General features: G+C 59.1%; 53 protein-coding genes and 2 tRNA genes (1 of these 55 only partly in view). 30 read left to right on the top strand and 25 right to left on the bottom strand.

The genetic code is table 11. The features are described 5' to 3' along the window. Positions 1-335, bottom strand: partial view of an AI-2E family transporter gene (locus LIO64_RS05055; RefSeq protein ID WP_290548360.1) — the beginning only. Its footprint begins 940 nt before the window's first position; 335 of the gene's 1,275 nt are visible here — the first part of the coding sequence; the start codon lies at positions 333-335; its stop codon lies beyond the left edge, outside the window. A 29-nt stretch (positions 336-364) separates the two neighbouring features. Further along, positions 365-1,657 carry a PDZ domain-containing protein gene (locus LIO64_RS05050; RefSeq protein ID WP_290548359.1) on the bottom strand — a complete coding sequence of 431 codons (1,293 nt, stop codon included), beginning with the start codon at positions 1,655-1,657 and terminating at the stop codon, positions 365-367. A gap of 117 nt (positions 1,658-1,774) precedes the next feature. On the opposite strand from LIO64_RS05050, the gene LIO64_RS05045 reads away from it, so the two are divergent. The 20 genes from LIO64_RS05045 to LIO64_RS04950 all read left to right on the top strand — a co-directional run bounded on the left by LIO64_RS05045 (position 1,775) and on the right by LIO64_RS04950 (position 23,217). Continuing rightward, complete coding sequence (locus LIO64_RS05045; RefSeq protein ID WP_345779568.1) at positions 1,775-3,067, top strand: serpin family protein; 1,293 nt, start codon at positions 1,775-1,777, stop codon at positions 3,065-3,067. A gap of 64 nt (positions 3,068-3,131) precedes the next feature. Continuing rightward, positions 3,132-3,527 (top strand): Minf_1886 family protein, encoded by a 396-nt coding sequence (locus LIO64_RS05040; protein WP_290548357.1) that lies wholly within the window; start codon positions 3,132-3,134, stop codon positions 3,525-3,527. Positions 3,528-3,542: 15 nt separating this feature from the next. Continuing rightward, positions 3,543-4,598: an agmatine deiminase family protein gene (locus LIO64_RS05035; RefSeq protein WP_290548356.1), complete on the top strand. Its 1,056-nt coding sequence runs from the start codon at positions 3,543-3,545 to the stop codon at positions 4,596-4,598. Beyond that, positions 4,595-6,187 (top strand): FAD-dependent oxidoreductase, encoded by a 1,593-nt coding sequence (locus LIO64_RS05030; protein WP_290548355.1) that lies wholly within the window; start codon positions 4,595-4,597, stop codon positions 6,185-6,187. Before LIO64_RS05035 ends, LIO64_RS05030 begins: the two co-directional genes overlap by 4 nt. A gap of 248 nt (positions 6,188-6,435) precedes the next feature. Then, the gene (locus LIO64_RS05025) at positions 6,436-6,972 is read left to right on the top strand and encodes a hypothetical protein (RefSeq protein ID WP_290548354.1); all 537 of its coding nucleotides are present in this window, start codon (positions 6,436-6,438) and stop codon (positions 6,970-6,972) included. 254 nt (positions 6,973-7,226) lie between these two features. Further along, positions 7,227-7,796, top strand: a complete 570-nt coding sequence (locus LIO64_RS05020; RefSeq protein ID WP_290548353.1) for a hypothetical protein — start codon at positions 7,227-7,229, stop codon at positions 7,794-7,796. 981 nt (positions 7,797-8,777) lie between these two features. Further along, the gene (locus LIO64_RS05015) at positions 8,778-9,377 is read left to right on the top strand and encodes a hypothetical protein (protein ID WP_290548352.1); all 600 of its coding nucleotides are present in this window, start codon (positions 8,778-8,780) and stop codon (positions 9,375-9,377) included. Between the two features lie 441 nt (positions 9,378-9,818). Then, complete coding sequence (locus tag LIO64_RS05010; protein WP_290548351.1) at positions 9,819-10,178, top strand: hypothetical protein; 360 nt, start codon at positions 9,819-9,821, stop codon at positions 10,176-10,178. A gap of 161 nt (positions 10,179-10,339) precedes the next feature. Continuing rightward, positions 10,340-10,867, top strand: a complete 528-nt coding sequence (locus tag LIO64_RS05005) for a hypothetical protein (protein ID WP_290548350.1) — start codon at positions 10,340-10,342, stop codon at positions 10,865-10,867. Positions 10,868-10,939: 72 nt separating this feature from the next. Continuing rightward, a complete protein-coding gene (locus LIO64_RS05000) occupies positions 10,940-11,560 on the top strand; it encodes a hypothetical protein (protein ID WP_290548349.1) in 621 nt (206 codons plus the stop codon). A gap of 509 nt (positions 11,561-12,069) precedes the next feature. Beyond that, a complete protein-coding gene (locus LIO64_RS04995; RefSeq protein WP_290548348.1) occupies positions 12,070-12,495 on the top strand; it encodes a hypothetical protein in 426 nt (141 codons plus the stop codon). 127 nt (positions 12,496-12,622) lie between these two features. Beyond that, positions 12,623-13,033 (top strand): AIR carboxylase family protein, encoded by a 411-nt coding sequence (locus LIO64_RS04990; RefSeq protein WP_290548347.1) that lies wholly within the window; start codon positions 12,623-12,625, stop codon positions 13,031-13,033. A gap of 26 nt (positions 13,034-13,059) precedes the next feature. Continuing rightward, entirely contained in the window at positions 13,060-13,593 is a 534-nt protein-coding gene (pyrR, locus tag LIO64_RS04985; RefSeq protein ID WP_290548346.1) for a bifunctional pyr operon transcriptional regulator/uracil phosphoribosyltransferase PyrR, read from the top strand. 27 nt (positions 13,594-13,620) lie between these two features. Further along, a complete protein-coding gene (locus LIO64_RS04980; protein ID WP_290528745.1) occupies positions 13,621-14,547 on the top strand; it encodes an aspartate carbamoyltransferase catalytic subunit in 927 nt (308 codons plus the stop codon). 6 nt (positions 14,548-14,553) lie between these two features. Then, positions 14,554-15,828 (top strand): dihydroorotase, encoded by a 1,275-nt coding sequence (locus LIO64_RS04975; RefSeq protein WP_290548345.1) that lies wholly within the window; start codon positions 14,554-14,556, stop codon positions 15,826-15,828. 53 nt (positions 15,829-15,881) lie between these two features. Then, positions 15,882-16,550 (top strand): tRNA (N6-threonylcarbamoyladenosine(37)-N6)-methyltransferase TrmO, encoded by a 669-nt coding sequence (gene tsaA / locus LIO64_RS04970; protein ID WP_290548344.1) that lies wholly within the window; start codon positions 15,882-15,884, stop codon positions 16,548-16,550. 286 nt (positions 16,551-16,836) lie between these two features. Next, positions 16,837-17,232: a MarR family transcriptional regulator gene (locus LIO64_RS04965; protein WP_290548343.1), complete on the top strand. Its 396-nt coding sequence runs from the start codon at positions 16,837-16,839 to the stop codon at positions 17,230-17,232. A 75-nt stretch (positions 17,233-17,307) separates the two neighbouring features. Continuing rightward, on the top strand, positions 17,308-18,648 hold the full coding sequence (locus LIO64_RS04960) for an efflux RND transporter periplasmic adaptor subunit (RefSeq protein ID WP_290548342.1): 1,341 nt from the start codon (positions 17,308-17,310) through the stop codon (positions 18,646-18,648). Positions 18,649-18,651: 3 nt separating this feature from the next. After that, positions 18,652-21,840, top strand: a complete 3,189-nt coding sequence (locus tag LIO64_RS04955; RefSeq protein WP_290548341.1) for an efflux RND transporter permease subunit — start codon at positions 18,652-18,654, stop codon at positions 21,838-21,840. A 237-nt stretch (positions 21,841-22,077) separates the two neighbouring features. Beyond that, entirely contained in the window at positions 22,078-23,217 is a 1,140-nt protein-coding gene (locus tag LIO64_RS04950; protein WP_290548340.1) for a serine hydrolase domain-containing protein, read from the top strand. Between the two features lie 85 nt (positions 23,218-23,302). Here LIO64_RS04950 and LIO64_RS04945 read toward each other — a convergent pair whose 3' ends face one another. From LIO64_RS04945 to LIO64_RS04920, 6 genes are all read right to left on the bottom strand, one after another. Next, positions 23,303-23,494, bottom strand: coding sequence for a hypothetical protein (locus LIO64_RS04945; RefSeq protein WP_290548339.1), 192 nt, complete (start codon positions 23,492-23,494; stop codon positions 23,303-23,305). Positions 23,495-23,798: 304 nt separating this feature from the next. After that, on the bottom strand, positions 23,799-24,341 hold the full coding sequence (locus LIO64_RS04940; protein WP_290548338.1) for a hypothetical protein: 543 nt from the start codon (positions 24,339-24,341) through the stop codon (positions 23,799-23,801). Between the two features lie 203 nt (positions 24,342-24,544). Beyond that, positions 24,545-25,909 carry an efflux transporter outer membrane subunit gene (locus tag LIO64_RS04935; RefSeq protein WP_290548337.1) on the bottom strand — a complete coding sequence of 455 codons (1,365 nt, stop codon included), beginning with the start codon at positions 25,907-25,909 and terminating at the stop codon, positions 24,545-24,547. Positions 25,910-25,939: 30 nt separating this feature from the next. Further along, positions 25,940-27,304, bottom strand: coding sequence for an ABC transporter permease (locus LIO64_RS04930; protein WP_290548336.1), 1,365 nt, complete (start codon positions 27,302-27,304; stop codon positions 25,940-25,942). Beyond that, a complete protein-coding gene (locus LIO64_RS04925; RefSeq protein WP_290548335.1) occupies positions 27,301-28,005 on the bottom strand; it encodes an ABC transporter ATP-binding protein in 705 nt (234 codons plus the stop codon). The genes LIO64_RS04930 and LIO64_RS04925 overlap by 4 nt, the downstream gene beginning before the upstream one ends. A 63-nt stretch (positions 28,006-28,068) precedes the next feature. Continuing rightward, on the bottom strand, positions 28,069-29,460 hold the full coding sequence (locus LIO64_RS04920; protein WP_290548334.1) for an efflux RND transporter periplasmic adaptor subunit: 1,392 nt from the start codon (positions 29,458-29,460) through the stop codon (positions 28,069-28,071). A 328-nt stretch (positions 29,461-29,788) separates the two neighbouring features. Here LIO64_RS04920 and LIO64_RS04915 point away from each other — a divergent pair, with 328 nt between their 5' ends. Beyond that, on the top strand, positions 29,789-29,941 hold the full coding sequence (locus tag LIO64_RS04915) for a hypothetical protein (RefSeq protein WP_290548333.1): 153 nt from the start codon (positions 29,789-29,791) through the stop codon (positions 29,939-29,941). A 459-nt stretch (positions 29,942-30,400) separates the two neighbouring features. Here the strand turns inward: LIO64_RS04915 and LIO64_RS04910 are convergent, their stop codons facing one another. From LIO64_RS04910 to LIO64_RS04895, 4 genes are read right to left on the bottom strand one after another with little or no spacing between them, the layout of a single operon-like run. Next, complete coding sequence (locus tag LIO64_RS04910) at positions 30,401-30,808, bottom strand: NUDIX domain-containing protein (protein WP_290548332.1); 408 nt, start codon at positions 30,806-30,808, stop codon at positions 30,401-30,403. After that, the gene (locus tag LIO64_RS04905; RefSeq protein WP_290548331.1) at positions 30,805-31,314 is read right to left on the bottom strand and encodes a metallophosphoesterase family protein; all 510 of its coding nucleotides are present in this window, start codon (positions 31,312-31,314) and stop codon (positions 30,805-30,807) included. Before LIO64_RS04905 ends, LIO64_RS04910 begins: the two co-directional genes overlap by 4 nt. A 5-nt stretch (positions 31,315-31,319) precedes the next feature. Further along, the gene (locus LIO64_RS04900; RefSeq protein ID WP_290548330.1) at positions 31,320-32,312 is read right to left on the bottom strand and encodes an RsmB/NOP family class I SAM-dependent RNA methyltransferase; all 993 of its coding nucleotides are present in this window, start codon (positions 32,310-32,312) and stop codon (positions 31,320-31,322) included. Then, positions 32,293-33,252, bottom strand: coding sequence for an ROK family protein (locus LIO64_RS04895; protein ID WP_290548329.1), 960 nt, complete (start codon positions 33,250-33,252; stop codon positions 32,293-32,295). Before LIO64_RS04895 ends, LIO64_RS04900 begins: the two co-directional genes overlap by 20 nt. Positions 33,253-33,477: 225 nt before the next feature. On the opposite strand from LIO64_RS04895, the gene LIO64_RS04890 reads away from it, so the two are divergent. The 7 genes from LIO64_RS04890 (at position 33,478) to hemC (ending at position 38,417) form a co-directional block, all read left to right on the top strand. Further along, entirely contained in the window at positions 33,478-34,302 is an 825-nt protein-coding gene (locus LIO64_RS04890; protein ID WP_290548328.1) for a TraR/DksA family transcriptional regulator, read from the top strand. Between the two features lie 33 nt (positions 34,303-34,335). Then, complete coding sequence (rpmG, locus tag LIO64_RS04885; RefSeq protein WP_022396979.1) at positions 34,336-34,509, top strand: 50S ribosomal protein L33; 174 nt, start codon at positions 34,336-34,338, stop codon at positions 34,507-34,509. A gap of 32 nt (positions 34,510-34,541) precedes the next feature. After that, the gene (rpsR, locus tag LIO64_RS04880; protein WP_022396980.1) at positions 34,542-34,787 is read left to right on the top strand and encodes a 30S ribosomal protein S18; all 246 of its coding nucleotides are present in this window, start codon (positions 34,542-34,544) and stop codon (positions 34,785-34,787) included. A gap of 107 nt (positions 34,788-34,894) precedes the next feature. Then, positions 34,895-35,689: a GTP cyclohydrolase FolE2 gene (gene folE2 / locus LIO64_RS04875; protein ID WP_290548327.1), complete on the top strand. Its 795-nt coding sequence runs from the start codon at positions 34,895-34,897 to the stop codon at positions 35,687-35,689. 22 nt (positions 35,690-35,711) lie between these two features. Beyond that, entirely contained in the window at positions 35,712-36,470 is a 759-nt protein-coding gene (gene ccsA, locus LIO64_RS04870; RefSeq protein WP_290548326.1) for a cytochrome c biogenesis protein CcsA, read from the top strand. Between the two features lie 20 nt (positions 36,471-36,490). Continuing rightward, positions 36,491-37,492 (top strand): glutamyl-tRNA reductase, encoded by a 1,002-nt coding sequence (gene hemA / locus LIO64_RS04865; protein WP_290548325.1) that lies wholly within the window; start codon positions 36,491-36,493, stop codon positions 37,490-37,492. Continuing rightward, on the top strand, positions 37,482-38,417 hold the full coding sequence (gene hemC, locus LIO64_RS04860; RefSeq protein ID WP_290548324.1) for a hydroxymethylbilane synthase: 936 nt from the start codon (positions 37,482-37,484) through the stop codon (positions 38,415-38,417). Before hemA ends, hemC begins: the two co-directional genes overlap by 11 nt. A 397-nt stretch (positions 38,418-38,814) precedes the next feature. On the opposite strand, the gene LIO64_RS04855 is transcribed toward hemC, so the two are convergent. The 9 genes from LIO64_RS04855 to LIO64_RS04815 form a co-directional block, all read right to left on the bottom strand. Then, on the bottom strand, positions 38,815-39,171 hold the full coding sequence (locus tag LIO64_RS04855) for a DUF488 domain-containing protein (protein WP_290548323.1): 357 nt from the start codon (positions 39,169-39,171) through the stop codon (positions 38,815-38,817). 589 nt (positions 39,172-39,760) lie between these two features. Beyond that, a complete protein-coding gene (locus tag LIO64_RS04850; RefSeq protein WP_290548322.1) occupies positions 39,761-41,710 on the bottom strand; it encodes an O-antigen ligase family protein in 1,950 nt (649 codons plus the stop codon). 287 nt (positions 41,711-41,997) lie between these two features. After that, positions 41,998-43,863 carry a DNA mismatch repair endonuclease MutL gene (mutL, locus tag LIO64_RS04845; RefSeq protein ID WP_290548321.1) on the bottom strand — a complete coding sequence of 622 codons (1,866 nt, stop codon included), beginning with the start codon at positions 43,861-43,863 and terminating at the stop codon, positions 41,998-42,000. 42 nt (positions 43,864-43,905) lie between these two features. Continuing rightward, the gene (thiS, locus tag LIO64_RS04840; RefSeq protein WP_290548320.1) at positions 43,906-44,118 is read right to left on the bottom strand and encodes a sulfur carrier protein ThiS; all 213 of its coding nucleotides are present in this window, start codon (positions 44,116-44,118) and stop codon (positions 43,906-43,908) included. A 104-nt stretch (positions 44,119-44,222) separates the two neighbouring features. Next, positions 44,223-44,298, bottom strand: a tRNA-Glu gene (locus LIO64_RS04835). 23 nt (positions 44,299-44,321) lie between these two features. Next, positions 44,322-44,396 (bottom strand) — tRNA-Cys (locus LIO64_RS04830). Positions 44,397-44,496: 100 nt separating this feature from the next. Beyond that, positions 44,497-45,081 carry a hypothetical protein gene (locus LIO64_RS04825; RefSeq protein WP_290548319.1) on the bottom strand — a complete coding sequence of 195 codons (585 nt, stop codon included), beginning with the start codon at positions 45,079-45,081 and terminating at the stop codon, positions 44,497-44,499. A gap of 301 nt (positions 45,082-45,382) precedes the next feature. After that, positions 45,383-45,961 carry a hypothetical protein gene (locus LIO64_RS04820; RefSeq protein ID WP_290548318.1) on the bottom strand — a complete coding sequence of 193 codons (579 nt, stop codon included), beginning with the start codon at positions 45,959-45,961 and terminating at the stop codon, positions 45,383-45,385. An 86-nt stretch (positions 45,962-46,047) separates the two neighbouring features. Continuing rightward, entirely contained in the window at positions 46,048-48,801 is a 2,754-nt protein-coding gene (locus LIO64_RS04815; RefSeq protein ID WP_290548317.1) for a protein kinase, read from the bottom strand. Positions 48,802-49,085: 284 nt separating this feature from the next. Here LIO64_RS04815 and LIO64_RS04810 point away from each other — a divergent pair, with 284 nt between their 5' ends. Next, entirely contained in the window at positions 49,086-49,274 is a 189-nt protein-coding gene (locus LIO64_RS04810; RefSeq protein WP_290548316.1) for a hypothetical protein, read from the top strand. A 12-nt stretch (positions 49,275-49,286) separates the two neighbouring features. Here LIO64_RS04810 and LIO64_RS04805 read toward each other — a convergent pair whose 3' ends face one another. The 3 genes from LIO64_RS04805 to kbl all read right to left on the bottom strand — a co-directional run bounded on the left by LIO64_RS04805 (position 49,287) and on the right by kbl (position 54,086). Then, positions 49,287-50,057, bottom strand: coding sequence for a ParA family protein (locus LIO64_RS04805; RefSeq protein WP_290548315.1), 771 nt, complete (start codon positions 50,055-50,057; stop codon positions 49,287-49,289). A 175-nt stretch (positions 50,058-50,232) separates the two neighbouring features. After that, positions 50,233-52,872, bottom strand: coding sequence for an SUMF1/EgtB/PvdO family nonheme iron enzyme (locus tag LIO64_RS04800; RefSeq protein ID WP_290548314.1), 2,640 nt, complete (start codon positions 52,870-52,872; stop codon positions 50,233-50,235). Positions 52,873-52,886: 14 nt separating this feature from the next. Further along, on the bottom strand, positions 52,887-54,086 hold the full coding sequence (gene kbl, locus LIO64_RS04795) for a glycine C-acetyltransferase (protein WP_290548313.1): 1,200 nt from the start codon (positions 54,084-54,086) through the stop codon (positions 52,887-52,889). A 392-nt stretch (positions 54,087-54,478) separates the two neighbouring features. Between kbl and LIO64_RS04790 the strand changes: the two genes are divergently transcribed. Continuing rightward, positions 54,479-55,630 carry an autotransporter outer membrane beta-barrel domain-containing protein gene (locus tag LIO64_RS04790; RefSeq protein WP_290548312.1) on the top strand — a complete coding sequence of 384 codons (1,152 nt, stop codon included), beginning with the start codon at positions 54,479-54,481 and terminating at the stop codon, positions 55,628-55,630. 58 nt (positions 55,631-55,688) lie between these two features. Here the strand turns inward: LIO64_RS04790 and LIO64_RS04785 are convergent, their stop codons facing one another. Further along, entirely contained in the window at positions 55,689-56,237 is a 549-nt protein-coding gene (locus LIO64_RS04785; RefSeq protein ID WP_290548311.1) for an 8-oxo-dGTP diphosphatase, read from the bottom strand. Between the last annotated feature and the right edge of the window lie 274 nt (positions 56,238-56,511).

Genomic DNA, 56,511 nt, shown 5'->3' with positions numbered 1-56,511 from the left:
GGAAGGATGGTGGCGCCGAAGCCCACCAGGATGGCCAGGGCTGCAAACATCACCGTGACCACGGCCCAGGGGCGGGAGAATTTAAGGTGCACCAGCCAGGAGACGATAGGTTCCAGCAGGTAGGCGATGACAGCGGCAATCAGGATGGGCAGGAGCACGGGTTCCAGAAAGCCCAGAACGTTCACTACCTCAAAAATGACGAAGGCCGCCATGCTCAGCATCACCAGGAAGGCAACGCCTGTCAGGGCGTACCAGCAGGTTTTTTTCTGGAAGGGTGAGGGAATGCCGCCGACGTTCCTGGCGTCCTTGGAATTCTGTTGTGGTGCGTTATTCATGCCAGTTGTAGAGAGATGGCGGGGCTGCTTCAGGCAGCGGGAGGGGATGCCTCCGGAGCAGCTTCCGTGGGAGAAGAGGCGGAGGGCTGGTCCCCGGCGGCGTCCTGGGCCTGTTGCTTTTCCTCCTGCTGTTTCACGTGGTTTTCAAACTCCTGCTCTGTAATGGCCTGGGGCGTGGGATAATAATCCCCGGCGGGAGGCGCATCCGGAACTTCCCACTGGATGCGCACCAGCTTGTTCCTGCGCTGGACCACGACGTTCGCCTGAGCCCCCCGCTGGGTGGTAACATATTCTACGAGGTCAGGATACGGATTCTTTCTTCCATTGATGGAAACGAGCACGTCCCCCGTTCTGAGGCCGGCGTCCCAGGCAGGCGACCATTCAGCCACGTATGCCTTCATGGGACCGTTTCCGTTGCGATCCTGGATGAAGGTTCCGCCCATCAGGTTGAAGGAGGAGGGGGCGGGCATCCGGTGGCTGGTGGAACTGAAATAAAGGGCGTTTCCCGGGCCGTCCAGCCAGAACTGCCGCCCGACCAGCGCGCCATAGCCCAGGATAATGTCAATGTCATTGGGAATGCCCATCACCTCCGGATTGGCAAAGCTTTCACAGAGCAGGATGTTTTTCAATTCCAGGGGGCCGAGCTGGAAGGAGCTCACATGCATGCATTCATGGGCGTAAAACCCGCCTGCGGCAGGGCTGTAGCCGGAATAGACGCTGACAAATGCATCCGGATAAGCCTGCTTGATGGCGTTCCAGCGTTTTTTGGAGATATAGACGGCGTGGGGCGCGCCCGTATCCAGAATGATGCGCCGTCCGTGTTTGTCCGCAATCTGCGGGTAGTCGGAACCGGGGATCAGGGCCAGCTTGTGCCAGCTCCGTATTTTGGAGGGCAGCTTGTTGAAAAAGCGGTGGGAACGCTTGGGATAGTTGATGTTCCACACGTATTTGCGGATGCACTCCCAGCCCAGCAATCCGTCATACGGCGCCTGGTCCACCATCACCACGTCCTGCTTCCGGGAGATGGGTTCTCCGTCCTCCTTCAGGGAGACGGGAACATTGGCCGTGCGCATGGCGCCCCTGCCGCGCAGGCGTGCGCCGATGGATTCCACCGCAGGGGAAAAAAGAAGGGAGGTCTGGACGGCTCCCGTATCCACCCCCATCATCAGCTGGGTGCCGGAACTCCAGGCCAGGGCCACAGGAGTGCCGTCCAGCGGGTTGGCCGCGTCAATGGGCGGCGAACTGCTGTCCTGGATGGGCCGGTGCGATACGCAGGAGGCGCACAGCATGGTTGCCAGAAGCAAGATGGAGGAACGGAACATAAAGCATTCGATTCATAACAAACAGACCAGAGGCTTGCAAGGTTTCCTTCCTGCTTCGGGGGCTTTTTGACGGCATTAACCTGTAAAACTTGTAGCGGCGCAAGAATTTGATAAGGTATGAGCATGATATTCAGATTATTGGCGTGTGCGGTTTTTCTTGGATCCTTGTCATGGGCTGCTGTTCCTGCACCGCCGGTTCCCGGTGTTTCCGACCCTCCGGAGCTGCGCCTTCTCCGGGCATGCGTGGAGAAAAGCTCCGGCAGTGTAATGGTTTCTCCTTTTTCCCTGTATGAAGTTCTCCGTTACATGCTTCCGGGGGCGGCGGGAGAAACGGAGAGGCAGATGAGGGCTGTATTGCCCGGAGACGGGGGTATCAGAAAAGACTGGATTTTTTTATCGGATGATTTTTCCCGGTCGCTGCGCTGTTATTCCGCCAACCGCATTTTCGCGGACCGGTCCGTGAAGCTGAAAGAAGCCTATCAAAGGACCGTGGGTCCGGAGTATGTGAGCCCGGCGCCTTTCCGGGAGAACATGCCGGAAGCCGTGCGGCTGGTGAATTCCTGGGCGGCAAGGAATACGAAAAACAGGATACGGCAGCTTCTGGATCCGCAGGTGATGAGTGACCGGACGGTGCTTGTACTGGTTAATGCCATGTACATGAGGGCGTTCTGGGAAAGTAAATTTGAAGGGAAGGATACGGTGGGAAGGGTGTTTGTCCGGGAGGACGGCACTTCCTGCAAGGTTCCCATGATGAAGCAGCAGGTTTTCATGGAGGGAAGCTCCTGGCCCAGGCAGGGAGGAATGTATGGTGAAAAGAATGGGGTGCGCGGGGCCAGCCTGTTCCTGGCGGGTGGAAAGGGGGCTCCCGTGTTGATGGCCGTGCTGCCCCCGGAGGGGAAGAAACTTAAACAATTTATTGCCGGCATGACTGCGGAGGAATGGAACGGCCTCCTGTCCTCCCTGTCCGTCCGTGCTGCTGCGGAAGAGAAGGGGCAGCGCGGAAGAAAACCTCTGGAGCAGTATTCCAGATACCATTTGCGTCTTCCCCGTTTTTCCATCTCTCCCCCCACGCTCTCCCTGAAAGAAGCCCTGGAGACGCTGGGAATGAAAGACGCTTTTACCGGCCGCGCTGATTTTTCACGCATGGGAAGCTGTTCATCGGAACCTTTGAAAATCCATGACGTGTACCAGAAATGCGCAATCAGGGTGTGTGAGGATGGCTTGGAAGCCGCGGCCTCCTCCGCCGGAGATATGGATCCGTTTGCGGGGCCTCTTCCTCTGGGAAAGGGGCCGGAGATAGAATTCAACCGCCCTTTCCTGTGGCTCATTTACAGCCCGGAGGACCGTGCCGTGCTGTTCATGGGAACTTATGCAGGGCCGGAGGGCGGGAAAAAAGCCGGAAGTGCATGAAGCTTGCGCGCTGCCAAAAATCTTGATTTCCGCAAGGGTCCGTATAGGGTAGGGGAGAGCCGTTATGACCATCCCTACGTTTGAAGATGCCGTGAGCCGCATTGTGCGGAAAGACCCCCGTTTTTCGGAACGGGCGTATGCCTTTCTGAAAGATGCGCTGGATTTCACCATGCAGCGTATTGAAGAACAGGAAGACGGCTCCCAGCGCCATGTCAGCGGACAGGAATTGCTGGAGGGATTCCGGGATTACGCCCTGAACCAGTTCGGGCCCATGGCCTCCACCGTCTTGAGGGAGTGGGGGCTGCGGAACGGAAAGAATGTGGGGGAGATGGTTTTTTTACTGATTGAGGAAGATGTGTTTTCCAAGCAGCCGGAAGATTCCCTGGACGATTTCAAGGGGTTCATGAGTTTTCGCAGGGCGTTTGAAGACCCGTTCGAGTTTCAGGATCAGCCCAGTTGACCATCCCATACCGCCATGAGCAAGGAACCTGACGTACGCTGGCCCGCTGAATGGGAACCGCAGGATGCCGTGTGGCTTTCCTGGCCTCACCGCCGGGATTTGTGGCAGGGCGGCCTGGATGAGCTGCAGCAGACCTACGGATGCGTGTCCGCCGCCATTGCACCGCATGCCCTCGTGTGCGTGAATGCTGCGGAAGCTCTTCACCCGGGCATCAGGCAGGCGATGCAGCATGCCGGGGTGCGGGAGGAACAGTACCGCCTGTTCAACCATCCGGCCAACGACGTCTGGTGCCGGGACCATGGCCCCGTCTTCGTGCAGGATGTGGAGGACGGCTCCCTGATACTGGCGGACTGGCAGTTTAACGCGTGGGGCGGCAAGTTTGCCCCGTGGGACCTGGACAACGGCATTCCTGCCCTGATCGGCTCCGCTCTCGGGCTTCCCGTGCGCAGCTCCTCCATGATTCTGGAAGGGGGCGCCATTGAAGGCAACGGAGACGGCCTGCTGGTGACGACGGAGTCCGTGCTGCTGAATCCCAACCGGAATCCGGAATGGAGCCGGACCATGATTGAGGAGGAACTGCGGCGCATGCTGGGCGTCAGGTCCGTTTTCTGGCTCGGTTCCGGCATTGAGGGGGATGATACGGACGGCCATATTGACGACATGGTGCGCTTTGTATGCCGGGATGCCATAGTCTCCATCGTGGAGCCGGATTCTTCCTCCCCCCATTACCGCGCCCTGGCGGAGAATAATGAACGCCTGCAGGATTTGAAATGTGTGGACGGCTCCGGCGTGGAAGTCATTCCCCTGCCCATGCCGGACCCCCTTCGTGCGCAGGACTGGCGGCTGGACCAGCTGCCGGCCAGTTACGCCAATTTCCTGATCGTGAATGATGCCGTGATCGTTCCCGTGTTCAACCAGCCCCGGAATGACGACCGCGCCCTGGGCATTCTGCGGGAATGCTTCAGCGGAAAGCAGGTAGTCGGTGTGGATGCCCGCAAGCTGGTGCTGGAAGGCGGTGCCATCCACTGCATCACCCAGCAGCAGCCCCAGTCGCGGAAGGAGGTCCCATGAGCGGCGGGGAAGGCGTGACGGTGGATGTGATTCTGCCGATGGAGAAAGCCGGGGACGAGCGCGCGCGCCGCGCCGCCGTGGCGGAAAAGCTGGGCGTTTCCCCCTCCCGCATCCGGGAATTGCGGCTGGTGAAGGAGTCCATTGATTCCCGGCAGAGGAACATTCTGTTCCAGTTGCGTTTTCTGGCCGGGGTGGATGAAGCACTGCCTCCGGAACATCTTCCCTCCCGGGACTATCCGCCCGTCAGGCCGGGCGCGCCGGTGGCGCTGATCGTGGGATTTGGTCCGGCGGGGATGTTCGCCGCCCTCCGTTGCCTGGAACTGGGGATGAAACCCGTGGTGCTGGAACGGGGGAAGGATGTCTCTTCCCGCCGGTTTGACCTGGCTCCCATCCTGCGGCAGGGCATCGTGATGGAGGATTCCAATTACTGCTTTGGAGAAGGCGGCGCGGGCACGTTCTCGGACGGCAAGCTGTTTACGCGCGCTACCAAGCGCGGTCCGGTACGGGAGATTTATGAGATATTCGTGGCTCACGGCGCACCGGGGAAAATTCTGACGGACGCCCATCCCCACATCGGCTCCAACCTGCTGCCCAACGTGGTCAAGGCCATCCGGGAATCCATCCTGCGCGCGGGCGGGGAAATCCATTTCAATGCCCGTGTGGAGCATCTGCTCCGTTCTGCGGACGGACGGCGCATCCGCGGCGCGGCCTGTGCGGATGGCCGGGAATTTGCGGCGGATGCCGTTCTGCTGGCTACCGGGCACAGTGCGCGGGACGTGTACCGCATGATGCTGGCGGAGGGGCTGGAACTGGAACAGAAGCCTTTTGCCGTGGGGGTGCGCATTGAACATCCCCAGGCGTTCGTGGATGCGCAGCAGTACCATCTGCGCCCGGGCCGGAAACGCCCGGAACAGCTGCCGGCGGCGCGCTATTCCGTGACGGCCACCATCCAGGACCGCGGCGTCCACTCCTTCTGCATGTGTCCCGGCGGCTTTATTGTTCCCGCCGCCACGGAGAATGACGAGGTGGTGGTCAACGGTATGTCTCTGGCCCGCCGGGATTCCCCCTTTGCCAACGCGGGCTTTGTGGTCAGCGTGCATCCGGAAGATACGGAATCTTTCCGCAGGGAACACGGTGTGCTGGCGGGCGTGGCCTACCAGAAGGCACTGGAAACGGCTTCCAGCCGCGCCGGAGGAGGGATGCAGAAAGCCCCTGCCCAGAAGGTGGAGGACTTCCTGAAAGGCCGCGTTTCCACCTCCCTGCTTCCCACCAGCTACCATCCCGGCATTGTATCCCATCCCTTGCATGAACTGCTTCCGGGGGAAGTTGTCTGGCGCATGCGGGAGGGATTGCGGCAGTTTGACCGCAAATGGCGCGGGTTTGCCGGGGCTTCCGCCCAGCTCATCGGCTGTGAGACGCGCACCAGTTCGCCCGTGCGCATTCCGCGGGATCCCGCCACGCTGGAGCATCCCGGGCTGGAAGGGCTGTATCCCTGCGGGGAAGGGGCCGGGTATGCCGGCGGCATTGTTTCCGCAGCCCTGGATGGCCGCCGCTGTGCGGAGGCCATGGCGCAGCAGGTGTCCCGTTGATTTTTCCCGGCCGTCAGGATCTCGCAGGGAGCTGCGGCTCTCCATGAAGGTTTTCAAACTTTGCCGGGTAAATCCGGATTTCCGGTTTTTGTCCTTATAAGAGCTGCCTTTCGTTCCGGAGGTGATTAGGGCATGGGGGGCGGAAGGCCGCGGTCCGGCATGAACGGCATTGCCGGAAGGCTCTTTTCTGGTATGATGCTTTCATGAAAAACCTGGCCCGTTTTCCGCTCTTGGCATGCTTGTGGGGCATGGCATGCGCCCAGGATGTTGCGCCTCCCGCCGTGCCGGACTTGAAGGAGGGCACGGAAGAAGGAAGGTTGCAGGAGAAGGATCGTGAGAATATCCGGAGCTTTCTTGCCCAGATCTGCGTTGCCCGGAACTTGCCGTCCGCTGAATTGGTCATCAGGGGCGCCAAGGGGCTGGTCACGGAGTTTTATCAGGTGATGCTGGAGGAATTTCCTGAAAGCGCCCTGAAGCGCTGCCCTCCGGATTTCCAGGAAGTGATCGCTTTAAAAAAGAGGGAAATCCAGGCATACCTTGACGGCATTAAAACGGACATTGTCTGGCCCTATGCGGAAGATGAGGAAGTTTCCTCCCTGTTGTTCAAGTACGGCTTGAAGGGAGAGGAAATGCTGATTTCACAATGGACGGCGGTAACGTTGAACTTCGGGGATGAGGACACGCCTGCGTTCAAAGCCCAGCGGATGCGTGAATTGAAGGAGGATATAGAGGCGGGAAAAATCAAGGTTCCCATGGATTTTGAGGAGATTGAAGAAGAAATGTAGGCAGTCATGGGGGAGGAAGAAGCGGAGAGACTCCGTTTTAGCCCTGTAGGGGGATGGAAAAGGCCTTCTTCCGCCGGGAGCTGTATGAAGAAGAAGGGAAAGGAAATATTCTCCCCTGACGTTTTCATTCTGAAAAATGGAGGTTTTTAAAATTTTCCAGGTGAAAAACAGCCGGAGAGAGAAAAATAATGGGGGAAGAGGGGATTCCCGCAGATTTCGAACGATCGGGGTGTTCGGCTGTCCAAAAATGAACCATGAGAACGCCCCGGATGTTGTTATTGCTGTGCCCCGCGCTTTTCGTGCTGCCCGGCGCGGCGCAGGATATCGGGGCTCCCGGCATGCCGAATGTGGATTTGGAAACGCCTTCCGGGCAAAAGCTGGCGGCGGAAAAGGCATCCATCCGCAAGTTTTTCGTGCTGCTTTATTTATCCGTTCTTCTGCCTGCCCTGGAAAACCGTGACGGCATGTGCAGGGAGGAAGACCTCTATCCCCGGATCCTGGCGGCTTTTCCCGGAAAGGAACTGAAGGCGTGTCCGCAGAAGCTCCGGAAGCTGATGAATGCCAGGGTGCAGGAACTGAAGGACGCTGCGGAGGGGAAGAAGAAATTGGAGTCTGGCCCGTTTGATCCTGAGGATCCTGAGATTCTGGCTTTTCTGGCGGAGTACGGGATGGAGGACTTGTGTCCGCAGGTCATGGACTGGATGGAACGGGAAATCAACACCCGCGGCGGCATGGATCAGGAAACTTTTATCCAGGCATTCCGGCAGTTCCGCGATAACGTCCGTTCAGGCCGCCAGGTGATGCCGGAGATGGTGGAAGAGTGAATCCGGGAACAAGGAGTCCCCGGCATTGTCCGGCGCTGATGGTACCCGGCGGATGACAAGGGGAGGCGGGGAAGAAGTGATTTCCCGCCGTCCGGCAGGAGTTGGGGAAAGAAACGGCTTCCAGACAGGGGCAGCTGGGAACACGAAAGAAAGCGGGATAAATGTATGGAAAATGGTGAAAACTCATTGCCTGAGAACGGTTTTGTGGTATATTGCGCGCATGGCTGGCATGAGTCGGTTTTTAATGATTGGTTTATTGTTATGCGGGGCGTGCCCTTTTTCTTCCCGTGCGGATGATGCTGCATCTCCGGCAAGGCCGAACGTTGATTTAACTACGGAGGCCGGCGGAAAAATAGGGGAGGGCCGCGCCGCCATATGCAAGTTTTTGGCCTTGGAATCTCTGGAACAAATCATATGGATGGCGGAAGAGGAAAATGGGATGGATGAACAGGCGATGATGAAGCATGCCTTGGATTCCATTCCGGAGCAGGCTCTTTCCGGAGCAGGCTCTTTCCCTCTGTCCGGAAGATTTCAGGCAGGCCGTGCGGCGGTGGATGGATACGTGCAGGAAAGACATTCAGGAATCCGGGGTGATTTCTGATGAAACGCGGAGGAGCATGAACAGGCACATGAAATTGTTGTTGAAAAAATACATGGTCCGGAAAACTTCTACGCCATGGATGATTTGGGTAGCGAAGGAAACCGGATTCTCTCCGTTGGCGGGAGATGGGCTCAAAGAGGCAAGGAAAGCCATTGGCCGCCTTAAGGCGCTAAAGGAAAAGCTGGCTACCGGAGAAGTGGCTCTTCCTGAGGAGGTGATACGGCAGGGGAATCAATAAATTCAGGGCAATGGAATTCAGGGGTAAGGACGGCTGTGCCGCATGGACTGTCTGCTGATGCGGGCATGGCGGCTGTTCCGTCGTCAGCCTGGAAGGGAGAATAATGTTGACCATGCATGAAAGGCCCCTGTAACGTGGGTTCATGATAAGGCAGTTCTGGCTATGGGTGCTTCCCGTTCTTCTGATGATGTTCCCCGCCATGGCCCAGGATGTGGTGGAACCCTCTATGGTTAATGTGGATTTGGAGACGGAGGAGGGGAAAAAAATGGCGGCGTATCAAGAGGCGGTAGAGAGGCATCTGTGGCTGGGTTTCGTCTGTTCGTACATCATCGAGGGGGAAATGGGGGAAATGGGGCGGAGGGAGATGCTGATGGCGATGCTCAAGTATGTTGAGTCTCCCGAATGGTTGAAAACCCTGGATCAATGCCCTTCCGATTACCGGGATATGCATCTGAACATCATTAAGGGATCAAAGGAATTGCTGGAACGGGTGGAAAAAGAGAAGATGGATTATGACCGGTTCATGGAAGCCTATGAAAAACACGGGGCCGAATGCATGAAAATGGGAGCCGGGATCATGAAGAAGTACCAGCTGGAAACATGCGCCATGCAGTTTTTTTCTTTTTTAAGGCGGGAAACAAAAGGATTGGACAAAGCGGGAAGTCTGAAAGTTCTTTATCGGATCAAGAAGGATATCCTCTCTGGAAAGCTGAAAATTCCTGAAGAAAGTGAAAAGCTGTAAGAAAAGCCTGGATTGATTTCGAGTGACGGACTAATGGATTTGATTTCCAAATGGCTCTGCCGCGTACGGGTTGCGCCGGAATGGCACGGAGCCAGGGTGCAGCCGTTCCGGAGGAACAAATCATCCGGGCGGAAGGGGAAGAAGTGGAGATAAGGATGGACTTTCACCTTGGCGGAGGCTTATCATGAGCTGATGATTAAATTGGTTTTAATGTTGGGGGTAATGAGCTGCTGGCTGGGAATGGCCCAGGGGCAGGAGATGACGCCGTCATCCATGCCGGATATGGATCATTCCAGGCAGACGCCGGAATTGGCCAGGGAACGGGAGGCCGTTGCACGGTACATGTTTTTCTGGACCTTGTGCGAACGCATTGTCCTTCTGGAATCGGATAGGCAGCCGGACCAGTCTCCGGGGGCGGTCGTCAAACGCCTGTTGAACCTGATGCCTGAAAATAGTGCGGCCGGGTGTCCGGAAGTATTCCGGAAAGTATGGCTGGAGCCTTCTGAAAAAATAAAAACCGCCTTGAATAAAAATGAGGAATGGGCGGAAACTCCTGAAGGAAAGAAACAGATGGAAGCGATGGAGAAAGCGATGAAATGTTTGGAGGAGCCCTATGGGGTGACGCAGATGGTGCGTTTGTCAAGGGAGTGGCTCAATAACAGGCTGGGATTCAGAAAGGAAGATTCTCCGGAGAAAGTCTTGAAGGATGTGCTCCAGTTGAAAAGTGATGTTGAGTCCGGGAAAGTGGCTGTTCCGGTGGAATATTTGCGTGCAGGAGTTGATGGAAATACTGTGGATTGAACGTTTTTCCTCATTTCCTGTAGGGGAAAGGAAAAAAGCGGGAATCCCTTCCCTTAGCCAATGAAAAGACGATGAGACTGTGCCAATGGTTTCCTATAGCATGCATGGCATGGAGCTGCTGCCTTGGCGCATCCAGGGGGCAGGATGTGGCCGCACCCCCTATGCCGAACGTGGTTGATGACCGGCAGACGCCGGAATTGGCCGGGGAACGGGAGGCGGTAGCCAGGTACATGTTTTTCTGGACTTTATGCTGCTCGATTGCTTTTCTGGAATCGGATATACAGGGGAATATCAAAGGGAGCCTGACTCTTAAACGGATACTGGACCTGATGCCGGAAAATGTTTCAGCCGGGTGCCCGGAAGAATTCCGGAAACTACATATAGCCCCTTTCGAGAAAATAAAAACCGCCTTGAATGAAAATCCGGATTGGGTGAAGACTCCTGAAGGAAAGAAGCAGATGGAAGCGGTGAAGAAAGCGATGAAACATCTGGCGGAGCCATATGGGTTGAAAAAGATGATAAGCGTGTCAACTAAGTGGCTTGATGAGGAGGTGGAGGATCACGGGCAAGCTCCGCCGGAGATGGTACTGGAGAAACTGTTCCGGTTGAAGAATGATCTTGAGTCCGGAAAAAGGACTGTTCCTGTAGAATGTCTTTGCGCAGGAGCTGGTGAAGAGGCTGTAGACTGAAGATCCCTCCGTATGTTCGGTACGGGAAAAGGAAAAAAGCGGGAATCCTTTCTCTTAACCAATGAAAAGACCATGAAACTGTCCAACTGGTTTTCCATAGCGTGCCTGGCATGGGGGTGCTGCCTTGGCTCGTCCCGGGGGCAGGACGTTGCGGAATCGTCCATGGTGAACGTGGATTTGGAGATGCAGCAGTTCAGGAAAGACCGTGCGGCCATTCTCAGGTATTGCGTTCTGCTTGAATTGTGTTGTGAAATTGTTTCTCTGGAAGGGCAGGTGCATGGGAGGAAGAATAATGGGATAGGGACTGGCCTGATGCCTGAAAGATTTGAGAAGGAATGTCCGCCCGATTTCCGGCACTCGTACATTGATGTGCTGAACATGATGGATGAATGCCTGAGAAGCGGTAAGCCGGAAGGGCCGGAAATGCAGTCCAGGCTGGACGATGCCAGGAAACGGTTTCACCATCAGTATGATTTGGATCGCTCCATGCTGGGTTTGATTGAGTGGCTGGACCGGCAGACCATGAAGAGGCAGAATGAAAGCAACGAGGAACTCCTGAAGCGTCTTGAACAGTGGAAAAAAGAGCTTGAGTCAGGCAGGGCGGTCATTCCGGATGATGCCGGGAAGCCTCCGGAGGGGGGGGATATTGAACAGCAGAATAGGGAAGATGCTTTTCGAGTGGCGTATCATTAAAGAGGTCGATGCACTATGGGGCAGGGAAGGAATTCAGGGAGAAGGAATCCCGGTCCCTGTTAAAAAGGTGGGCTCATGAAAAACAGGGAAGTAGTTTTTTGATGGAAAATGCGCAGCAGTGAAAGATGGACTGCTCGTCTGGAAATGTTAGAATGGCGGGAAGAATGAAGACGTTGAGTTGGATTCCTTTGACGGTTCTGGTCGTTTGGTGTTCCCTGGGACCTGCCTGGGGCCGGGATGGGAAGAATACGGACAGACCGGGCGGATCCGTTCCAGTGCGTTTGGATGGGCGGCAGATGAAGGAGCGCGAAGCGATTCGCAGTTTCATCTTGTGGATTATGATGGAGCAAATGATTATCAAATGGACCGGGGGCTTTTCCATCGGTGATGCGGCTGCCATGAAGCGTGAGCAGGAATCTTTCCCGGCGGAGGCTTTAAAAAAGTGTCCGGAGGAGTTCCGGATAATCTGGAAGGATGTGCTGTCTTGGTGCGCCGGGAGAAAAATTCCCATGAGGAAGCTGTCTCCGGAAGAGCTGGAAAAGGTGGAGATTCGTATCAGGGAGCAGCTGGTCAGGTATGATCTACAGCGGTTTGTAGCTTCTTCGGCCCCGCTGTTTTTTGTAATGAATGTGCTGAATCCGGAAAATGTGGCCCATCCGGACGAAAAGGAGTGGCGCAGGCGGGCTGCTGATTTCCGCTCCCGGCTTGAGACAGGAACGCCTCCGCTGCCTTCCGTAGAGGAGATGCTGGCCTGGACGGTGGAGGTTGAAAAGGAGATGGTCCGGGATTTGAACAGGAGGATGGGAAGGCCGGAGGATGAAGGCGTGAACGACAGGGATTACGAAACGGTGACAGATGATGACGCCAATGTGATGCTCTGGTACGTCTTCGGCATGAGTGGGGAAAAGGATAAGGATGACGACTCCTTCTTCTGACCATATTCGGGCGTGGGCGTCTGCCGTGACGGATTTCGGGATGGACTGCCTTTTTTTCACGTTAAGTCTTGCCAGGGCAGGGGGCTTGGGGCCATAATCTGCAAGTTTCACAACCGCACACACTGCCATGAAAGTCATCGTCATCTACGGAAGCCCGAATGATAAGCCCTTTATGGAACCGGCCCGCGAGTATTTTGCGCAGGAGAATGTTCCGTATGAAGAAACCGTCCTGTCCGCCCACCGCGACCTTCCGGAACTGGTCAAGTTCCTGGGCGACCTGGAAGCCAGCGGGGAAAAGGCCGTTATTCTGGCTGTGGCCGGCCTGTCCGCGGCCCTTCCCGGAGTGGTGGTCATGAGCTGCTCCCTTCCCGTCATCGGCGTGCCCGTTCCCGGCGGCCCCCTGAACGGCATTGACGCCCTGCTGGCCATCGCCCAGTGCCCGGGCGGCGTGCCCTGCACCACGGTGGGCCTGCACAAGAAGACCCCCGTTAACGCCGCCATGGCCGCCCACCGCATTCTGAAACTGGCGGGCCTGTAACCTTTCACTCTTTTCCCATTCGGCAGATGACTCCTCCGTCACAGGAAATCGTGTTGGACGGCCCGGGGATTTCCCGTGCGCTGGAGCGCATGGCCCACGGCATCGTGGCCCGCTTTCCCGGGGAACCGCTCGCCATTGTGGGCCTGCTTAGCCAGGGGGACATCATCGCCCGGAGGCTGGTGGACAAGGTGAAGGAACTGGGCGTGGAAGCCCAGTACGGAGCCATTGACATTTCCCTGTACCGGGATGACATTTACAAGCTGGAAGCCCGCCCGTCCCTCCGCTCCTCCAACCTCCCGTTTTCCACGGACGACATGAGGGTGGTGCTGGTGGACGACGTTCTTTACACGGGCCGCACCGTGCGCGCGGCCCTGAACGCCCTCTTTGACTATGGCCGCCCGGCCCGCATTGAGCTGGCGTGCCTGGTTGACCGCGGAGGGCGGGAGGTTCCCATCCAGCCGGATTACACGGGCCATGTGCTGGACCACGCCGGGGCCAAGGTGATCGTAAGCATGAAGGAGGCCGACGGCGAGGACCGCGTGATCATTTCCGGCAAATAGACAGTTTTAATTCACCCCCTGACTTTCATGAATCCCCGCAAGGACCTACTTAACATCTCCTCGTTGACCGACGAGGAAATTCATACGCTGCTGGATTCGGCCGGTCCGATGAAAGAGCTCTTTACCAAAAGCGTCAAAAAGGTGCCAGCCCTGAAAGGGAAGTCCGTTTTGACGCTTTTTTATGAACCAAGCACCCGCACCCGCTCCTCCTTTGAAGTGGCGGCGGAACGCCTGTCTGCGGACGTGACCAACTTTACGGTGTCCACCTCTTCCGTCGTGAAGGGGGAATCCGTGCAGGATACGATAGCCACGCTCCAGGCCATGAAGGTGGATTACGTGATCGTGCGCCATTACAACAGCGGCCTGCCGAACGTGATTGCGCGCCATACCTGCGCCAGCGTGATCAATGCGGGGGACGGCGCGCACGCCCATCCCTCCCAGGCCCTCCTGGACTCCTTCACCATCCGGGAGGTGTTTCCGGACGTGAGGGGAAAGCGCGTGCTGATCGTGGGGGACATCCTTCATTCCCGCGTGGCCCGCTCCACTTCCCTCCTGATGAAGAGGCTGGGGATGGAAGTGGCCTACCTGGGGCCGGGGTCCCTGGTGCCGCGCACGGAGCATTCCGGCATTCCCCGCTTTTCCGATTTCAACGAGGCGTTCGCCTGGAAACCGGACGTGATTTACCTGCTGCGCGTACAGAAGGAGAGGCAGGACGCCCCCTTCTTCCCCAGCGCCCGGGAATACAACAAGATTTACGGCGTTACGGAGGAGCGCCTGAAGCGCATTTCCGATGAAGGCCTGTACATCATGCACCCCGGACCGGTCAACCGCGGCGTGGAAATCTGCGACCTGGCGATGGATTACGAACGCTGCCTGATCAACCGCCAGGTGGAAAACGGCATCGCCTGCCGCATGTCCATCCTTTACCATCTCACCCCGCAAACCCAGCACTGATCGTTCATGAAAACTTCCGTACTTATTCGTAATGCCCGGCTGGCGGACGGTTCCGCTCCGGTGGATTTTCTGGTTTCCGGAGGGGTGATCGCCGGAAAGGCCCCCGCCGGAACGCTGCCTGCGGATTCCGCAGAGAAGGTGCTGGACGCCTCCGGAAAGCTGGTGCTGCCCGGCCTGTTTGACATTCACGCCCACCTGTGCCAGCCTGGCCGGGAAGACAAGGAGCGTGTGGCCACGGCTACGGCCGCCGCCCTGCATGGCGGCGTGACGGGCCTGATGGCGATGCCGGATACCGATCCCGTGATGGACAATGCCGCCCAGATCACCACGTTCATGGAAATCTGCCGCACGGACGCCCTGGTGGAGGTTATCCCTTCCGGTTGCCTGACCAAGGGTGACGGCGGGGAAGAGCAGGCCTCCTATGACTCCCTGCGCGCCAAGGGGGTGCGCTTTATCACGGACGGGGACCGCGCGCCAGACAACATGCTGCTGCTGTACCGCGCCATGCAGTACGCCAGTAACCTGAACCTCACCTTCGCGCTGCGCGGGGACGTTCCGTCCCTGACGGCAAAGGCCACCATGCACCCCGGCACCACCTCCTACCGCCTGGGGCTGACGGGTTCCCCCTCCTGTGCGGAGGAAATAGGAATGGAAACCATCATCCGCCTTTCCGTGGATACGGGCAATTCCCTGCACGTGCAGACCGTTTCCACCGCCGGCAGCGTGGACATCCTGCGCCGCTGCAAGCCGAAAACCGCCGGTCTGAGCGCGGAAGCGGCCCTTCACCATCTTCTGTTCACGCATGAGGAAGTGGGCCGTTACGATACCAGTTACAAGACCCTCCCCCCCCTGCGCGACCAGTCTGACGTGGACGCCCTGATCGCCGCAGTGAATGACGGCACCATTGACTGCATCGTCTCCGACCACACGCCCTGCACGCCGTTCTCCAAGCTTCAGGATTTCGTAGTGGCGCCCCAGGGCATGATTGCGCTGGATACGTTCCTTCCCGCCATTTACCAATACCTGGTGGAGCCCGGAAAAATGTCCTGGCAGACGGTGGTGCGCGCGTGCAGTGACGCTCCCCGCAGGCTTATGGGCATGGCTCCCGTCTCCATGGAGGAAGGCGCTCCGGCCAATCTGGTGGTGTTCGATCCGGCAGGGGAAACGCCCGTCACGAATGAAACGCTCCGCAGCCGCGCCCGCAACACCCCCTTCCTGGGCAAAACCCTGAAGGGGAAGGTGGAAGCCGTGGTGCTCGGGAACGAGGTTTACAGCTTTTAGCATTCCCTGTTAACTATTAACTTTTCGTTATTAACTGTTAACTCCCTTTCTTCTTGCAGCCTGTCGCCCGCGTCAGCACGTGTTATCCGGACAAGTTCGGCGTACCGCGCCAGAGCGGCCTGGTGCCGGGCGCGCGGGCGAGGCTGGTATTTGAACCGCCGTTCCGCAACCCGGACGCCGTCCGCGGGCTGGAAGGCTTTTCCCACCTGTGGCTGATCTGGGTATTCAGTGAAAACCTGCGGGAAGGATGGAACCCGACGGTCCGGCCTCCCCGCCTGGGCGGCAACGTGCGCATGGGGGTGTTCGCCACGCGTGCGCCGTTCCGGCCCAACCCCATCGGCCTCTCCGCCGTCAGGCTGGAAAAGGTGGAGCTGCATCCGCAGGACGGCCCGGTGCTGCACCTTTCCGGAGTGGATCTGGTGGATGGCACGCCCATTCTGGACATCAAGCCCTACGTCCCGCTGGCGGACTGCATTCCGGAGGCTTCCGAGGGGTTCACCGCTTCTCCCTATGAGCGGCTGGAAGTGGAAATCCCCGCTTCCCTGGGCGGTTCCCTGCCGCCGGAGGAGCTGGAAGCGCTGGCGGATACGCTGGCCCTGGACCCGCGCCCGCAGTACCAGGATGACCCGGAACGGATTTACGGCCTGCTGTTCTCCGGCTGGGAGGTAAAATTCCGGGTGGAAAAAGGCCGCCTGCATGTGCTTTCCCTGGAAAGGAAATAAGGCATATTCCTTTTGTATTGCCGGAAGGGCGGCGTTCGGGAAAGGCTGGTTCTGCTGTTCCGCACCGGATGGGCGTAGGAAATGTTTCTCCGTTAGTTTTCTGGTGAATTTAAAATGGGGCATAAATGATGAGCATGCCTTTTTCCGCATTCCCCCAATCTTCTTTCCCCGTGGCGGCTCCGTTGGGATTCCGCTTGACTTGATCCCGGGATGTGCGTAATTTTCATGGAACTCATGAAGCATGCTTCATAATATGGAGGAGAATTTGTTTACCATCTCGTTTCTGATGAAAATGATCACGGACCGCGTGGACACGATGATCACGCGGGGGCTGGCTCTGGAGCAGGTGACGGCTTCCCAGGGGCGGGTGCTGGCCTACCTGATCTCCCGTGACGGTGAACCGGTTTCCCAGAAGGACATTGAGCAGTATCTGGGCGTCTCCCATACTACGGCCAAGGGAATCGTCCAGCGTCTGGAACAGAAGGGGTGGGTGACCACGGCCTTTGACAATGAAGACGGGAGATTGAAAAACGTGTATCTGACGGATACGAGCCGCAGCTTTCATGAGACCATCAGCCAGCAGATCAGCGTGATTGAGGATGCGCTCCTTGCCGGGGTGGAGGAAAAAGACCGCCGTTGCCTGAGGGAACTGCTGAAGCGCATGTACGACAACATTAAATAAAAGTCCCACTGGGCCTTCCGGAAATGCGATACCGGAAAATATGAAGCATGCTTCAATAATGATTTAATCAACAACATGAAAGTACACCATATAATGATAGCGGCCCTGTGCGGGCTGGCGGGATGCCGGGACGGAGGCAAAACGGCGGATGCCGTGAACCGGAGGGAAATGCCCCCGCTCAAGGTTTCCGTTATGAACATGGAACAGAGGACGGTGGAACTGAAATCCTCATGGTTCGGGCATCTGCGGGGGGTGGAGCAGGCGGACATCAGGCCCCAGGTCTCCGGCACGCTGGTCCGGCAGGTATACTGGGACGGCTCCATTTGCGACAAGGGGGAACTGCTTTTTGAAATTGATCCGGCCTCCTACCAGGCTGCGGTGGACCGGGAAGAGGCCAATCTGGCTACGGCGCGCGCCGTCAAGCTCCAGGCGGAAGCCTCCATGGACAGGGTCCGGAAGGACCTGGACCGTTATGACAAGCTGATTAAGACGGGAGCCATCTCCGTGAAAAACCTGACGGATGCGCAGCAGAACCTGAAGGAGATGCAGGCTTCCCTGGAACAGGCGGAAGCGGGCATCAAGCAAGCGGAGGCTTCCCTGGAGAATGCCCGGATCAACCTGGACCGCACGAAGGTACGCGCGCCGTTCCGGGGGCTGGCTTCCAAGGCGACGGCCAGCGTGGGGGACCTGATTTCCGCCAGCGGTTCCCCGCTCACCACCATGTCTTCCATCGACCCCATCCGGGTGGATTTTTCCGTGACGGGCAAGCAGGTGCTCAGCCGCTTGATGGACGGCACCGTGAACGTGAAAACCGGACGCATGGGAGACATGCCGGATTTTGAACTGATTCTGGAAGACGGCTCCGTCTTTGAGAAAAAGGGAAAAGTGGTTTCCGTGGACAGTGAAGTGAGCCGCGCGACAGGCACCGTGAATTTCATCGGCCACGTTCCCAACCCGGACCTGAAGCTGCGTTCCGGCATGGCGGTGCGTGTGCGCGCCGTGACGGGAACGGAAAAGGACGCCCTGCTGGTGCCTGCCCGGGCTCTCCTCTCCTCCATGAACCACCGCAACATCATGGTGGTGGCGCCGGACAACACGCCGCGCCGCATTGACGTGCAGCCGGGAGAAACCGTGGTGCTTGACATGCCGGACGGCGCCGGGGGCACGGCCCCCATGCTGATGCAGATCGTGACGGGGACGGTCAAGCCCCTTGCGGAATCCCTGAAGGAAATGGGCTATGACAGGCCGGCGGACGCTCCGGTCATCGTGGAAGGCGGCATGATGGCCGCCCAGTATTCCAAGGCGAACAGCCTGATGCGGGAACACGGGCTTGCGGAAGGATTCGGAACGGTCGTTCCCGCCCCCTTTGTTTATACCGCGCCCGTTTCCACCACTCCTTCCGTAACCGCCAAGTAAGCCATGAGCGCCTTTTTCATCAAGCATCCCGCGATCGCGGCCGTGATCGCCATCGTGACTACGCTGCTGGGGCTGGTCTGCATGTTCAACCTGCCCATCTCCCAGTATCCGGAAATCACGCCGCGCACCATCCAGTTGCAGGCCATGTTCCCGGGGGCCAACGCGCAGGCGGTGGCGGACTCCGTGGGGACGCCGCTGGAACGCCAGATTTCCGGCGTGCAGGGCATGGACTACATGACGTCCGTTTCCTCCAACAACGGCGTGTACAACCTGTCCGTGATCTTTGAACCGGGGTCCGATACGGATATTGACCAGGTGCTGACCAACATGCGCTACGGGCAGGCCTCCTCCCAGCTTCCGCAGGAAGTGCAGAGCACGGGCGTGACCATCAAGCAGCAGCCGGGCCTCCCGCTCATGATTTATTCCCTGACGTCCCCGGACGGCAGCTACAATTCCGTGGACCTGGCGAACTATGCCCAGGTCAAGCTCATTGACGAACTCAAGCGCGTGGAAGGCGTGGGGGAAGTGCAGGTGTACGGCGCGGGGCGCTACGCCATCCGCATTTGGCTGGATACGTCCAAAATGACCCACTACGGCGTTTCCGTCAACGAAGTGCGCGGCGCCATCTCCGCCCAGAACACCACCAACCCAGGCGGCAAGATCGGGGCGGACCCCGTGCCGGACGGGCAGGAGCAGACCATTACCGTACGTACCCAGGGGCGGCTGTCGGAACCGCATGAATTTGAAGACATCATCATCCGCCAGGACGGGGATGAAATCCTGTACCTGAAAGACATTGCCAAGGTGGAGCTGGGGGCGGAGGATTATTCCGCCACCGGACGCCTGAACGGGGAGGTTTCCGCGGCCATCGTCATCTTCCAGTCTCCGGGCTCCAACGCCATCGCCACGGCTGACCGTGTGGAAAAGCTGCTGAACGCCAAGGCCCCGCTGATGCCGGAAGGCATTGCCGGCCGCGTTTCCCTGGATACGACCACGGCGGTGCGCTATTCCATTGAGGAAATCAAGCACACCTTCATTGAAGCCGTCATCCTGGTGGCCCTGGTCGTGTACATCTTCCTGCAGAACTGGCGCGCCACCCTCATTCCGCTGATTGCCGTGCCGGTGTCCCTGATCTCCACCTTCTGCCTGTTTCCCGTGCTGGGGTTTTCGCTGAACACCATCTCCCTGCTGGGCATGGTGCTGGCTATCGGCCTGGTGGTGGATGACGCCATTGTGGTGGTGGAGGCCGTGCAGGAGCACATTGACAAGGGACTGAATCCGCGCATGGCCTCCTTCGCAGCCATGCAGGAAGTGTCCGGTCCCGTCATCGCCATTGCGCTGGTGCTGGCGGCGGTGTTCCTGCCTTCCCTGCTGCTGGAAGGAATTACAGGCACGCTGTTCAAGCAGTTCGCCGTGACCATCGCCATTTCCATGCTCATTTCCGCCTTTAACGCGCTGACGCTTTCCCCGGCGCTGTGCGCCCTGCTGCTGAAACCCAAGAGTGCGGAACGCAAGAGCATTTTCTCCCCGTTCCACCGCCTGTTCAACCGATGCTATGGCCGCGCCGCCAGCGGCTACACCCGCGTGTGCGGAAGCCTGGCTCGCAAGCTGGTGATTTCCATCCCCCTCCTGTTTTTATTCTGGGGGGCCGTGGTCCCCGTGTCGGAACGCGTGCCCGGCGGCTTTCTTCCGGACGAGGACCAGGGCTTTCTGCTGGCCTGCCTGATCCTGAAGCCGAATACCTCCCTGCAGGTGGCCTATGAGCAGGACAAGAAATTTGAAGCGGCCCTTCAGGATCCTGCCGTGAAAAATCTGACTACCGTTGTGGGCCTCAATATCCTCAACAGCGTGCAGACTCCCGGGGCCTGCATCGCCTTCATCGAACTCAAGGACTGGAGCGAACGGCCGGAAACCTCCGCGGAGCTGGCCCGGAAGCTTCAAGGCAAACTGGCGCAGGCCGGGCTGGACGGCATGGGGATGGTGCTGGAACCTCCGGCCATTCCCGGCGTGGGCACCGCCAACGGCGTGACGATGGTGCTGGAAGACCTGGAAGGGCAGGGCGTGGCCTACCTGCATGAACAGGTGCAGCAATTCCAGGCCGCGGCTTCCCGGCGTCCGGAAATAGCCCTGTGCATGGACATGATGATGGCAGACATGCCGCAGAAGTACGTGAACCTGGACAAGGAAAAGTGCAAATTCCACAAGGTGGACATTGACGTAGCCAACGGCATTCTGGCCGCCTACAACGGTTCCTCCTTCATCAACTACTTCAACGCCTTCGGCCAGCAGTGGCAGGTATACATCCAGGCGCAGGGAGAAGACCGCGCCAGTTTGGAAAAGATGGACGGCTTTTTCGTCACGAACGCGGACGGCGCCCGCGTCCCCCTGTCCGCCCTGGTGGATATCAGGGAAATTGAGGACACGGAATTCGTGATGCACCACAACATCTATAACGCTGCCAAGCTGAACGTGATGCCCAGGCCCGGCTATTCCACCCAGCAGGTGATGGACGCCCTGGAGGAAGTGTTCCGGCAGACGATGGACCCCACGAAGGTGGGCTTTGACTACCAGGACATGAGCTTCCAGGAAAACAAGGTGCGCAACAGCATCGGCCTGGGGGCCATCTTCACCATGTCCGCCATCTTCGCCTTCCTCATTCTGGTGGCTCTCTATGAAAAATGGTCCTTGCCCCTGGCGGTCTTCCTCACGGTGCCCATTGCCGTGCTGGGGGCTTACGCAGGGCTGTACTGGCAGGGCATGGAGCTGACGCTTTACGCGCAGATCGGTCTGGTGATGCTGGTGGGGCTGGCGGCCAAGAACGCCATCCTGATTGTGGAATTCGCCAATCTGGAAATGCAGCGCGGCAGGGGGCTGATGGAGGCCACCCTGGCCGCCGCCCGGCTGCGTCTGCGGCCCATCCTGATGACCTCCCTGGCCTTCATCCTGGGCTGCATTCCGTTGATGCTTTCCTCCGGGTCCGGCGCGCTGGCGCGCAACGCCATCGGTACGGTGGTAGTCATCGGCATGGGGGTGGCTACGCTGGTGGGCGTCTTTCTGATCCCATGTTCCTATGTGTTTATCATGAAACTGTTCCGCATCAGATTCTCCCTGAATGAACTCAAGGAGGACCCGGATGAAGCGGGAGCCCGGGAATACCTGGCCGCGCACAAGAATGACGCGCCCGGAAGCTGACGGGAAAAGTAACGCCCTGCCGTGTTCCTCCCGGGGAAAGGGGGAATACGGTTTCTTTCCCCCCGTCCGGTAGTCCGGCGGGGGGAATTTTTTCCGTGAATGCTCCTGCGGACGGCGTTAATAAACGGGATTCAGGCGGCGGCCGGGGCATGAACCGTGCCGTGCTTGCCTTCCCGGAAAGCGGGGGGTAAACTTTCCCGTGAAGGCGGGAAAGGTGTTCCTGCCCGGTTGAGAGGAATGAAAGGCGAGCGGTACATAACTGAAGCGTTTGAAAAAAACTTCCGTGATTACGGGGAACTGGGTGCGTCCGTTTCCGTCTGGAAGGAAGGGCGGGAAATTGTTTCCCTGCATTCCGGATTTGCCGTGGCGGATGAAACGCGCCCGTGGACGGAACGTTCCCTGGTGCCCGTTTACTCCGCTACCAAGGGCCCCGCTTCCGCCGCCCTGCTGCTGGCCCTGCACCAGCAGGGAGCTTCCCCGGAGATGAGCATGGGGGAACTGTGGCCGGAATTCCCGCTGCCTTATGCTTCCATCGCGCAAATGATGTCTCACCAGTGCGGCTTGGCGGCCTTTTCCAGAACAGCCAGCGTGTTTGATCATGAGGATTGCGTGCGTGCCCTGGAAGAAACCGTTCCGGCGTGGCAGCCCCCGGAGCACGGCTACCATCCGCATACCTATGGCGTAATGCTGGACGAACTCATGATCCGCCTGACGGGGGAACGCCTCTGGGCGTACTGGGATGAATACATCCGCAAGCCGCTGGATCTGGATTTTTACATCAACCTGCCTGAATCCGAATTCGGCCGGGTGGCGACCTTGTACCCCGGCAAGATGGACATGTCCAACATGGGCACGCCGTTTTATCTGGAATACATGAAAAAAGGCACGCCCGTGAACCGTGCCTTCAATACGCTTATGGGACTGAACAGCGTGCGGCAGATGAACACGCCGGAGGCGTGGACCTCCGGGGCGCCTGCCTTCGGCGGGGTGGCTTCCGCCCGCGGCATGGCGCAATTTTACCAGGCCTGCCTGGGGCTGGATGAACTTCAGGTTTTTCCGGAAACCGTGCGGAGCTGGATGCGGAACGTCGTCATTGACGGGCCGGACCTGACGCTGAAAACGCCCACCGCCTTTTCCTGCGGCTTCATGCATGACCCTGCGGACCCCGCCACGGGCCGCAAGCTGCGGCATCTGTTCGGATTAAACGGTTTCGGCCACGCCGGGGCAGGCGGCTCCCATGCCTTTGCGGACCCGGCCCACGGCCTCTCCTTCGGCTATGCCATGAACCGCATGGACCTGAACGTACTGCCCGGCGTGAAGACGCGCCGTCTCATTGACGCAGTGATGAAGGAAATGGAGGAAAAGCCGGAGGCCTGAGCTTTCTCCCGGAAAGAACCGGAGGGCAGGGGAAGAAAAACCGTTCTTCCTGAGTAAGGGTGGATTTTCGTATGAGCTACGTCTTTCAGGGGCGTCTATTTTCAGGGGCTAGCGTCGCTCCCTCTCCAATGGCCTCATCGGGTATCCAGCCTTCCTCTCCGTCGTTTGTTCTCCTGACCCACGTCCATCCATTCAGCGTCTTGATTTTGACGATATCTTCCCCTCGGTCTACGACCAGTTCCCTGGCGCTGTAATCTTCCAGCACACTTCCCCTCATCCTCGTCTCCCGGACAGTCAATCAATTGAACGGGAACCCAGCCTCCATGGCCACGTTTGTTTTCCCCCAAATCCAGTCCTTCCGGTTTTCCTCCGGCGCTCTTTCTCCCAGCGTAACGCTTTCCCCCGTTTCCAGTTTGAGGGGATGTTCATATTCCGTCCTGTGTGAAGCTATCGTTTTAAAGTTTCCATTCTTATATGTATGTAATTGATCTTTTCCGTACGGTAATAGAGTCTTGTTCGCTCTCAAGTGGTTGTGGCATGATTTGACGGGAATTGGTATCCCTGATGCGGCGGATATCTTGTTAATCCTCATTTGCTCTCACCCATGCCAGTTTCCATTCCCGGCCCATTCCATCTTTGGCTCTTAAAGTGAGTGTTAGTTTCAAGGGGGATAATGATTTTTTGCCGATTTCCATGGAAAGAGAATTCTCTTCCGTTTTGGTGGTGACGGAGTCGGATGTCCAGAGAATGGAGAAGACAGACGTATTTTTTATTTCCGGAGGAAGATGAGCGGTTTCATTAGGATTGATAAAATGTGTTTCCGTCTCGGCATATTCCCTATTTCCAGCGGATTGCCTGGATTGGGTTCTTTCAATAATAAGAGTTCCTCCTTCAGCAGATAGAGAGTCCTGTGTTTCCTGAATTTTGAAATAGAGATGGGGAAACTGGGAAGAAATATCCGGGACGAAATCATCATCTCTATAGTTAGCCCGTCCGCTTTTTTCCTCCGTTCCAGCCTTTTGAGAATCGCGGTGGATGCTCTTTTCATGCCAGATAATGCTCCCTTCAACGAGTGAGATGGCAGCGAGGAGAACAATAGTGATATTTGTAAGACAGTTATTCATGCTTCTTTCAAACGGGGATGGGATGATGAAAAATCCAATGCTGGTCATTGTTTTCCGGCAGCATGTCTTGATGCTTTCCGATATGTAAAACCATCTCGCTGCCATCCGCAAGGGACAGCGCAGGGAGATGCGGCGAGGTGCAGCAGTAGAGACTCCACCGTTTTAACGGGGAATGTTTTCCGTTTTGGAGAGTCCGCAGGTTTTTACCATCCGCCGCCCAGGGCGCGTGCGAGCTGCACGACGGCCTTGCGGATGTTCTGCTTCATGGTGACCAGGGATTCCTCCGAGCTGAGCCAGGAGCGCTGGGCAGTAATGACGTTCAGGAAGTCCGTCTGGCCATTGATGTACAGGGTGCGGGAGAGCAGGAAGGCCTCCTTGTTGGCGTTGTTTTCCTTGTGCAGGTATTGCATCTGGGAGGTGTAGTTGCCGTAGGCGATCAGGGCGTCTTCCACCTCGGAAACGGCGGTGATGAGCGTCTTGCGGTAGGTTTCCGCGGCTTGTTCCGCCGCCGCTTTCTGGGCGCGTACCGCGGCTCTCAGGGCGCCGCCCTGGAACAGGGGCTGGAGCAGGTTTCCGCCCAGGGACCACGCGTTGTTGTTTTCCCGGAAGAGCTGGCCGAAGTCTCCGCCGCGGCTGGAGAGAGACCCCGTCAGGCTGAAGCGCGGGTACAGGTCCGCCACGGCGACGCCTACGTTGGCCACGGCTACGTGCAGATCCGCCTCCGCCGCGATGACGTCAGGCCTTCTCCGCAGGAGCTCGGAGGGGAGGCCCACCGGAACGACGGGCGTTTTTTCAAAGACGGAGGCTTTGGGTAGCGTCAGTTCCACGCGGGAGTTGTACGTGCCCAGCAGCACGGAGAGCTGGTTTTTAGCGGAAGCCACCTGGGCTTCCAGTGCCGGAATGCGGCTTTCCGTGGAGGCGACGGTGGAGATGGCCTGCTCCACGTCCAGACGGGGGGCGAATTCCGATTTATGGCGCTTTTCCGCAATGGTAAGGGTGTTTTTCTGGATTTCCAGCTGTTCCCGGGCGATGCGGAGCTGTTCGCAGGCGGTGATCCACTCAAAGTAGACGGTGGCGACGTCCGCCAGCAGGGCGGTGCGGACGGCGCAGGCGGAGGCTTCCGTGGACATGAGGGAGGCGCGGTAGGCCTCAATGGAGCGGCGGTTGCCGCCGAAGAGGTCCAGTTCCCAGGAGGTGGAGGCCCCCAGGGAGAAGTCCTGGGAGGTGGAACTCCGGAATCCCCGGTCCGGAGAGAGGCTCCAGCCGGCGCTGGCGTCCGCGGAGGGCAGGAGGGAGGCCTGCGAGATGCGCAGCCTTTCCCTGGATTCCCGGATGCGGAGCAGGGCCACCTTCATATCCGGATTGTTGTTCAGGGAGGTGGAGACGAGGCGGTTGAGCTGGGGGTCCCCGAAGATGTTCCACCAGGAGCGCAGGTCCTTGTCCGAGCTGCGGGGGGGCTTTGCCTCCGTCCAGGAGGCGGGGAGGTCATGGGCAGGTTGCCGGAAGTCCGGGCCTACCATGCAGGAGCTCAGGCAGCAGGCGGCCAGAAGGGGGAGATGTTTGAACATGGATGACATGGGAGAAAGAAGAGTAAAACGTTATTCGTGACGCAGGGCGTCAATAGGGTCCATTCTGGACGCCTTCCAGGACGGGTACCATCCGAAGGCCAGGCCAATGAACACGGAGACGCCCACGGCCAGGGCCATGGCTTCCGGAGAGGAGGCGGTGGCCCAGTTCATGGTGCGGCTGACGATGATGGAGATGGCCTTGCCGAGCATGATGCCCAGCGCGCCGCCCACCACGCAGAGCAGCACCGCTTCCAGCAGGAACTGGCGCATGATGTCCTGCGGCCGGGCGCCCACCGCCATGCGGAGGCCGATTTCCTTGGTGCGTTCCGTGACGGAGACGAGCATGATGTTCATGATGCCCACGCCGCCCACGACCAGGGAGATCATGGCCACGATCATCAGCAGGTTGGTCATGACTTCCGTGGTGCTGCTCATGGCCCGGGACATTTCAGCCATGTCCCATACCCGGAAGTCGTCCAGCTGGCCGTCCTTGAGGTTGTGCTTGGCGCGGATGACTTCCGTGATCTGGTCAATGGCCTCGGAGGAGCGTTCCGGGTCCGCGATCTGCGCCATGATGAAATCAATGTTGTTGAAGCGGCGCGGATGGGGGGCGTCCGTATAGGGCTGGTCCGTGGTTTCCGTGTAGTAGGCCACGGAAGATGACGTGTATTTGTCCGCCCGGTTAAAGGTGGTGGTGGATTTGCCGGAGGAGGAAGAGGAGGAGCCGCCGCCCAGCCCCTGCAGGCGGTAGCGGATGCTCGTCCAGGGCAGGATGATGGAGTCGTCCTGGTCGCGGCCCATCATGTTGGCCCCCTTTTTCTGGAGGATGCCGATGACCTTGAACATGACGTTCTTGATGCGGATGTCCTTGCCCAGCGGGTCTTCGTCCCCAAAGAGTTCCTTGGCTACTGTCTGGCCGATGACGCACACGCGCCTGGCCTGCTCCACGTCTTCTTCGGAGAAGGGCTGTCCGCGGTCCATGTCATACCAGTTTTTGATTTTCAGGTATTCCACGGAGCCGCCTTCCACGGTTTCCGGGCTCCAGTTCTTGTTGCCGTAAATGACCTGGCCGCTGGCGCGCACCACGGGCGTGGCTCGCAGGACCATGGGACAGTCCTGCGCGATGGCCTCGCAGTCCGCATTGGTCAGGGAGGCCCTGCCGCCGGCGCCGGTGTTGACCCCGCTTTTGGAGATGGCGCCGGGGCGGATGTTCAGCGTGTCCGCCCCCATGGAGGCGATGGTGTTTTTAATCTGGAGCGTGGACCCCTGGCCGATTTCCACCATGGCGATCACCGCGGCGATGCCGATGATGATGCCCAGGATGGTGAGCGCCGCGCGCATGGGGTTGCGCACCAGGGCCTTGATGCAGGTTTTGAGGAGGGGAAGGAATTTCATACGTCGTCTTTGCTTAGCGTGTCGGAAATCCCTTCGCAGATGAGGCCGTCCGCCATGTTGATGGCCCGGTCCGTGAAGGCGGCTATTTTGGGATCATGCGTCACCAGGATGACCGTGATTCCTTTCTGGCGGTTCAGATCCTTGAACATGTGCAGCACTTCCTTGGAGGTGGTGGAGTCCAGGTTGCCCGTGGGCTCGTCCGCCAGCAGGATGCTGGGGTTGTTGATGAGGGAGCGGGCGATGGCCACGCGTTGCTGCTGGCCTCCGGAGAGCTGGGCCGGGGTGTGGTCCATGCGGTCGGAAAGGCCCACCAGGTTCAGCAGTTCCACGGAGCGCTCACGCATGGCTTTCATGGTGAGGGTGGGATGTGCATATACGGCAGGCATCATCACGTTTTCCAGGGCGGTGGTGCGGGAGAGCAGGTTGAAGTTCTGGAAGACGAAGCCGATGCGCTTGTTCCGGAGCGTGGCGCGCTCTGCCGCGTTGAATGTGGCTACGTCTTCCCCGGCAATGTAGTAATGGCCGGAGCTGGGGCGGTCCAGACAGCCCAGGATGTTCATCAGGGTGGACTTTCCGGAGCCGGAGGCCCCGGTGAGGGAAACGAATTCCCCTTCCTTGATGTCCAGGGTGATGCCCTTGAGCACTTGAAGATCTATTTCTCCCAGGTGGTACACCTTGGTTATGTCACGTAAGCGGATCACGTTGTTGTAGTGCTTGAAGCGGTAAAAAAAGGATGATGAGGCGAGCGGAGGCATTCCCCCGGATCAGGGGCGCGGAGGCGGTCCGCCGTTGCCGGCCGGGGCCTTCGTGTTGCCCGTGCTCGGTTTGCGGCGCGGCGGCATCTTGGGCGCGAACGGGTTTTCCCCGCCGGCAGAGGCGGACGCCCCGTCTTCCGAGTTTCTGGAACGGTTCAGGATCTGTGCCGTGGAAACGATTTCCATGCCTTCCCGGAGCGTTTCCCCCTTAATGGCCGTCAGCATGCCGTTGCTTTCCCCCCTGGTGACCAGATGGGGGTAAAGAAGGTTGTCCCGCAGTTCCCATACCACGGCTTTTTTCTCTTTACTGTTTTGTGCGGGAGCTGCCAGTTCCGGCTGCATCTGTTCAAAGACCGTTTTCTGCTCGGCGCTGATGAGTTCCATTTCCGGACGGAAGCGGAGAGCGGCGTTGGAGACGAGGAAGGCGTTCCGGATGTCCTCCACCACAAACTGGACGTTGGCCGTCAGGTAGGGGATGAGGAGCTTGTCCGGGTTGGGCACGTCAATGTCCACGATGTAGGTGACCACGTTGGAGGTCATGGTGGCGTCCAGCCGTATCTTGTCCACCGTTCCCTTGAATTTGCGGCCTGAGAAGGCGTCTACGGTGAACAGGACGTCCTGCCCCTTGCGGATGCTGCCGATGTCCGCCTCATTCACGGCGGCCCAGATTTTCAGCTTGGAAAGGTCCGTGGCGATGTAGAACAGGCTGGAGGCGCTCATGCTGGAAACCACCGTCTGGCCTATGTTGACCAGGCGCTTGACCACCACGCCGTCCACGGGAGATTGGATGGTGGTGTATTCCAGGTTGCGCATTTCCTTTTTCAGCGCGGCTTCTGCCTGTTTCAGGGAGGCTTCCGCTTCCAGCAGGGAGGCTTCCGCCACGGCCACGTTGGCGCGGGCGGTTTCTTCATCCGCAATGTACTGGTCATAGCTGGATTTGGACAGGGCATCCCCCGGCCCCAGCTTTTCCGCGCGTTCCCGGTCCAGCCGGGCCTGGTGGTGCTTGGCCTTCGCCTGCTGGATGTCCGCCTTGGCACGGGCGATTCCGGCGCTGGCCTGCGCCTTGGAGGCTTCCGCCCGCTGCACGTCCAGCTGCACGGGCAGTTTATCGATTTCCGCGAGCATCTGGCCCGCCTTCACCGGGCTGGAGTAATCCACCACCTTGCCGTTCAGATCCTTGCCGAACTCCATGATGATGCCGCTGACCTGGGCGCCCACGTCCACCAGTTCATCAGGTTCCGTGACGCCGGTGGCGTCAATGGTGATCATCAGATCCCCCTTTTCAAGGGGTTCTGTCTGGTAGTCCACCTGGATCGCTTCGTTTCCTTTCCACAGTTCCCAGGCGAACCAGACGCCTCCAAGAACGGCAATGACGATGATGAGTTTGATAAATCCCTTCACGACTATAATATACTTCGTAATAATGAAAAAGTTGCACAGATGTTAAAACTTTTTCGTAACGGGGCGTGATCCTACCATTATTTCCGGAAATGTCTAAGGGTTTATTGCGTTTATTAACAGTTATTATATAGCAACTAATAATATTACATTATCGTAATACCCTGTCTCTTTTTTACGGATTTGTAAGGGGGCGGTAGAATCGTTTTTAAGGGTGCAGGGATACAATGGGTTGATAACCATTGTGTTTGGGCTGTGGAGAAAAATTGGCACGATCTTTGCTGAATAAGAGGTGAAGGATCAAGAGATCCGGAAATAGCCAATCAAACGTATGTACAAGCACGATTTATTTGACTTGATGTTCAAGCTGCTCCATTCCTTCTGCCGTTCCTCCCGGCCGGGCAGGGACGAGAAGGAACGTGAGCGGAAGGCGGTGAAGTACTTGAAGTCCATGGCCGCCCATGCGCGCATGCGTTCCTTTTGAGCACGTGCGCTTCCTGTCCGGATATGCTGCGGAGCGCAAAGAGGCAGGACAAAGCCGGGGCTGGAATGCCGCACCGGGGAAATGGGCGGCCACGCCGCACGTTCAGGGCGGAGCCTTCAGGAAACGGTTTCCCGGCCGTCTTCCCGGCTGCGGGGGGAAAGAAAAAGACACCGCTGCACCGTCTCTGGCAGTGAGCCACGTTCCCGTGCCTCAATAGAGCGGGGACTTCCGCCGCTGTTTTGACTTTTCCGGTATAGGACGTAGTCAGCCCTGCGTCGGGGCTGCCCCCATTAGGTTGTAATATCGGTTCGGGCCACTTTGCCAGGTAGTGACGAGTGCAGCAGCCAACACCTTATATACTGCATGATGGCGAATGATCCAAGGTGTTTTTAGAATCTTTTCAGACATGCGAGGGTCATCCTCCGCAGAGTGATTGAGGCTGAACGGACTTCTGTTCCGTCAGGATTTTTCTTCCAGCCACTGCCGTAAAATGGGACGGTCTGCGGGCGCCCAGGGCAGTTCTTCCAGCCTGCGGCGGGAGAAGAAGCCCAGGCTTTCATGTTCCAGGGGCCGGGGCAGGGTGCAGGGTTCCAGGCGGCACAGGAATGGGATGAGGCGGATGACGCGTTCCCCTTCCCGGTGCCGGACGGGGGTGAGCATGCGGACAGGCCGGATGGCGCATCCCAGTTCCTCCCGTATTTCCCGGATGACGGCGTTCTGCGCGTTCTCCCCGGGTTCCAGTTTTCCGCCGGGAAATTCATAAAGAAGCCCGTTTGACTGCCCGGCGGCCTTTTTGGCGGCCAGGAGCAGGGGGCCCCGGGCGGAGGGCAGTTCAATCAGGGCGCAGCAGACGTCCAGGGTGTTCATGAGGCGTTGAAATCCAGTGAGTTCAGGTTCATGAGGCGGGAATCCGTATCCAGGATGCCAAAGCCGATGCGCCCGGTCCTTCCCTGGAGTTCCCCCGGATTGGCAAGCAGGCAGCCGCCGATTATTTCCCTCACGGGCTGGTGGGTATGGCCGTACAGGGCGGCGTCCACCTTCCCGTTCCGCGCTTCCTGCATGGCGTATCTGGGATAATGGGAGAGGGAAAACTTCATGCCGTACCTGGTGATGAGAGCATGCTCCGGATGCAGGCGCGCCGCCGGGGAGTTGGCGGCCATCCGGCGCATGGCGTCCAGATCGTAGTCATTATTGCCCGGGACGGCGTCCAGAGGCAGGCCTCCGGTCAGTTCTATCAGGCGCAGGAAGCTTTCCGGGGTGGTGCAGTCCCCCAGGAAAATAAAGTGTCCGCAGTCCAGCAGGCGCATCTGGTGCATGGCCAGCTCCAGATGGTCCGTACGGTCGTGCATGTCTGAAAAAATGCCTATTTTCATGGTGTTCAGAGGGTCATGGCATGGATGGGCCACGCCAGCAATTCTTCCGGCAGGGGAGGCAGCTGCGCACGTTCCCCCTCCCTGCGCAGCAGGCAGGTGAAGCCTCCCGCCCCTGCGCCGTGGAAAGGCATGAGACGGTAGCAGGCCTCCTGCGTCAGGGAGGAGCGAAAAGGCTCTAATTCAGGAACGGCTACGGTGTGCAGTTCCGGACAGCGTTTCAGCAGGTACAGGATGTTGCGTTCGTTTTCCTCCGGGGCGTACGTGCACGTGGTGTACAGCAGACAGCCTCCGGGCGCCAGGCACCGTACCGCCGCCAGCAGAATGCCCCGCTGCCGCTTGGCGTTTCCTCCGGTGACGGAGGGATTGAAGCAGCCGGGGTTGGGAATGCCTTTGGCCAGCAGGGACTGCCCGCTGCATGGGGCGTCCGCCAGAATGAGGTCAAAACAGGCGGGGGCGAGCTCCGCCCACTGGTCCGGGCGCAGGCGCTGGGTGTACAGGCCCGTGAAGCCGCAGCGCAGCAGGTTGTGGCGCAGGATGCCCAGGCGCTTCGGGTGCACTTCGTTGGAGACGTGTTCCCGCGGAGCTATCCGCGTCTGTGCCAGGATGCTTTTTCCTCCGGGCGCCGCGCACATGTCCAGGCAGCGTTCCGGCCGGAAAGGCAGCTGCTCCAGGGGAGCCGTTTCCCAGACGGAAGAGAGGTCCAGGGGGTAGTAATATCCGCGTTCATAATCCGGCAGGGCGCCTGGTTTGGTTTCCGGCTCCCCTTCCGGAAGCGCGATGACGGCCGGATGCCCCCAGTCCCGCGGGGACTCATCCGCCGGCAGGGGCGGGATGTAGCCTTCCGGAGCCTTCGGCGTGATGACCAGCGCGCTTCTGGATCGGTCTCCGGCCTGCGTGGCATCCAGAAAATCCTGTTCCTGTGCCGGAGTCAGTTCCAGCTTGCGGGTAAGTCTGAGTATTTGAGAGGAAGACACGGAATCAAACCCGGAATGTTTCACCGAAGTGGGTGTTGGTCGCCAGATTGGCGGCCCCCAGGATGCCCGCTTCCGTACCGAACTGGGCAGGAAGGATTTCCAGCTGTTCCGCAAGCGGTCCGGCGAGCTGGTTTTTCATGATCTCCTGCAGGGGCTGGAAGAGCAGGGTCTTGGCCTTCGCTACGCCGCCGCCGATGATGATGGCTTCCGGGTTCAGGAGGTAGCAGCAGTTCATCAGGGCGCAGGAAAGCTTTACGGCCAGGTCGCGCCATACCTGCGCGGCCACTTCGTCCCCCGCCAGCGCCGCCCGTTCCAGGGCGATGGGGTTGCAGTCCACAATGGCCTTGTCAATGCCGTGGGCGGCGTACAGGGTGCGGGCGTCCGCCGCTATTTCCCGGTTGCCCACGTAGTCCTCCAGGGCGCCGCGGTTGCCGTAATGGCCCAGCCGCCCCCGGTAGTCAATGCTGGTTTGCCCCAGCTCCCCGGCGGAACAGGTAGCCCCGCGCAGGAGTTCCCCGTTCACGATGAGTCCGCTCCCCACGCCCGTGCCCAGGGTCAGGCAGACCAGGTGCCTCTTTCCCTTTCCGGCTCCCAGTTTCCATTCCGCGTACGCCATGCAGTTGGCGTCGTTCTCCACGTACACGGGCAGCCCGCAGGCGGCCTGGAGCATGTCGCGCACCGGAACGTTGTTCCAGCCGGGCACGTTGGTGAGCGTGTAAACGGTACCCTCATAAAAATTGACGAATCCCGGCATGCCCATGCCGACGGCCTGCACTTCCGGATGGTTCATCCGCAGCAGATTCACGAATTGGGCGATGGCTTCAATCAGCTGGTCCGGATTGCCATATTCCTGGGTGGCGATGGAAGGCGCGTGTTCAATCACTTCCGTGCCCCTGATGACCCCCAGCTTGATGGAGGTGCCCCCGAAATCAATGCCGATGGAGGTGATGGTTGAAGCTGTCATATAAATTCAATATATAAAACTTTACCGGTCGATGAAAAGGTTAAAAGAAGTATGCTTCCGTTAAAAAAACGGCAGGCTGGAACGGGGAAAAAATGACTTGTTTCATTGCTGAATTTTCTTGAATGAACATTTGGATGCTTGTAGTGTCTCATAGTCTAGTCAGTTGGGCGGTCTCGCCCGCTGTTCGTGAAATATCGTCAACCTCAGCCCATAGAGACACCTCATATGCCTACTCCCAAGAAAACCGATAGCAAGACCGCCGCCAAGGCAACGCCGGCTCCCAAAAAGAAGACCTGCGGGAAATCCGCCTGCAAGCCCGCTGTAGAGCAAGAGGCTCCCGCTAAAAAGAAGTGCTGCAGGAAAAAGGCCGCTGAACCGGAAAAGGCCGCCAAGCCGGCCAAGAAAGCAACCGCCTCCGCGGCTGCCGTGGAAAAGAAGCCGGAACCGAAAACGGCCAGGAAGGCCCCGGCTAAAAAAGCCGCTCCCGCTCCCGCCTCTCCGGCCCCTGCTCCCGCAAAGAATGAATTGACGGACGAACAGACGGAAGCCATCGCCGCCGCCAAGGCGGAACTGGCCGCCAATCCGGACTGGGAACCCTTTGTGCTGATGCAGCGCCAGCATTTGATGGACCTGCGCGACAGGGCTCTGGACAACATGAGCGGCGTGGCCCGCGACACCCTCCGGAACCATCCGGAAGGCAGCGAAGCCTCCGGCTCCGGAGAACACCAGGCGGACGCCGGCAGCGATGCCTATGACCGTGACTTTGCGCTCAGCCTGCTTTCCAAGGAACAGGACGGCCTGTATGAGATCGAGCAGGCGCTTGCCCGCATTGACAACGGAACGTACGGCATTTGTGAAATGTCATACAAGGTCATTCCCATCCTGCGCCTGGAGGCTATTCCCTTTGCGCGGCTTACCGTGGAATGCCAGGCCCAGTGGGAAAAGGAAAAGGGGCAGAACGCCCGGTTCCGCCCCAGAGTGGCCCTGGGCTTTGCGGGAGGACAAAATGATGTAGATTTATCTGTTTCTCTTGACGATGATGAAGAATAGTGTATAAATCCTCCCCCGTAACACATTTTCATCATGCCTAGAGACATCATCATCCTCGAATGCACCGAGGCTAAAGCCGAAGGAAAGCCCACGTCCCGCTACGTCACCACGCGCAACAAAAAGAGCCTGCGTACCCCCGGCCGCCTGGAAAAGGTTAAGTACAATCCTTTCCTGAAGCGCCGCACGCTTCATCGTGAAATGCGTTAATTACGGGCCAGCCATCGATTATCTTTATTATTATGTCCACTGAACCCAAGACTGTAGAACGTCGTATTCGTTTCCGCACGTGCAATCGCCAGATGCCGCGCCGTCGTCTCGACATCCCGATGGATCAGGTCGATCTGCTCAACCCCGATTTCCTGTCCAAGTTCACTTCTGAAACCGGCAAGATCCTTCCCCGCCGCGTGACCGGGCTGTCCGCCAAGATGCACCGCAAGGTCACCCGTGAAATCAAGCGGGCCCGTTCGATCAACCTTCTGCCGTAACAAGCCCCAAGGAAATCTCTTTCGGTAGAAATTGTCTTTGCAGGCGGGAGTTTGTACGGTAACGGGGCAAACTCCCGCTTCATTTCCAGCCATCATCCTCTTTCCCCATGCAGGAACTGAAAGATACCCAGTCCGAGACGGATACGCGTAATATTTCCATTGACCGGGTGGGCGTCAAGGGGCTGCGCTTCCCCATCCAGATTCAGGACAAACTCAACCGCATCCAGTCCACCGTGGCAACGGTTTCCCTGGCGGTGGACCTGCCGGAGGAATTCAAGGGCACGCACATGAGCCGTTTTGTGGAGGCCCTGCACCAGCATGGCCCCCTGCTGGATGTGCACACGGCGCTGGCCATTCCCCGGGAACTGCTGCGCCGCCTGTCCGCGCGCCGCTCCCATGTGGAAATGGAGTTCCCGTTCTTCCGCGCCAAGAACGCTCCCGTGACCGGAATTGAAGGACTGATGGACTACGTCGTCCGGTTTGAGATGGAGGCGGAAGCGGATAACAGGCTGGCGGATTTCAAGCTGACCGTGGTCGTCCCCGTGACGACGCTCTGTCCCTGTTCCAAGGCCATGAGCGCGTATGGAGCGCATAACCAGCGCGGGCTGGTAAGCTATTCCGTGCGCTTCGCCTCCAAGCCCGTTTGGATTGAAGACCTGATTGACCTGGTGGAATCCTGCGCCAGCTGTTCCCTGTACAGTGTGCTTAAAAGGCCGGATGAAAAATGGGTGACGGAAAAGGCTTATGAAAACCCCGTTTTTGTGGAAGACCTGGTGCGCAACGTGGCGCTGAGAACGCAGAGCCATTCCGCCTTCAGCTGGTACCGGGTGGAGGCGGAAAACTTTGAATCCATCCACAACCACCAGGCATACGCCGTCATTGAGCGCGACCTGCGCTCCTGAATTGTTTTCCCGTACCGGACTCATGAACGACAACTGGTGGGCCATTGCATCTCTCATCCTGTCCCTGGCTTTTACGGGGCTGGGATGGCGGCTGCTGGCTTCCGGGCGCCGTTTTTTGTATGCCCATCTCTGGATGGTGTGCCTGCTGGCGCTCCAGACGGGGGCTCTTTGCGTGAAGGCGTACCAGACGGGAATGTGCCCCATCCGCGGCGGTTCGGAGGTGCTCTTTTTCCTCTCCTGGACCATCAACCTCTTTTATCTCCTGCTGGGGCGTGCCTACCGCATGTCCATCCTGGGCATCTTCACCGCCCCGGCCATAGCCGTGCTGACGGCTCTTTCCCTGTTGGTCGGCCTGTCCGGCGCAGACGTCCAGGGCGCGCATGACTTCTGGGTGACGGCGCACGTGGGAGTAGCCATGATGTCCTACGGGGCCGGCGCGCTGGCTGCCGCTGCGGGCGTGGCGTTCTTCATGCAGAATGATTGTCTTAAAAGGCGCCAGATTCCCGGCACCTGCCGTCTTCTGCCCCCCATCCGCACGCTGGAAGCCAGCATGAAGCGCCTGGTCCTGGTAGCGTTCCTCCTGCTTCTGGCCGGGGAATGGCTCGGCTGGCAGCGGCATCTCCCCATCAACGGGGCCAAGACCGCCATCGTCATCCTGCTGACGCTGGCTTACGCCGTTCTGCTGTGGTTCAGCTACCGCCGCGGCATGCCGGGGAAAGTTCTGGCCTACTGCTGCGTGGCCCTGTTTCTTGCATCCATGAGCATTTTCCTGGTAAGCTGATGAGAATGGTTTGTTTAGGCTTGAATCACCGGACCGCTCCCGTGGAAATACGTGAGCGGTTTGCCGTGCCGTCCCACAGGCTCCAGGAGGAGGGCCGGTGCATCCGCTCCCTGCCGGACGTGGAGCAGTGCGTGGTGCTTTCCACCTGCAACCGGATGGAAATCTACTACTGGTCCGACCGGCCGGAAAACGCGCAGGAACACATCCTGTCCCATTTCCTGGGGGCGGGGCGCGGGAATGTGGACATGGCCTCCCACTTTTACAGCCATCTGGGGGCGGCCGCCCTGGAACACCTCTGCCGCGTCCTGAGCGGGCTGGACTCCATGGTGCTGGGTGAAACGGAAATCTTCGGGCAGGTGAAAACGGCCTACCAGATGGCGCTGGATGCCGGAGTGACCGCGGCCTGCGCCAACAAGACCTTCCAGAAAGCCTTCGCCATCGGCAAGAGGGTGCGGACGGACAGCCAGATTCACGCCGGGGCCACGTCCGTGGGGTCCGTGGCCGTGGAGCTGGCGGAACAAATCTTCGGCGACCTTTCCGGCACCCGCGTCCTTATTCTGGGAGCGGGGGATATGAGCCGCGTCACGGGCCGCGCCCTGCACGCGCGCGGGGCGGAAGGCATCTATGTGGCCAACCGCTCCTTTGACCGGGCGGTGGAACTGGCGGGCATGATCGGCGGGCAGGCCATCCGGTACGACGTGTGGGGCGACTACCTCAAGGATATTGACGTCGTCGTGGCCGCCACCGCCGCGCCCCACTGCATCATTACCCGGGAGACGCTGCTGCCGCTGCGCGCCTCCCGCAAATACCGCTCCCTCTTCCTGATTGACATTTCCGTACCGCGCAACATTTCTCCGGACGTGGCGGATATTGACGAGGTGTATCTCTACGATATTGATACCCTTACCCAGCTGGCGGATGAAGCCAAGCGCAACCGGGAGCAGGAGGTCTCCCGCTGCGAGGCCATCATCCAGGACAACATTTCCAGGCACTTTCCGGACTCCGCTCTTTATGACCAGTAAAAATACCCTCATCATCGGCACCCGCGGGAGCGCGCTGGCTCTGGCCCAGGCGGACATGGTCCGGGCCGCCCTGGCCCTCCGTTATCCGGAACTGGAGGTGCGCCGTGAAATCATCCATACCACCGGAGACCGCCGTACGGACGTGCCGCTGGCAGACGTAGCCCGCGTTTCCGGCGTGGTGGACAAGGGAATTTTCATCAAGGAACTGGAATCCGCCCTGCAGGAAGGCCGCATTGACGTGGCGGTGCACAGCCTCAAGGACGTACCGAGTGAACTGGCTCCCGGCTTCACGCTGGCAGCCGTTCTTCCCCGCGCCTCCGTGGAGGACGTGCTTATTACGAAAGAGCCAGACTGGAACGGCACCGGAACTCTGGCGACGGGAAGCGTGCGCCGCCGTCTCATGGCGCGTACATACTGGGGGGCCGGCCTCCGGTTTGAGGACCTCCGGGGCAACGTGCCCACGCGTCTGGCGAAGCTGGTGGAGCATCCCGGCTGGGACGCCGTGATTCTGGCGAAGGCCGGTCTGGAGCGCCTGGGGCTGTATGCCGCGGAAACAGTGGTGGAGGGAAGAAAACTTTACATGCGCCCCCTTCCGGTGGAAGCCTTCATTCCCGCCGTGGGGCAGGGCATTGTAGGCATGGAGTGCCGCAGTTCCGACAGGGAGACGGCGGATATCCTGGAAGGCATCAATGATCCGGCCTCCCGTGCCTGCGCCCTGGCGGAGCGCACCTTCCTGGTTCTTCTGGGAGCCAGCTGTTCCACGCCCGTGGGCGTGCATGCCTGCCTGGAAGGGAACGAACTGGTGCTGAGAGCCTCCTACTACGCGCCCGGACGGGAAGAGCCTTTTTCCACCGTCGTCCGCGGGAACGGGAAAGATCCCGCAGCGCTGGGCCGCTTGGCTTTTGAAAGGCTGGGGGCAGAGTGAGGAAGTTTCCCCATTCCCGGACTTCACGCGACTCCTGTATAAAAAAAGGTTCCGGAGTTTATCCGGAACCTGAATTAGGCAGAAAGCGCAAGGGAGATTAGCGTTTTTCCTTGTGACTTTCCTTAGAGCTGGAGCTATGCTTTTCACTCATAAACTGCCCTGTTGAAGCATCGCGTTTAACGCGCTGCCCGGTCTTGTTCGTGGTGGTTTCAGAGCGTCCCTTGGAACTGCCCTTATGATTTCCACCCGTGTGGGAACTACTTGCCATGTTATATTCACCTCCTTTCCATTTTCTTCACTTGTGCATGAACGAGAGAAGAAACCTTTCCATCTCATAGGTCCCCGTATACAGCGTTTGGGAGTGCCGGCCGTGCCCTGTGCAAAAACAGGCTCCGCATCAGGAAGACGTCTTGCGGAGAAGATATTCCTTTAGCGCAGCGGCTTCATTGTGTTCCGTGTTTCTGGCGGAATACAGCAGCGTGAGTTTTCCCTGGCGGGAGAGCTGGAGCAGGTGGGAAACGGCTTCTGTGTTCTTATCCAGCTCTTCAAAATATCTCTGTCGGAAAGTGTCCCATTTGGTTTCGTCATGGGCAAACCACTGGCGCAGCCTGGTGGAAGGCGCCACATTTTTGACCCATTCATCCCAGGAGGCCTTTTCCTTGGAAATGCCCCTCGGCCAAAGGCGGTCCACCAGCACGCGGTATCCGTCTTCGGCGTCTTGCGCATCGTAAATGCGTTTGATGGCTATCTTCATGTTAAAAAATAGTTTTATTAAGGAAATAGAGACTTCTATGCATGCATCTGTTGAGCTGGTGCAGGTCATGCGGCCCCACTGTGGCATGCGCTGCGGGGCGGCGGCGGGAAAGAAAAAGGGGGGTAAAACGGAAAGGCGGCCCCGGCCGGAAAGCACAGCAGACGGCGGGAAAATGCAGGAGGCGGGCATGCCGGATGCTCCGGATGTCCGGGACCATGCGCCGCATCATGTACTGCACCTGTCAGGGCAGCGGTACAGGAAGCGTTGTTCTCGGTAAAAGCGCTGTTGCTCAGGTTGATGGAGGCCTTGTGGGCGGCCCTCGCCGTACCTCCCGCAACCATGAGGTGGAGTCTGGCCGCAGGGAACGTCATGGCCGTTTAAATCACGCTCCCGGGCGGTCAGCGTGGAGCCTGCCGCTCTCTCAAGAACCTCTCCGAAGACTCCTTCCGCTGCCGTCTCTCCGGGAACCCTTTTCCATGGCAGGAAAAAGAATGTCCGTACAAGGCCTGCCTGGGGTTTTTCCCGCAGGCAATGGTTCTCCGGAGAATAGGAATACCGCCTTAAAACGGTGTTGACCCGGCCCGGAATTCTACTGCTGCCAGGAGGGGTCGGGAACTGCTCCGCGGGATTGCAAGGTCAGGATGAGCATCTTGAGCTCGTTGAGGCGCTGGTGGTGTTCTTTTCTGACGGCAGGATCCAGGGCTCTGTAAAACAGCCATTGGTTGGTTTGGGCGGACATCAATTGCTGTGCTGTCAGGGCCATGGAAAGAGCCTGTCCCGGGGAATGGGCGGCGACCGCCACGCTCCAGGAATACAGCATGTTGTTATAAATGGTGGTCCAGGCGAACATGTGGTCGTCAAACCTGCCGGAATTCACATAGGGGCGCAGCACCCGCTCCGCCTCCGTATAGCGTCCCTGGCTGATATAAAGGAGTCCTTTGGCCGCCACCATGCCGTGGTTGCCGGGACTGAGAAGTTCCGCCGCTTCCTCCTGCCGTTCCAGTTCCCTGAGCCGGGCCTGATCCGGAGCCGGGGAACTGCCCACGGCATGAAGGATATTGCGCCGTACCAGATCCGGGTCCAGACTGGCGGAAGCGGCTTCTTCCAGCATGGGAAGCCGTCCGCCGGAGGAGGGTGGAGTGGCGTGCAGGGAGGCCTTCCAGACTGGGAAAGCCAGCACGGCGTAACAGACGGCCAGGGCCGCCAGCAGGAAGGCTGCGGAGGCCTGGGCCCAGCGTCCGGCGCGGCGTGAAGCTTTTACTTTGGCGATGGAGGCGGTGCAGGTGATGCCGCAGCACAGGGCGCTGGCTCCTATTAATGCCGGATTGTGCCAGATAAACTCCCCGTAGGCATGGAAGGCGGCGATGCACAGCACGCAGAAGGCCGCCGGGCCCAGGGGATTGTCCCGCTGGCGCTCTCCCGCCAGCCTGAGCACGCTGCGGAAGCCTGCAACGAGGAACAGGGACAGCAGGACCAGCATCAGCGCCAGGCCGATATAGCCGTAGTCGCAGGCGGCCTGGGCGTATTCATGGTGCGCAAAATTGGGCAGGTTGGAGCCGGTGAAAAATTCCGTGGAAAGATTGGTGAACATCCGGCTGCCGTGGCCGAACAGAGGCGCCTGGTCCGCCAGGGCCCACGCCAGCCGGGACAGGTCCAGGCGGTTGCCGAAGGAGAACGTATCCAGCACGGAACTCAGCTTTCCAGCCCCATTGGCCAGGTTCAGCACGACGTATGCCGCTCCGAAAAAAAGAAGAAGAATGAACAGGATGGCCGCCGCATAGAATTTTTTATTATTGCGGAAAACGCTGGAGGTATAAATGAAAAAGCAGAGGGTGACGCCAGTCAGGGCGTTCGGGAAGGCGGATCGGGAGCTGCAGGTGAAGGAAACGAGGATGAGCGCCAGCCCCGTGAACAGGCTGAGACCCCATTTTCTGGAAGAAGCCATGCTGTAGGCGCAAAGGAAAAATCCCGTAATGGAAAGAAAATGGGCGGAAAAGTTCTTGTACCCGAACAGGCCGATGTTGTGCAGCTCCGTTCCAAACAGGGAATAATCCGGCCTGAACCAGGAGGCTTCCGTTCCCGTCATGTTCTGATACCCCCACAGCAGGGCGTTCAGCAGCCCGAGGGCCGCCGCCAGCAGGGGAAGAACGCTTTTTTTCCCGTTCCCCGCTCCTGCATACGCCCCTGCCATGAACATGACCATGGCCGTGACGATGAGGCCCAGTTCCGCCACGCTCTCATAATAAAACCAGGGTGAGAACCAGGCCCTGAGGAAGAAATAGCCGCCTCCCAGCCCGAGCGCCAGCCATCCCGCCAGGCCGGGGCTGGGGATCTTGTCTCCCCGGATGACGCAGAAGCAGAAGAGCAGGAGGGAGGCTGCCAAAAGACAGGAAGGAAGGAAAAGGGTGTGCCATTCTCCCCCCGCTGCCGTGGTAGCCAGGGAAATGTAAAAAAGGGCCAGCAGCGCCATCAGCGTCTTTCCGGCGACGGTTTCAGCAATGCGGGGCGCGGAAGGCTTGCTGGCGGTGGGGTCTGGCATGGCTGGAATAGGCTGGATGGGAGAAAGACCGCCACAGTATAGACGCAGGAAACTCCCTTGCCAAGAGCAAGCTTCCGTGCAGGATGGGATAGGCGGGGAGGTTCTGGCCTTAAAACCGGGTGGGTTTGAAGGAATGAAAGGATGACATGCACTACCCCGTTTTTAAAAAGAAGACGCTCCTTCCGGTCTTCCGTTCCAGGTTGGGAGAACAGGGGGAGACCCCGGAGAAACGGACAGGGCGGGGCGGTGATAAGGCAAAGGAGCCAGCCTCTTGCTTTTCCGGTCCGTCAGGCCTGGATGCCGAATTTGCGCTTGATCTCCGGAATGGAATAATTGACCAGGGTGGGTTTGCCGCCCGGCGTGCAGTAGGGCACCTCGCATGCCAGCAGTTCTTTCAGGATGGCCGGGGCGCGGTGCGGGGAGATATGTTCCTTCCAGGCTGATTTTCTGGCAATTTCTCCGATGAAGGTTTCATAAGCCATGCGTTTGGCGTTCCGGCTGAATTCGGACTGGGTGAGACGGTCCACCAGTTCCAGCAGGAAGGAGCGGGCATTGTCCAGCTCCAGCAGGGCGGGCAGGGATTCTATCCTGATGGTGTTCTGCCCGAAGGGGGTGACCGTCATGCCGGCCTGGTCAAAGTGGGGGGCAAACTGCTGGATAACGGCAAAATCCCGGGGATCAAGGTCCAGCATCACCGGGTCCAGCAGTTGCTGGGACGGCATGGGGGCTTCCCGGTGCGCGCGCAGCCGTTCAAAGATGATGCGCTCCCGGGCTGCCCTGGGATGCATCAGCACCAGGCCTTCCGGCGTTTCAAACAGGGCGAATTGCTGGCGGAGGGTCCCCATGTAGGTGAACCCGGCGGACGCGTCCTTCTCCGGGGCTGCCTTTCCGCAGGCACTCCGTGGGGAGCCGCCTTCCGGCGCTTTGTCCTGAAAATCCAGCCGTCCCTGGGTGGCGGGAACCTGCTTCAGGGGAATGGGGCGGAGGGTAGCGGCAGGAGGAAGAGCGGGGGAAGGAGCGGAAGCAGTACGCGCTTTTTCCGGAAAAGCGGGAAGGGGATTGTTCGCCCGGGAAGGCGTTTTCCCGCGGGGCGCGGGAGAGGGCGGCTCCGGAAGGCGTTCATCCGGTTCCGGGGCGGTGGCGGGAGCGTGAATCTCCTGCCGGGCGTGTTTCTGGAGGGTGTTGGCGATCGCCTCCACAATGGTGTTCACCACGTCCGCGGAACGGCGGAACCTCACTTCCTTCTTGGCGGGGTGCACGTTCACGTCCACCAGTGCAGGCTCCACCTCCATGTAGAGGAACAGCGCCGGATGCAGCCCGGTGGGGAAGCCGCCGTACCCGTCCCGGATGGCCCGGTTGATGAGCTGGTCGTCCACGGGCCGGGTGTTCATGAAAACGTACTGCCCCTTTCTGGTCCGCCTGGCCTCGGAAAGCGGGAGCAGGAAGCCCGTGACGGAAATACCGGGGCCGATGGTCGTTTCTATCGGAATCAGGGCTGCCGCCGTGGCCGCGTCCGTCAGGGCGGAAATGCGAACGCGCAGGTCCGCCGTGGCCGGCAGGTCAAAAATGAGCTGGTCATCCCGCTTGTAGATAAAGCGCACCTGCGGGTAGGCCAGGGCGTGCAGGCGTATCTGGTGCTCCACATGGGAGGCCTCCGTCTCTGCGGATTTCAGGAACTTGCGGCGCGCCGGGGTGTTGTAAAACAGGTCGGAGACTTCAATGGCGGTGCCGGGGGAAACGCCGGAACTTCCCGGTTCGTGCTCCAGGCCGCCGTCAATGCGTATTTCCCAGCCTTCCAGCGCCTGCTGCCGCCTGGTGCAGAGCTTGAAGCGGGAGACGCTGGCAATGCTGGGGATGGCCTCTCCCCGGAAGCCCAGGTGCGTGATTTCAAAAAGGTCCTCCAGGGAGGAAAGCTTGCTGGTGGCATGCCTCTTGACGCACAGCTGCGCGTCTTCCCGGGACATGCCGCAGCCGTCGTCCGTCACCTTGATCAGCCCCACGCCCCCGCGGCGTATCTCCACCCGCACGGATTTGGCGCCCGCGTCCAGGCTGTTTTCCACCAGCTCCTTCACGACGGAGGCAGGGCGTTCCACCACTTCGCCCGCCGCCACCTGGCTGGCAAGAGTGGGAGACATGACGTGGATGGAGGGCATGGCGGTAACGGAGGGGGAAAGGAAATGCCGGAAAGCGGGAAATTAACCGCCCGCGACGATGGAAACGATTTCCACCCGGTCGCCGGGAGAGACCGTTACCCGGGAAAAATCCTGCGGCAGGAGGGCGGAGCCGTTGTGTTCCACCACGACGGGCTGGCCGTTCATGTTCAAGAGTTTCAGAAGCCGGGAAACGGAACAGGGTTCCGCCAGTCCATACGGGGCTCCGTTCAGCATGATGTCGTTCTGGGCTGCCATGGCGGGGATCATGATACCACAAGGGGAGAAAGAATCCAGAAACATACCTTGGGGATGGCGTAAAAAGATCCCGGTTCAAGGCGGAGGAGGCAAAAAAGAAAAACTGGCATCGCGTACGGGACTCGAACCCGTGTTGCCCGCGTGAAAGGCGGGAGTCCTAGACCGCTAGACGAACGCGACTTGAACCGGTTTTTGCAACATCTTGGAGGCGGGAGCGGGAATCGAACCCGCGAATAACGATTTTGCAGACCGTCGCCTTACCACTTGGCTACCCCGCCGCTGATGTTGTGCGCGGATACTAGGGGAAAGAACCGCGGGTGTCAATCTCGTTTTTGGAAAAGATGCGCTGTTTCTGCGGAAGGCTGTTAGGGAATCCGGTCACGTTCCGGATGGGTACGGCATTGCTTTGATTGCGTCTTCCCGGGAGACGGCAGCCTTGATGGGCAAGCTTCTGATCTTCTGATTTTCCGCGTATTGAATGACAAGGCGGACGCGATCATATTTTTCCGGGAAGGTACAGGTAAAGGGGTGGAATTCTATCGAGCCTGAACGACATCGCGCCATCTCTGTTTCCACAGGAATCCTGCGCCCCTGACGGTCAAGGAATACCATACTTACATAGGGGAAGCTTACAGGATAAGTGAGCCCGAAGTTCCATGCATTGGTTTCCGGCTCCGGACTCACTCGTATGTCCAGATACGGGCATTTTTCCAGATTGGCTACATCCGTTTCTTCCTCAAGGAAGGAGGTGATGTAGAGGGGGATGGAATACTCAGCATTCGGACGGAGATCAATTTCCGTTTCCGGAAGGGAGGCCAGCTGGGCGCATTTCACCGGCACTTTTCCCTTGATCTGAATTCTTCCGTCTTGGGGAAAGGGCCTGTCCTTGATCAGAAGGCCCAGGCAGAACATGCCTTTTCCTGTTTCCGGTTCATAGGAATGGAAGGAAATACTTACGGACATGTCTTTCGGAGAAATTCCGTCTCTATTTCTGATATCCAGCCCCGTTATATTTACATCTGTGGAAAGTACTGCGAGGGGAGAAGTGTAATGGCCGGTGAAAAGGAAATAATGGAATCGGGGAAAGAAATCGGTTATTTGAAGCTTGATGGCCTTTTTGCAGAATGTTTCATGCTGCTCCCCCCTGGAAAGGGCCGGGGTAAGCAGGAGGAGAAGCGCCGCAAGAATCTTCATGGATGGCGGATGAATGAAAAGAAGCGCCTTGCGTGCAAAGCCGGCACTGGAAAGACGGTTCATGGCCGTTTCAGCGGTTGGACAGCAATTGTTTCATCTCCGGAAGTCGGAAGTGAAGCGGGGGGAGTTCTTCTTCAAAAGCGGCTGATTTTTCTTTCCTCAGTGCTTCCGCCCGTTCTTCCAGTTTCCGGGCGGAAGCGAGGATTTTGCGTATTTCCTGGCGTCCGCGTCCTATGTGGGAGACGGCCCGGGACGGGTCCGGCGTCAATTCAGGCCCTCCCTTGAGGTATTTTTCAAAGTATTGCTGGTAATGTTCCGCCAGCTCCCTTCCCCTGGCGAAAAGCTTGCGGTCTTCTTCCACATACGCGACGACAGCAGGGTCCACATCCTTCGTGCTGAGGTCCGCCAGTTCTTCATCCCGTTCCCGCAGCAGGTCCGCCGCCTGTTTGCTGCTTTCCGCCAGACCCGGAAGAGTGGGGTTCTTTTTCAGCTTCAGGAGCCGTTCCACCAGGGCGTCGCTTTTTTCGGAGTATTCCGCATTGATGTCCGCCGCCTTTTTCCAGTAGGAGACGGTGGGATCACCGCAGGAGGCCATCAGAAAAGCCGCCAGTACGGGGAGCGCGCGGCGTAGCAGGGCAACGGTAGTCATGCTTCCTTTGTAGCACCTCCGGGAGGGGAAGCAAGGATGTTTTACGAATTTCCGGCTGCCGGGGATGAATGAAAAAATGTTGAACGTCAGTTAGTTCCATTTCTGGAACGCTTTTTCTCCGCAGGGGAAGGCATTTCCACTACGCCGCTGCTGGCTCCGGGAGTCAGCAGGATTTCCACCTCCAGGGGGAGGGTGGTATCCGCCAGCAGTCCTTCCGGGATGGAGATGCCGATGGGCGCGGAGCTTTTGCCGGGCAGCACTTCCTGAGGTGAAATGATGTCCAGAATGAGGCGGCCGTGCTGGAGAATGTTGATTTTACTGATGGAGAAGGCGTCTTTCATCCCGGTATTGTGCAGCGTGACGCCTTTGAGCTGGGACGGAGCGAACGGCCCCGGAATGGTGAACCGCAGGATGGTGGATTTTCCGGCGGCAATCGGCAGGGGAAGCCAGTATGCCGTAATGTCCGCGTTGGGATTCAGGCTGTCCGTGAGATAGGCGGTCCCGTTGAGGCGTTCCATCATCAGGCTGGAAAGCTCCGGGGAGGCGGGCACGCCCCAGCCCTGGGAGTACATCAGGGAGAGCAGGTACAGGGCTTCCTGGTCCCGGTACTGGACCGCCATTCTCAGGAACCGCGCGGCCTGGGCGTAATCCCGGGAAGCCAGTGGGGGCTGCTGGGGCAGCCGGGGGAAATAGGAGGGGATGTCCATGAGCAGGATGCCCAGCGCCTTCATGGCTTCATAGCATCCTCCGGAGGCGGAACGGTAGAGCCATTCCACCCCTTCTTCCGGCCTGGGGCCTCCCGGGCAGTCCGCAGACATGAGGGTTTTCCCCAGTACCTGCTGGGCAATCGGATAACCCGCTTTAGCCAGTTGTTCCAGAGCCGCCAGCATGTCCGGCGTGATGCCTATGCGGCTGAGGATGTTTCCATGCCCCGGAACGGGTGCGGTGACTGCCTTCACCAGTTTTTTGTAGGCCGGGTCATGCATGATGGCCGGTTCCGGTCCGGCAGGGGCTGTGATGAAGCGGATTTTGGGGAAGATTTCTTCCGTGCGTTTCGTATCGCTTTTGAAACAGGCCATTTGCATGGGCACGGCCTTGTGGGCGGCGTTTTCAAAGGTGTAGGTGTAATTGCGGTCCGTGGACAGCTCCGGAAGGGCCGGGAAGAAGAATGTGGTGATGGACTGCCCCGGCGCCGTGAAGGAAGGAACGGCGTTGATGGAACGGTCCACGAGGGCTCCGTTGGAGTCCCTGATGGTCAGGTGCAGTTCCTCCCCACCGGAGGCAGGCGGCGTGATCTGAAGGTAAATGCAGGAGATGCGCAGTTTTTCCGGCAGGGGGGAGGGAAGGCCGGAGCGGGTTAGAATCGTATCGTCAAGGCGCAGGTGGAAATCCGGCAGCGTCCGCGGTTCCAGCGCCGCGTCTTCCGTCATTTTCAGTTCCGGGATGCGGATGTCCGCCAGATCCCGGATGGGGCCTGCCGTTTCCCTGCCGTTTCCAGTGGGGGAAGGCTGCTGGATGGCGTCCTTGATGGTATTGATAGTGGTGCCCATGGGGGCTTTTTTCACGTAGTCCAGCAGGTAGAAGGCCCCTGCGCCCAGCAGGAGGGTGACGGCGCTCCCTACCATCAGAAACATCATGTGGCGGTTGCGGCGGAGGGTGCGCGCGGACAGCCTGCGCGAGGAGGTATGGAGGTCGTGCGGATGGGCGGTGGCCTTCCTGTTTCCGGAATTTTTCTCGGCGCAGGGGCGCGGCATTCCTTCCGGATGAATGTGGCCGATGTCCGCCGGGGAAATCTGGATGGTGGCGGAGGATTCCTCTCCGGAGATGGCGCAGATGTCGCGGATCCATTCCCGGGCGTTCTGGTAGCGGCAATTGATCTGGGGGGCAAGCGCCTTGTCCAGGGACAGCAGGAACTGCCGTGAGTAGTAGCGGGTGAGCACGGGATCACTGTGCAGCGGCGGCATGCCGTCCTCCGCCAGGCGCACTTCCGCCCGTTCCGGCGGATGGCCCGTGAGCAGGGCGTAAAAGGTGGCTCCCACGGAGTAAAGGTCGCTCCAGGGACCGATGTTCGTTTTCCCCAGCGCCTGTTCCGGGGAGGAATATCCCTGGGTGGTCAGGACAGTGGCGGCGTGCAGCTTCAGGGCATGGCGCGCTGCGCCGAAGTCGATCAGCACGGGCGTGCCTTCCTCCGTCAGCAGGATGTTGCCGGGCTTGATGTCCCGGTGGTAGATATGTCTGGAATGGAGGTAGTCCAGAATCCGGAGCAGCCGCGTCAGCAGGCCCTTCAGCTCGTCTTCCGTATAGCGGTGGCCGGTACTGTGAAGCTTTTCCCCCAGGTAATCCAGGGAAAGCCCCGTGATGTTCTCCATGGCGAAGTAGGCGGTGCCGTTGGCTTCAAAGACGGACAGGATCCTGACGATGCCTGGGTGGTTGAGTTCCGCCAGCGTCTGGGCCTCGCTCAGGAAGCTTTTCAGAGCCCAGGTGTAGTTTTCCAGGTCGTGTTCGTTGTTGGGCCGGATATGGCCGGTCAGCGGATCCCGGTAGGAGCAGCTGGAGGGAAAGTTTTCCTTGATGACCACATTGCGGTTCAGGAACAGGTCCTTGGCCAGATAAGTGATGCCGAAGCCACCGCTGCCCAGAACCCGGACAATTTCATACTGTTCCAGGCGCGTGCCGGGCGCCAGCTCCCGCTGGTAAACGAAGAAGGCCCCTTTTTCTTCCGCATGCGGCAGAGGGGGGCGGCCGGGCAGAATCTGTTCCAGGCCTGTCGACGGTGCGGGAGGCGGCACTTGCCCGCTCGTCCGGGGCTGGTCATCGGTCTGGCCTTCTTTTGCTGGCATGAGGGAAAATTCCTGAAGCGGAGCTGGTGGCATTCTTATATGCCGGGTGCTGCAAGTCAAGGTGAATGCCTGTTTTCCTTCGCGTCCGTTCCGGGAAGTGTTGATCCTATTTTGGACAAAAAAGCGGAGTACAAGGAGAGAAAAACCTCCCTGCCATGGCCAGCGGCACGAAAGATGCCGTTGGAAGCGGCCGGTTAGACCGGCCGGGAAAACCAGGCAAAAAGGGAGGCGGAAAAACGGGGCAACACTCGGAGAAGGTTGCCGGAAGAAGGAGGGGGCAAGCCGTGGAGGAAGGAGAAAAGATGGACGTGGAAGTGAAGCGTGCCAGGAATGAGGAAGGCGGCTTCATGGGAAAAGGGCCGGGATCAAGACAGCCGCATTTTAAAGCCCTGTCTATTCTTCACGTTCTCTCCCTGGGACTGAAGGCTCCCGTTGTTGCCGTTTTCCAGGTGCGGCTCTCCTTTTCCCTGTGACGGGGGCGGGAATCAGGACTTGTGGCGCCTGATGAATTCCCGTGCGGCTTTCAGGTAGGCGTCCGCCGCCGTGCCGGAAGGATCGTGTTCAAAGATGGTGTGGCCGAAGCTGGGCGCTTCCCCCAGCCGGATGGAGCGGGGGATGACAGTCTTGTACAGCATCTGGGGCAGGTGCTGCTCCACCTGGTCAATGACCTGGCGGGAAAGATTGGTGCGGCCGTCATACATGGTCATGAGCACGCCTTCATGCCTGATGCGCGGGTTGGCTCCGCTGGCGCAGATCTGGGCCGTCACGTGCAGGATTTTAGCCAGCCCTTCCAGCCCGAACCATTCGCATTGAAGAGGCGTCAGCACTTCGTCACAGGCGGCCAGGGCGGAGGTCATCAGGACGCCCAGGGAAGGCGGCGTGTCCATGATGCAGTAGTCATACGCTTCCGACTCCCGCAGGGGGGCGAGCGTTTCCCGGAGCCGGGTCAGGTGGTTGCCGGACCGGGCCAGTTCTATTTCCACGCCGGCCAGGTCCATGGTGGAGGGGATGATGTCCAGCCGTTTTCTGCCGGAAGGCAGGATGCACTCTTCCGCCGGAAGCTGGCCGAGTAGGGCCGGATACAGGCTGGTCATGTCTTTCCCTTCCATGCCCAGTCCGCTGGTGGCATTGGCCTGGGGGTCCAGGTCAATGACAAGGATTTTCTTCTTCAGCTGGGCCAGGGCGGCGGCCAGGTTGATGGCCGTGGTGGTTTTTCCCACTCCCCCCTTCTGGTTGGCGATGGCGATGATTTTCATTCGGGAAAAGGGTGCGGGGAAAAGGTAGCATAACGGAGGACCCTTTCAACCATTTTCCTGGAGGAAGAAGGCAGCCCGGACGCCCCGGCGGTTATTCCCCGTTCGGGAGTAGCCCGTTGCAGAGTGCGAGGGAACAGGAGAAAGCCGTTGTTCCGGAGGTCGCAGGCCTGCGGTGTCAGGGAGCCTTGGGGATGGCGGGGCGGTCGGAGGAGAGGACGAGGCGGAAGCCCAGCGCGTCATCCCGCGTGCTTTCCGGCAGGGGGGTGCGGATGGAGGTGGTGAGCTGCTTGGGGCGGAAGGACAGGTAACTGCCGCCGCGGGCCACGCCGTAGTTGCGGATGGGAAGGGAATCCGGCCCCCCATAGGAATCGTCCACCCATTCCATGACGTTCCCTTCCAGGTCGTACAAGCCCAGGTGGTTGGGCGGAAAGGTCTTGACAGGGGCCGTATAGGGCTGTTCGTCCTCATACCCCACAATGACGCGGGAGGAAGGCAGGTAAATCAGGGCGGACTGGTCCGCGAAGTTGCCCGTTTTATCCGGCGGCGGCCAGGAGAACCCCCAGGGAAATACTTCCCGGGAATTTTCATGGGGCAGCGTCTTTTCATAAGGGGAGTCCCCCTTTTCATCCGTCAGGCGCACCCATGAACTCCATTCCTCGTCCTTGGGCAGCCGGTAGGAGTCGTGCTGGTCAATCAGGCCCTGGCTCCGTTCCTTGTTGGTGAGCCACTTGGCAAAGGCGCGCGCATCCTGCCTGCTGACATTGACCACCGGGTGGTTTTCCTCCTGGGGGAAGCCTGGCCTGGCCGGGGCTTTCCTCCCCGTGGCTTTCAGGAACTGCTGGAAATCCTTGACGCGCACTTCATGGGCCATCACCAGGGTGTTGCCGCCCACGGGCGCCAGATCCATGCCCAGGCTGTTGGTCCAGGGCGAGCCGAAGATCACGGATTTGTCCGGCTCCAGCTGGAGGGAAAGGTATAAATCCTGCGGGTCCAGCCCCCTGCGCCGCATGGTGGCGTGTCCCGGCAGTTTGATTTCAATTACGTAGGGCACCTGGTTGACGTATTCTTCAATGGGGGTGCGGCCGATCAGCCTGTTATTGAAAAACACGCTGGCTCCGGGGGGATTGGTGATGACGGTGATGGGAACCTGGAACACGCGGGTGACGTTCAGGACGTACGCGCTGTGACCATCCGTGCGTCCGGACGTTTGCGGCAGGGGATCCGCGTTGATGGAGAATTCCTTGCCCAGCAGTCCCTCCCGTTCGCATTTCTTGTTCAGCCACGCCAGGTAGGCGGTGATGCCGTCCTGCGTGAGCAGGGCCGCATCCTTCTCCGGGTGGCCCGGTTCCATCTGTTCCCGCTTCATCTGGTAGTTCCCCTGCTGGCGGTCTTCCTTCAGGAATTTGTTAAACAGGGCCGCGGTGAGGGGGCCTTGCGCCACATGGCGCGTTTCCGCGGGCATGTAGGTAACGCCTTCCGTATCCTTCCACGGCTGGCTGTCCGTGGGTGGATGGTATTCTTTCAGCATACCGCCCAGCGCCAGCGTGGAGCCGCCTTTCACGGTTCCCGCCTCTTCCTTGTCCGCAAAGCCTGATTTTTTAATGGTGTAGGCCACGGAAGCGCCGGAGGGCAGTTCAATGGGACCGTAGGGCGTTTCATCCAGGTAATTGCCGTCCGCATCGTAGACGGAAGCTCCCGCCGGGGAACTGGTCACCAGCACGTAACCGGTCCGGGATTCTTCTTCCGGCGCGGAGGCGCGGGATTCTGCGTGGACGTCCGCCGCTGGTTCCTCCGGGGGATGCTGGCTGTTGTTGAGCCACAGGGCCCCCCAGTAGGCGGTCAGGGCGCCGGCGACGGCAGCGGCCAGCAGTTGGAGGGTGCGCCGGAGCTGGCGGCGCTTCTTTTTCTTTTGGATGCGGAAACGGGAGGGCACTTCATAGCCCCGGAGGGCGTCAATCTTTTCCGCCAGCTCTTCCGCGGAATCTATGGTGCACTCCTCCACGCGGGGTTCCGCCGCCTGGCAGATGATGGTGTTGAACGCCTGCCACTTCTTGCGCACGGTGCCTTCCGGGAGCTCGTCCGGGAGCTCGGGAAAATCCATGCGGTCCTTGCCCGTGCTGATCTCATACAGCACCTTGGCCAGCGCGTACACGTCCGCCCGCCGGGTGCCGGGGCCGTCCGGGGGAATGAACCCCTCCGTCCCCACGAAGCTGCGCTGGTCCAGATGGGCCACCAGGCCGATGTCCGCCAGCTTGGGGCGGCCGTTGACGAAAATGACGTTCGCCGGCTTGATGTCCCGGTGCGTCAGGTTCTTGCTGTGCAGGTACAGCAGGGCGTGGGCCAGCTGGCTGCCTACCTCCAGGCAGTAATCCAGCGGCAGGGGCTTGTTGCCGGAAAACTTCTTGTCCGTCTGAAGCGTGCGCGGAATATACTCGTCCGGCGTGATGTGAACGCCGGTGCGGGCATCGTCGCCCAGCTCCATGACGTAATAGTAAAAGGGGGAATCCTGGTCATGGCGGCCTACGTGCAGGATGTGGACCAGCCCCGGATGGTTGCGGGCGATGGGTTCATATTGCAGGATGCCCTCAAACTCCCGGTTGAACGTGCGTTCATCTTCAAAGTCCTCCCTCCAGACGATTTTAACGGCGCGCCACGCCCCGGTCAGGGACCTGGCCAGCCAGACCTCCCCGTAAGCGCCGCTGCCTATCTGGCGCACGACCTCATGGTCCGGAATGGAAGGAGTGGGACGCACCACCCGCTTGACGGGCAGCGTCGGCAGATGGCCGCCGGGCATGGGTGATGCGTCCGAAGTCATGGAAGGTGCGGGAATCAGGAAATAACTCCCAGGTTCTTGCCTACCTTGCAGAAAGCCTCAATCGCCTTGTCCAGCTGTTCACGGGTGTGGGCGGCGGAGATCTGCGTGCGGATGCGGGCCTGGCCCTTGGGAACGACGGGATAGAAGAAGCCGACGGCGTACACGCCTTCATCCAGCAGCTGGGCGGAGAAATCCTGGGACAGCTTGGCGTCTCCCAGCATAACCGGGGAAATGGGGTGGTCCTTGCCGCCGATGGTGAAGCCGGCGCCGGTCATGGCGTCACGGAAGTACTTGGTATTGGCTTCCACGCGGTCGCGGGCTTCCGTGGACTGTTCCAGCAGGTCCAGCACCTTGATGGAGGCGGCCACGATGGCGGGGGCCACGCTGTTGGAGAACAGGTACGGGCGTGCCTTCTGGCGCAGGACGTCCACGACTTCCTTCGGGCCGGAAACGTAGCCGCCGGAAGCGCCGCCCAGGGCCTTGCCCAGGGTGCCCGTAGTGATGTCTATGTTGCCGAACAGGCCGCGGTATTCATGCGTGCCGCGGCCGCGGCTGCCCAGGAAGCCTGTGGCGTGGCAGTCGTCAAAGTGGACGATGGCGTTATACTTGGCGGCCAGTTCATGGATCTTGTCCAGCTGGGCGATGATGCCGTCCATGGAAAATACGCCGTCCGTGGAAATCAGCTTCACGCGTGCGCCGGCGGCGTCCGCTTCCTGGAGCTTGGCTTCCAGGTCCGCCATGTCGTTGTTGGCGTAGCGGTAGCGCTTGGCCTTGCAGAGGCGCACGCCGTCAATGATGGAGGCGTGGTTCAGGGAATCGGAAATGATAGCGTCGTCCGCGGTCAGAAGGCCTTCAAACAAGCCGCCGTTCGCGTCAAAGCAGGAGGGGAACAGAATCGTATCTTCCGTGCCGAGGAACTGGGAAAGGCGTTCCTCCAGCTGGCGGTGCAGGGTCTGGGTGCCGCAGATGAAACGCACGGAAGCCATGCCGAAGCCCCACTGGTCAATGGCTTTCTTGGCGGCTTCCATCACTTCCGGATTATTGGCGAGGCCCAGGTAATTATTGGCGCACATGTTGATGACGGAACGGCCGTCCTTCAGCGTCACCTGGGAATACTGCTGAGAAGCGATGAAGCGTTCTTCCTTGTACAGTCCTTCCGCGCGCAGTCCGTCCAGGGTGGAAGTGAGGATCTTTTTGAATTCGGGGGTATACATGTCGAATAATGGAATATGAATTGAAATAGCCAGCAAGTGAACGATCAAGGATCACACGATTGCTCCCGCAACCTATCATTATTGTGCCGTGAAGAAAAGCTTAAAGAACACAACTTGAGGGGTGGGAGCGGACGGCCCCGGGGAGGGGAGAATATCTTTTCATCCCGCTGTAAAAGGGATGAACAAGGACCGGAAGCGCGCCTTCCCTGAAAGAAAAACGGTAGGGCGGGAGAATCCCCGAGAGGCCGGAACGCAGGAGCAAACTTGAGAAAAGGGAAAGGACGGCCTCCGGATGAAGAAACATGCATTTGATACACAAAACGGGCGTCCTGACGCGCTTGAACAGTGAGGGCCGGTTCCTACCTCCGGCCATTGAACCATCATACCCGATCATGAACTTATCCCGTATTTCCTTATGGAGCCTGACCCTGGCAGGATGCTTTCCTGCCGTGCGCGCCGAATCCTGGAACCAGTTCCCGGAAAGCGGTCCCGAAACCACGCTGAACTCCCTGTGGGCGTCCGCCGCCTATGTGCAGACGCTGGTGGAAGCCTCCTCCGCACAGATAGACATTTCCCGTTTCCAGCAAAGGGGGGCTTCCAACCTGTGGGCGGGCGCCCTGGGCAGTTTTGGCGATGCCGGCGTCCGGAACAGCCAGCCTTCCTTTGACTACTCTGCAGCCGGGTATGCGCTGGGGTATGACTACGGCACCTATGGAGAAAAATCAGGCGCCCTTCTGGGGCTGTCGTTCGGACAGCTGTTCGGGCATCAGAACATCCAGGGGATGCCGGACTATCCGGACGGCCCCATTGAAGGAGACCGGTTCCGCCAGTTTGCGTGGATGGCCAACCTGTACGGCGCCTGTTTCCGGGAAACGGGGCCGCGGTCCAACCTCCTTCTTTCCGCAAACATCGCCTTCGGCAGCATGGAGAACAAATGCAATCACAGCGATGAATGGGGGAATGCCTCCAAGTGGGACTCGGAAACGTTCAATATAGGTCTTTCCGCCTCCTGGCGCTACCAGGTGACGAGCTCCTTCAGCGTTATTCCCTTTGCCGGAATAACGTATGTGCACGGCTCCAACAAGGTGAAAAAAGACGGCAGGGGTGGGTCCGGCGGTTCCTCCTGGTGGGAGGATTTCTGGTGGGACGATGACGACTGGGATGACGATGACGACAGCCGGCGCTGGGACAACCGGGGCACGTTTGACAACCTGTCCCTGGCGATGGGGGTAACGCTGGAACATGTCATCCGTTTTTCCGGAAACACCGTATGGATCAATGCCCTGTCCGGGAGCTACTGTCCGGACATCTGCCGGAACGATCCCCATTACACGTTCAGGGACGGCTGGTGGGAAGGGGATGAATACTATGAATCCCGGTACAAGGGGAAGGGCTATTCTCCCGGAAGGCAGTCTTTCAAGGTCAAACTGCTGTCCAGAATAGCCTTCAATGACAGGTGTTCCGTGTTCGCCTCCTATCAGGCGCATTTCCGGGAATCGTTCCTGGAGCACCAGGCGGCGCTGGGCCTTTCCATCTCCTTCTGAACCTTGAGGCCGCCAGGGACAGGCCGTGCGGAAAGCGTGCGGCTTGCCCCCGGATGGCTTAGCGGGAAGGGGTAGTCGCAGGAGAGTGGTTTTCCCCGCCGGAACAATCTCCGGTCTTCAGGAAAAACTCCAGCATCCGGTCCCCCTCAAACGTGAAAAACGCCTCAAACTGTTTTCCGTCAAGCATGGCGGGAAGCCAGTACCGGTCATCCTGCCACATCTGATGGTAGGGAATCCTGTCCACCGGGCACCAGAATGGCTCCGCCTCCGGCGTTTCCGAAGGAGTGCCCGTGAAGGAGGAAGCCATGAACACATGGCAGCGGATTTCCGGAATGGTGCCGCAGGCAAAGGAAAAATTCAGCACGCCCATCTCCCGGGCGTCCGTCACGTCAATTTGGAGTTCCTCCCGGACTTCCCTCAGGACGCATTGGAGAGCCGTCTCCCCCGGCTCAAACTTTCCTCCGGGGCCGTTCACCTTTCCCGCTCCGATCCCCCTCTTCTTGCGGATCAACAAAATCTGGCCGTCCTGCACCACAAACATCAAGGTGGCGAGGATGTCCGGGGTCCAGTCCTGCGGCCATTCAAATCCTGCACTGCTGTTCTGCATGGAGGGATTCTATAATATCGGAGAAAGTAATGAAGCATATATGCTCATGGCCCTGTTTTAAACGTGATATTTTCATGTAGTTAAGGAGGAAATGCGAAAAGATAAAATCCCTGTCAGTGGGCAATCCGGGAGACCGGAAAAAATCATTAAAGAATAGAGTAACATGGGGTAAAGAGGGAAGGGAGGAACCATCTTCCCGGCAATGGATCGGCATATTTCGGCTCTTCATCAAAATCGGTGGATGAGCCGTCAACAGAGCCGCAAGCCAAAGAAC

It is taken from the genome of Akkermansia sp. (genome assembly GCF_020860705.1).
Classification (GTDB): Bacteria; Verrucomicrobiota; Verrucomicrobiia; order Verrucomicrobiales; family Akkermansiaceae; genus Akkermansia.
This window is presented reverse-complemented; position numbering and strand designations above follow the sequence as displayed.

What these genes read in the sequence shown, in the direction of transcription:
- LIO64_RS05050 (WP_290548359.1), bottom strand. Translation starts at nt 1,657, where the DNA reads ATGTTCCGTTCCTCCATCTTGCTTCTGGCAACCATGCTGTGCGCCTCC.
- LIO64_RS05045 (WP_345779568.1), top strand. Translation starts at nt 1,775, where the DNA reads ATGAGCATGATATTCAGATTATTGGCGTGTGCGGTTTTTCTTGGATCC.
- LIO64_RS05040 (WP_290548357.1), top strand. Translation starts at nt 3,132, where the DNA reads ATGACCATCCCTACGTTTGAAGATGCCGTGAGCCGCATTGTGCGGAAA.
- LIO64_RS05035 (WP_290548356.1), top strand. Translation starts at nt 3,543, where the DNA reads ATGAGCAAGGAACCTGACGTACGCTGGCCCGCTGAATGGGAACCGCAG.
- LIO64_RS05030 (WP_290548355.1), top strand. Translation starts at nt 4,595, where the DNA reads ATGAGCGGCGGGGAAGGCGTGACGGTGGATGTGATTCTGCCGATGGAG.
- LIO64_RS05025 (WP_290548354.1), top strand. Translation starts at nt 6,436, where the DNA reads ATGGCATGCGCCCAGGATGTTGCGCCTCCCGCCGTGCCGGACTTGAAG.
- LIO64_RS05020 (WP_290548353.1), top strand. Translation starts at nt 7,227, where the DNA reads ATGAGAACGCCCCGGATGTTGTTATTGCTGTGCCCCGCGCTTTTCGTG.
- LIO64_RS05015 (WP_290548352.1), top strand. Translation starts at nt 8,778, where the DNA reads ATGATAAGGCAGTTCTGGCTATGGGTGCTTCCCGTTCTTCTGATGATG.
- LIO64_RS05010 (WP_290548351.1), top strand. Translation starts at nt 9,819, where the DNA reads ATGCCTGAAAATAGTGCGGCCGGGTGTCCGGAAGTATTCCGGAAAGTA.
- LIO64_RS05005 (WP_290548350.1), top strand. Translation starts at nt 10,340, where the DNA reads ATGCCGAACGTGGTTGATGACCGGCAGACGCCGGAATTGGCCGGGGAA.
- LIO64_RS05000 (WP_290548349.1), top strand. Translation starts at nt 10,940, where the DNA reads ATGAAACTGTCCAACTGGTTTTCCATAGCGTGCCTGGCATGGGGGTGC.
- LIO64_RS04995 (WP_290548348.1), top strand. Translation starts at nt 12,070, where the DNA reads ATGAGGAAGCTGTCTCCGGAAGAGCTGGAAAAGGTGGAGATTCGTATC.
- LIO64_RS04990 (WP_290548347.1), top strand. Translation starts at nt 12,623, where the DNA reads ATGAAAGTCATCGTCATCTACGGAAGCCCGAATGATAAGCCCTTTATG.
- pyrR (WP_290548346.1), top strand. Translation starts at nt 13,060, where the DNA reads ATGACTCCTCCGTCACAGGAAATCGTGTTGGACGGCCCGGGGATTTCC.
- LIO64_RS04980 (WP_290528745.1), top strand. Translation starts at nt 13,621, where the DNA reads ATGAATCCCCGCAAGGACCTACTTAACATCTCCTCGTTGACCGACGAG.
- LIO64_RS04975 (WP_290548345.1), top strand. Translation starts at nt 14,554, where the DNA reads ATGAAAACTTCCGTACTTATTCGTAATGCCCGGCTGGCGGACGGTTCC.
- LIO64_RS04965 (WP_290548343.1), top strand. Translation starts at nt 16,837, where the DNA reads ATGAAAATGATCACGGACCGCGTGGACACGATGATCACGCGGGGGCTG.
- LIO64_RS04960 (WP_290548342.1), top strand. Translation starts at nt 17,308, where the DNA reads ATGAAAGTACACCATATAATGATAGCGGCCCTGTGCGGGCTGGCGGGA.
- LIO64_RS04955 (WP_290548341.1), top strand. Translation starts at nt 18,652, where the DNA reads ATGAGCGCCTTTTTCATCAAGCATCCCGCGATCGCGGCCGTGATCGCC.
- LIO64_RS04950 (WP_290548340.1), top strand. Translation starts at nt 22,078, where the DNA reads ATGAAAGGCGAGCGGTACATAACTGAAGCGTTTGAAAAAAACTTCCGT.
- LIO64_RS04945 (WP_290548339.1), bottom strand. Translation starts at nt 23,494, where the DNA reads ATGAGGGGAAGTGTGCTGGAAGATTACAGCGCCAGGGAACTGGTCGTA.
- LIO64_RS04940 (WP_290548338.1), bottom strand. Translation starts at nt 24,341, where the DNA reads ATGAATAACTGTCTTACAAATATCACTATTGTTCTCCTCGCTGCCATC.
- LIO64_RS04935 (WP_290548337.1), bottom strand. Translation starts at nt 25,909, where the DNA reads ATGTTCAAACATCTCCCCCTTCTGGCCGCCTGCTGCCTGAGCTCCTGC.
- LIO64_RS04930 (WP_290548336.1), bottom strand. Translation starts at nt 27,304, where the DNA reads ATGAAATTCCTTCCCCTCCTCAAAACCTGCATCAAGGCCCTGGTGCGC.
- LIO64_RS04915 (WP_290548333.1), top strand. Translation starts at nt 29,789, where the DNA reads ATGTACAAGCACGATTTATTTGACTTGATGTTCAAGCTGCTCCATTCC.
- LIO64_RS04910 (WP_290548332.1), bottom strand. Translation starts at nt 30,808, where the DNA reads ATGAACACCCTGGACGTCTGCTGCGCCCTGATTGAACTGCCCTCCGCC.
- LIO64_RS04905 (WP_290548331.1), bottom strand. Translation starts at nt 31,314, where the DNA reads ATGAAAATAGGCATTTTTTCAGACATGCACGACCGTACGGACCATCTG.
- LIO64_RS04895 (WP_290548329.1), bottom strand. Translation starts at nt 33,252, where the DNA reads ATGACAGCTTCAACCATCACCTCCATCGGCATTGATTTCGGGGGCACC.
- LIO64_RS04890 (WP_290548328.1), top strand. Translation starts at nt 33,478, where the DNA reads ATGCCTACTCCCAAGAAAACCGATAGCAAGACCGCCGCCAAGGCAACG.
- rpmG (WP_022396979.1), top strand. Translation starts at nt 34,336, where the DNA reads ATGCCTAGAGACATCATCATCCTCGAATGCACCGAGGCTAAAGCCGAA.
- rpsR (WP_022396980.1), top strand. Translation starts at nt 34,542, where the DNA reads ATGTCCACTGAACCCAAGACTGTAGAACGTCGTATTCGTTTCCGCACG.
- folE2 (WP_290548327.1), top strand. Translation starts at nt 34,895, where the DNA reads ATGCAGGAACTGAAAGATACCCAGTCCGAGACGGATACGCGTAATATT.
- ccsA (WP_290548326.1), top strand. Translation starts at nt 35,712, where the DNA reads ATGAACGACAACTGGTGGGCCATTGCATCTCTCATCCTGTCCCTGGCT.
- hemC (WP_290548324.1), top strand. Translation starts at nt 37,482, where the DNA reads ATGACCAGTAAAAATACCCTCATCATCGGCACCCGCGGGAGCGCGCTG.
- LIO64_RS04855 (WP_290548323.1), bottom strand. Translation starts at nt 39,171, where the DNA reads ATGAAGATAGCCATCAAACGCATTTACGATGCGCAAGACGCCGAAGAC.
- LIO64_RS04850 (WP_290548322.1), bottom strand. Translation starts at nt 41,710, where the DNA reads ATGCCAGACCCCACCGCCAGCAAGCCTTCCGCGCCCCGCATTGCTGAA.
- mutL (WP_290548321.1), bottom strand. Translation starts at nt 43,863, where the DNA reads ATGCCCTCCATCCACGTCATGTCTCCCACTCTTGCCAGCCAGGTGGCG.
- thiS (WP_290548320.1), bottom strand. Translation starts at nt 44,118, where the DNA reads ATGGCAGCCCAGAACGACATCATGCTGAACGGAGCCCCGTATGGACTG.
- LIO64_RS04825 (WP_290548319.1), bottom strand. Translation starts at nt 45,081, where the DNA reads ATGTCCGTAAGTATTTCCTTCCATTCCTATGAACCGGAAACAGGAAAA.
- LIO64_RS04820 (WP_290548318.1), bottom strand. Translation starts at nt 45,961, where the DNA reads ATGACTACCGTTGCCCTGCTACGCCGCGCGCTCCCCGTACTGGCGGCT.
- LIO64_RS04815 (WP_290548317.1), bottom strand. Translation starts at nt 48,801, where the DNA reads ATGCCAGCAAAAGAAGGCCAGACCGATGACCAGCCCCGGACGAGCGGG.
- LIO64_RS04805 (WP_290548315.1), bottom strand. Translation starts at nt 50,057, where the DNA reads ATGAAAATCATCGCCATCGCCAACCAGAAGGGGGGAGTGGGAAAAACC.
- LIO64_RS04800 (WP_290548314.1), bottom strand. Translation starts at nt 52,872, where the DNA reads ATGACTTCGGACGCATCACCCATGCCCGGCGGCCATCTGCCGACGCTG.
- kbl (WP_290548313.1), bottom strand. Translation starts at nt 54,086, where the DNA reads ATGTATACCCCCGAATTCAAAAAGATCCTCACTTCCACCCTGGACGGA.
- LIO64_RS04790 (WP_290548312.1), top strand. Translation starts at nt 54,479, where the DNA reads ATGAACTTATCCCGTATTTCCTTATGGAGCCTGACCCTGGCAGGATGC.
- LIO64_RS04785 (WP_290548311.1), bottom strand. Translation starts at nt 56,237, where the DNA reads ATGCAGAACAGCAGTGCAGGATTTGAATGGCCGCAGGACTGGACCCCG.